General features: G+C 59.3%; 51 protein-coding genes (1 of these 51 running past the window's edge). 21 read left to right on the top strand and 30 right to left on the bottom strand.

Going from position 1 to position 57,671, the window contains the following annotated elements; genetic code table 11:
* Positions 1–60 precede the first annotated feature (60 nt).
* Positions 61–981, bottom strand: coding sequence for a LysR family transcriptional regulator (locus NTD84_RS01240; RefSeq protein WP_262162928.1), 921 nt, complete (start codon positions 979–981; stop codon positions 61–63).
* Positions 982–1,226: 245 nt separating this feature from the next.
* On the opposite strand from NTD84_RS01240, the gene NTD84_RS01245 reads away from it, so the two are divergent.
* Entirely contained in the window at positions 1,227–1,637 is a 411-nt protein-coding gene (locus NTD84_RS01245; RefSeq protein ID WP_262162929.1) for a helix-turn-helix domain-containing protein, read from the top strand.
* A gap of 81 nt (positions 1,638–1,718) precedes the next feature.
* Here the strand turns inward: NTD84_RS01245 and NTD84_RS01250 are convergent, their stop codons facing one another.
* The gene (locus NTD84_RS01250; RefSeq protein WP_262162931.1) at positions 1,719–2,312 is read right to left on the bottom strand and encodes a flavodoxin family protein; all 594 of its coding nucleotides are present in this window, start codon (positions 2,310–2,312) and stop codon (positions 1,719–1,721) included.
* A gap of 370 nt (positions 2,313–2,682) precedes the next feature.
* Here NTD84_RS01250 and NTD84_RS01255 point away from each other — a divergent pair, with 370 nt between their 5' ends.
* Entirely contained in the window at positions 2,683–5,487 is a 2,805-nt protein-coding gene (locus NTD84_RS01255) for an ATP-binding protein (protein WP_262162932.1), read from the top strand.
* Here NTD84_RS01255 and NTD84_RS01260 read toward each other — a convergent pair.
* The gene (locus NTD84_RS01260) at positions 5,452–6,936 is read right to left on the bottom strand and encodes an ATP-binding protein (RefSeq protein ID WP_262162933.1); all 1,485 of its coding nucleotides are present in this window, start codon (positions 6,934–6,936) and stop codon (positions 5,452–5,454) included. The two genes, NTD84_RS01255 and NTD84_RS01260, sit on opposite strands and share 36 nt — an antisense overlap.
* Positions 6,937–7,115: 179 nt before the next feature.
* Entirely contained in the window at positions 7,116–8,066 is a 951-nt protein-coding gene (locus NTD84_RS01265) for a GlxA family transcriptional regulator (RefSeq protein WP_262162935.1), read from the bottom strand.
* A gap of 335 nt (positions 8,067–8,401) precedes the next feature.
* Here NTD84_RS01265 and NTD84_RS01270 point away from each other — a divergent pair, with 335 nt between their 5' ends.
* Positions 8,402–9,124 (top strand): pirin family protein, encoded by a 723-nt coding sequence (locus NTD84_RS01270; protein WP_262162937.1) that lies wholly within the window; start codon positions 8,402–8,404, stop codon positions 9,122–9,124.
* A gap of 100 nt (positions 9,125–9,224) precedes the next feature.
* Here the strand turns inward: NTD84_RS01270 and NTD84_RS01275 are convergent, their stop codons facing one another.
* Positions 9,225–10,088: a LysR family transcriptional regulator gene (locus NTD84_RS01275; RefSeq protein ID WP_262162938.1), complete on the bottom strand. Its 864-nt coding sequence runs from the start codon at positions 10,086–10,088 to the stop codon at positions 9,225–9,227.
* Positions 10,089–10,200: 112 nt separating this feature from the next.
* Here NTD84_RS01275 and NTD84_RS01280 point away from each other — a divergent pair, with 112 nt between their 5' ends.
* From NTD84_RS01280 to NTD84_RS01290, 3 genes are all read left to right on the top strand, one after another.
* On the top strand, positions 10,201–11,436 hold the full coding sequence (locus tag NTD84_RS01280) for an MFS transporter (RefSeq protein ID WP_262162940.1): 1,236 nt from the start codon (positions 10,201–10,203) through the stop codon (positions 11,434–11,436).
* Positions 11,437–11,493: 57 nt separating this feature from the next.
* Positions 11,494–12,492 (top strand): NAD(P)H-quinone oxidoreductase, encoded by a 999-nt coding sequence (locus tag NTD84_RS01285; protein ID WP_262162941.1) that lies wholly within the window; start codon positions 11,494–11,496, stop codon positions 12,490–12,492.
* Between the two features lie 189 nt (positions 12,493–12,681).
* Entirely contained in the window at positions 12,682–13,638 is a 957-nt protein-coding gene (locus NTD84_RS01290) for an alpha/beta hydrolase (protein ID WP_262162942.1), read from the top strand.
* Between the two features lie 3 nt (positions 13,639–13,641).
* On the opposite strand, the gene NTD84_RS01295 is transcribed toward NTD84_RS01290, so the two are convergent.
* The 4 genes from NTD84_RS01295 to NTD84_RS01305 form a co-directional block, all read right to left on the bottom strand.
* Positions 13,642–15,456 carry an ABC transporter ATP-binding protein gene (locus NTD84_RS01295; protein WP_262162943.1) on the bottom strand — a complete coding sequence of 605 codons (1,815 nt, stop codon included), beginning with the start codon at positions 15,454–15,456 and terminating at the stop codon, positions 13,642–13,644.
* A gap of 99 nt (positions 15,457–15,555) precedes the next feature.
* Positions 15,556–15,732 carry a hypothetical protein gene (locus tag NTD84_RS29870; protein WP_315975555.1) on the bottom strand — a complete coding sequence of 59 codons (177 nt, stop codon included), beginning with the start codon at positions 15,730–15,732 and terminating at the stop codon, positions 15,556–15,558.
* The gene (locus NTD84_RS01300) at positions 15,729–16,193 is read right to left on the bottom strand and encodes a DUF6338 family protein (protein WP_315975556.1); all 465 of its coding nucleotides are present in this window, start codon (positions 16,191–16,193) and stop codon (positions 15,729–15,731) included. Before NTD84_RS01300 ends, NTD84_RS29870 begins: the two co-directional genes overlap by 4 nt.
* A gap of 176 nt (positions 16,194–16,369) precedes the next feature.
* Positions 16,370–17,377 carry an AraC family transcriptional regulator gene (locus NTD84_RS01305; RefSeq protein ID WP_262162944.1) on the bottom strand — a complete coding sequence of 336 codons (1,008 nt, stop codon included), beginning with the start codon at positions 17,375–17,377 and terminating at the stop codon, positions 16,370–16,372.
* 165 nt (positions 17,378–17,542) lie between these two features.
* Here NTD84_RS01305 and NTD84_RS01310 point away from each other — a divergent pair, with 165 nt between their 5' ends.
* The 3 genes from NTD84_RS01310 (at position 17,543) to NTD84_RS01320 (ending at position 19,563) form a co-directional block, all read left to right on the top strand.
* Entirely contained in the window at positions 17,543–18,394 is an 852-nt protein-coding gene (locus NTD84_RS01310) for a 3-hydroxybutyryl-CoA dehydrogenase (RefSeq protein ID WP_262162945.1), read from the top strand.
* On the top strand, positions 18,381–18,983 hold the full coding sequence (locus tag NTD84_RS01315) for a TetR/AcrR family transcriptional regulator (protein WP_262162946.1): 603 nt from the start codon (positions 18,381–18,383) through the stop codon (positions 18,981–18,983). Before NTD84_RS01310 ends, NTD84_RS01315 begins: the two co-directional genes overlap by 14 nt.
* A gap of 166 nt (positions 18,984–19,149) precedes the next feature.
* Positions 19,150–19,563 carry a VOC family protein gene (locus NTD84_RS01320; protein WP_262162947.1) on the top strand — a complete coding sequence of 138 codons (414 nt, stop codon included), beginning with the start codon at positions 19,150–19,152 and terminating at the stop codon, positions 19,561–19,563.
* A 66-nt stretch (positions 19,564–19,629) separates the two neighbouring features.
* Here NTD84_RS01320 and NTD84_RS01325 read toward each other — a convergent pair whose 3' ends face one another.
* The 6 genes from NTD84_RS01325 to NTD84_RS01350 form a co-directional block, all read right to left on the bottom strand.
* Complete coding sequence (locus NTD84_RS01325) at positions 19,630–19,845, bottom strand: molybdopterin-binding protein (protein WP_059404251.1); 216 nt, start codon at positions 19,843–19,845, stop codon at positions 19,630–19,632.
* Between the two features lie 351 nt (positions 19,846–20,196).
* Positions 20,197–22,692 carry a TonB-dependent siderophore receptor gene (locus NTD84_RS01330; protein WP_262162948.1) on the bottom strand — a complete coding sequence of 832 codons (2,496 nt, stop codon included), beginning with the start codon at positions 22,690–22,692 and terminating at the stop codon, positions 20,197–20,199.
* Positions 22,693–22,842: 150 nt separating this feature from the next.
* Positions 22,843–23,775 carry a FecR family protein gene (locus tag NTD84_RS01335; protein WP_262163259.1) on the bottom strand — a complete coding sequence of 311 codons (933 nt, stop codon included), beginning with the start codon at positions 23,773–23,775 and terminating at the stop codon, positions 22,843–22,845.
* A 26-nt stretch (positions 23,776–23,801) separates the two neighbouring features.
* Complete coding sequence (locus NTD84_RS01340) at positions 23,802–24,344, bottom strand: sigma-70 family RNA polymerase sigma factor (RefSeq protein WP_262162949.1); 543 nt, start codon at positions 24,342–24,344, stop codon at positions 23,802–23,804.
* Positions 24,345–24,440: 96 nt separating this feature from the next.
* A complete protein-coding gene (locus NTD84_RS01345; RefSeq protein WP_262162950.1) occupies positions 24,441–25,010 on the bottom strand; it encodes a YceI family protein in 570 nt (189 codons plus the stop codon).
* 136 nt (positions 25,011–25,146) lie between these two features.
* Positions 25,147–26,505 (bottom strand): MATE family efflux transporter, encoded by a 1,359-nt coding sequence (locus tag NTD84_RS01350; RefSeq protein WP_262162952.1) that lies wholly within the window; start codon positions 26,503–26,505, stop codon positions 25,147–25,149.
* 437 nt (positions 26,506–26,942) lie between these two features.
* Here NTD84_RS01350 and NTD84_RS01355 point away from each other — a divergent pair, with 437 nt between their 5' ends.
* On the top strand, positions 26,943–27,215 hold the full coding sequence (locus tag NTD84_RS01355) for a hypothetical protein (protein ID WP_262162953.1): 273 nt from the start codon (positions 26,943–26,945) through the stop codon (positions 27,213–27,215).
* Between the two features lie 163 nt (positions 27,216–27,378).
* Here NTD84_RS01355 and NTD84_RS01360 read toward each other — a convergent pair whose 3' ends face one another.
* The 5 genes from NTD84_RS01360 to NTD84_RS01380 form a co-directional block, all read right to left on the bottom strand.
* Positions 27,379–28,614 carry a hypothetical protein gene (locus tag NTD84_RS01360; protein ID WP_262162954.1) on the bottom strand — a complete coding sequence of 412 codons (1,236 nt, stop codon included), beginning with the start codon at positions 28,612–28,614 and terminating at the stop codon, positions 27,379–27,381.
* Positions 28,615–29,028: 414 nt separating this feature from the next.
* Positions 29,029–29,517 carry a tyrosine-type recombinase/integrase gene (locus tag NTD84_RS01365; RefSeq protein ID WP_262163260.1) on the bottom strand — a complete coding sequence of 163 codons (489 nt, stop codon included), beginning with the start codon at positions 29,515–29,517 and terminating at the stop codon, positions 29,029–29,031.
* A 326-nt stretch (positions 29,518–29,843) separates the two neighbouring features.
* Positions 29,844–31,073: a hypothetical protein gene (locus tag NTD84_RS01370; RefSeq protein ID WP_262162956.1), complete on the bottom strand. Its 1,230-nt coding sequence runs from the start codon at positions 31,071–31,073 to the stop codon at positions 29,844–29,846.
* 2 nt (positions 31,074–31,075) lie between these two features.
* The gene (locus NTD84_RS01375; protein ID WP_262162958.1) at positions 31,076–31,369 is read right to left on the bottom strand and encodes a hypothetical protein; all 294 of its coding nucleotides are present in this window, start codon (positions 31,367–31,369) and stop codon (positions 31,076–31,078) included.
* Positions 31,370–32,311: 942 nt separating this feature from the next.
* Complete coding sequence (locus NTD84_RS01380) at positions 32,312–32,518, bottom strand: hypothetical protein (protein ID WP_262162960.1); 207 nt, start codon at positions 32,516–32,518, stop codon at positions 32,312–32,314.
* Between the two features lie 304 nt (positions 32,519–32,822).
* Here NTD84_RS01380 and NTD84_RS01385 point away from each other — a divergent pair, with 304 nt between their 5' ends.
* Entirely contained in the window at positions 32,823–33,605 is a 783-nt protein-coding gene (locus NTD84_RS01385; protein ID WP_410017320.1) for an NERD domain-containing protein, read from the top strand.
* Between the two features lie 54 nt (positions 33,606–33,659).
* On the opposite strand, the gene NTD84_RS01390 is transcribed toward NTD84_RS01385, so the two are convergent.
* Positions 33,660–35,720: an acyltransferase family protein gene (locus NTD84_RS01390; RefSeq protein WP_262162962.1), complete on the bottom strand. Its 2,061-nt coding sequence runs from the start codon at positions 35,718–35,720 to the stop codon at positions 33,660–33,662.
* A gap of 187 nt (positions 35,721–35,907) precedes the next feature.
* On the opposite strand from NTD84_RS01390, the gene NTD84_RS01395 reads away from it, so the two are divergent.
* From NTD84_RS01395 to NTD84_RS01405, 3 genes are all read left to right on the top strand, one after another.
* Positions 35,908–37,767 (top strand): ABC transporter ATP-binding protein, encoded by a 1,860-nt coding sequence (locus tag NTD84_RS01395; protein ID WP_262162964.1) that lies wholly within the window; start codon positions 35,908–35,910, stop codon positions 37,765–37,767.
* Positions 37,768–37,784: 17 nt separating this feature from the next.
* Positions 37,785–38,687: a serine hydrolase domain-containing protein gene (locus tag NTD84_RS01400; RefSeq protein WP_262163264.1), complete on the top strand. Its 903-nt coding sequence runs from the start codon at positions 37,785–37,787 to the stop codon at positions 38,685–38,687.
* 196 nt (positions 38,688–38,883) lie between these two features.
* Positions 38,884–39,939 (top strand): alpha/beta hydrolase family protein, encoded by a 1,056-nt coding sequence (locus NTD84_RS01405; RefSeq protein ID WP_262163265.1) that lies wholly within the window; start codon positions 38,884–38,886, stop codon positions 39,937–39,939.
* Between the two features lie 94 nt (positions 39,940–40,033).
* Here NTD84_RS01405 and NTD84_RS01410 read toward each other — a convergent pair whose 3' ends face one another.
* Together NTD84_RS01410 and NTD84_RS01415 are read right to left on the bottom strand one after the other, a co-directional pair.
* Positions 40,034–40,432, bottom strand: coding sequence for a RidA family protein (locus NTD84_RS01410; protein WP_262162966.1), 399 nt, complete (start codon positions 40,430–40,432; stop codon positions 40,034–40,036).
* 189 nt (positions 40,433–40,621) lie between these two features.
* A complete protein-coding gene (locus NTD84_RS01415; protein WP_262162968.1) occupies positions 40,622–41,440 on the bottom strand; it encodes a GIY-YIG nuclease family protein in 819 nt (272 codons plus the stop codon).
* 848 nt (positions 41,441–42,288) lie between these two features.
* Here NTD84_RS01415 and NTD84_RS01420 point away from each other — a divergent pair.
* The 4 genes from NTD84_RS01420 (at position 42,289) to NTD84_RS01435 (ending at position 47,512) form a co-directional block, all read left to right on the top strand.
* Entirely contained in the window at positions 42,289–43,353 is a 1,065-nt protein-coding gene (locus tag NTD84_RS01420) for a metallophosphoesterase (RefSeq protein WP_262162970.1), read from the top strand.
* A gap of 135 nt (positions 43,354–43,488) precedes the next feature.
* Positions 43,489–44,316, top strand: coding sequence for an EamA family transporter (locus NTD84_RS01425; RefSeq protein WP_262162971.1), 828 nt, complete (start codon positions 43,489–43,491; stop codon positions 44,314–44,316).
* Positions 44,317–44,654: 338 nt separating this feature from the next.
* Positions 44,655–45,269, top strand: coding sequence for a biliverdin-producing heme oxygenase (locus tag NTD84_RS01430; RefSeq protein WP_262162973.1), 615 nt, complete (start codon positions 44,655–44,657; stop codon positions 45,267–45,269).
* Positions 45,266–47,512, top strand: coding sequence for an ATP-binding protein (locus NTD84_RS01435; RefSeq protein WP_262162974.1), 2,247 nt, complete (start codon positions 45,266–45,268; stop codon positions 47,510–47,512). Before NTD84_RS01430 ends, NTD84_RS01435 begins: the two co-directional genes overlap by 4 nt.
* 277 nt (positions 47,513–47,789) lie before the next feature.
* On the opposite strand, the gene NTD84_RS01440 is transcribed toward NTD84_RS01435, so the two are convergent.
* The 7 genes from NTD84_RS01440 to NTD84_RS01470 all read right to left on the bottom strand — a co-directional run bounded on the left by NTD84_RS01440 (position 47,790) and on the right by NTD84_RS01470 (position 55,608).
* Positions 47,790–48,737: a class A beta-lactamase-related serine hydrolase gene (locus tag NTD84_RS01440; RefSeq protein ID WP_262162975.1), complete on the bottom strand. Its 948-nt coding sequence runs from the start codon at positions 48,735–48,737 to the stop codon at positions 47,790–47,792.
* Positions 48,727–49,764, bottom strand: coding sequence for an ABC transporter ATP-binding protein (locus tag NTD84_RS01445; protein WP_262162976.1), 1,038 nt, complete (start codon positions 49,762–49,764; stop codon positions 48,727–48,729). The genes NTD84_RS01440 and NTD84_RS01445 overlap by 11 nt, the downstream gene beginning before the upstream one ends.
* On the bottom strand, positions 49,758–50,747 hold the full coding sequence (locus NTD84_RS01450) for an ABC transporter ATP-binding protein (RefSeq protein WP_262162977.1): 990 nt from the start codon (positions 50,745–50,747) through the stop codon (positions 49,758–49,760). Before NTD84_RS01450 ends, NTD84_RS01445 begins: the two co-directional genes overlap by 7 nt.
* Entirely contained in the window at positions 50,744–51,583 is an 840-nt protein-coding gene (locus NTD84_RS01455) for an ABC transporter permease (RefSeq protein WP_262162979.1), read from the bottom strand. The genes NTD84_RS01450 and NTD84_RS01455 overlap by 4 nt, the downstream gene beginning before the upstream one ends.
* Positions 51,580–52,521, bottom strand: coding sequence for an ABC transporter permease (locus NTD84_RS01460; protein ID WP_262162981.1), 942 nt, complete (start codon positions 52,519–52,521; stop codon positions 51,580–51,582). The genes NTD84_RS01455 and NTD84_RS01460 overlap by 4 nt, the downstream gene beginning before the upstream one ends.
* Positions 52,522–52,604: 83 nt before the next feature.
* On the bottom strand, positions 52,605–54,140 hold the full coding sequence (locus NTD84_RS01465; protein ID WP_262162982.1) for an ABC transporter substrate-binding protein: 1,536 nt from the start codon (positions 54,138–54,140) through the stop codon (positions 52,605–52,607).
* Between the two features lie 82 nt (positions 54,141–54,222).
* Complete coding sequence (locus tag NTD84_RS01470) at positions 54,223–55,608, bottom strand: D-amino acid dehydrogenase (RefSeq protein WP_262163268.1); 1,386 nt, start codon at positions 55,606–55,608, stop codon at positions 54,223–54,225.
* 11 nt (positions 55,609–55,619) lie between these two features.
* On the opposite strand from NTD84_RS01470, the gene NTD84_RS01475 reads away from it, so the two are divergent.
* The 3 genes from NTD84_RS01475 to NTD84_RS01485 all read left to right on the top strand — a co-directional run.
* Positions 55,620–56,519, top strand: coding sequence for a LysR family transcriptional regulator (locus NTD84_RS01475; RefSeq protein WP_262162983.1), 900 nt, complete (start codon positions 55,620–55,622; stop codon positions 56,517–56,519).
* 91 nt (positions 56,520–56,610) lie between these two features.
* Positions 56,611–56,967 carry a RidA family protein gene (locus NTD84_RS01480; protein WP_262162984.1) on the top strand — a complete coding sequence of 119 codons (357 nt, stop codon included), beginning with the start codon at positions 56,611–56,613 and terminating at the stop codon, positions 56,965–56,967.
* A gap of 291 nt (positions 56,968–57,258) precedes the next feature.
* A protein-coding gene (locus NTD84_RS01485; protein WP_262163269.1) for an ATPase domain-containing protein crosses the window boundary here: on the top strand, positions 57,259–57,671 show its 5' end (the start). The gene runs 1,030 nt beyond the window's last position; the window shows 413 of its 1,443 coding nt (coding positions 1–413); the start codon lies at positions 57,259–57,261; the stop codon falls past the right edge of the window.

Consider the following 57,671-nt stretch of genomic DNA (forward strand, 5'->3'; position numbering starts at 1 on the left):
AGGGATTGAAGCGATCCGGGAATGATCGGTTGCCGTCAGGCCGCCACTGCGAACAGAGCGTCAGCCGGCTATCGGCAAAGGCTTCGACATGAATTCATTGATCCGCGAGCGCAGCCAGCGCTCCGCCGGATCGTTGTCGTGCACGCCGCTCCAGGCCATCGACAATTGCGCCGCTTCGATCGGAAACGGCGGGTCTTCGGCGCGCAGCGCACAGCCCTCGACCAGCGCGCACGCGGCGTAATCCGGAACGGTGGCGATCATTTCGGTGCCCGCGAGCAAGGCGCGCAAGCCGCTGAACTGCGGCACGCCCAGGACCACGCGGCGGCTGCGGCCGACCTTGGCCAGGTCGAGATCGATGTTGCCGCTCAGGTCCCCGGAGAACGACACCATGGCATGGGGCCGCTCGCAATATTCGTCGAGGGTCAGGGTCCCCGGCCGTTTGTCCCCGCGCAAGACCTTGCAGGGGATGTCGCGCAACTTCTTGCACTTGGCATTCGCCGGCAACTCCGTGGTGTAGCTCACCCCCACGGAAATTTCCCCCGAGGCGAGCAAGGCCGGCATCAGCAGGTAGTTGGCGCGACGCACCACCACGACGATCCCCGGCGCTTCCTCCTGCAATTGCCGCAGCAACGGCGGAAACAAGCCGAACTCGGCGTCGTCCGACAGGCCGATGCGGAACACATCGCAACTGGTGGTCGGGTCGAATTCCTTGGCGCGGCTGACCGCCCCGGAAATCACATCCATCGCCGGTTGCAGCTCCTTGAGAATCGCCAGTGCCCGCGCCGTCGGCTCCATGCCCCGGCCGTTGCGCAGCAGCAGCGGATCATCGAACAAATCGCGCAAGCGACCGAGGGCCGCGCTGACCGCCGGTTGGCCCATGAACAGTTTTTCAGCGACTCGGGTCAGGTTTTTTTCGAACATCAAGGCCTCGAAAATCACCAACAGGTTCATGTCGACGCGGCGCAGATCGTTACGGTTCATAGGCACGGCTCCTGGGTGTGTGCATCGGACTTTACTCGATCAGCTGCACGTTGACCGCACAAGTGGCGATGCAAACGCCCGCCAAAGTAACACCGATTCTGCCCGTGTCCCTGCGTGGAAAATTGCAGCCATGTGCTGAATCAGAGCGGTTGTTCACCACCGCGCACCGACGGAATTAACAACGTTTAACTCGCCTGCCAGCGCCACGGGACCAAGAATGAAGCTCACCGACACGGATATTCGTCATGGCCCATTCTCAGCAAAACGCCGCCCGTACGGCTGTCACTGAAGCGCCGAAGAAGCACACGGGCGGCCTGACCCCGTGGCGAGAAAACCTGGCCAAGCGGCTGATCCTCGAGCGGCTCGGGGAAACCATCGAAGTGACGGAACTGGCCAGTGCCTGCGCACTCTCGCGCAGCCATTTCTCCCGCGCGTTCAAGTGCAGCACGGGGCTGTCGCCACAGGACTGGATCCGCCAGCAACGCATCGACCGCGCCAAGCAGATGATCCGAAGCACCAACCTGAGCCTCACGCAGATCAGCCTCGAATGTGGCTTCTGTGACCAGGCGCACTTCTGCCACATCTTCACCCGCAGCGAAGGCATCAATCCATTCGCCTGGCGCTGCCGCACGGTGCGCGCCCTGCCCCGCCTTTAGCTGCCCGGCTTTTCAGCGATGGTGATCTTGCGGGCGCTATCGCCAGCAAGCCGGCTCCTACGGCTTGTGGACTGTCGGCATTCAATGGCCAGCGGTGCCTGAAGACGACGGATGCCCCATGCGCTCGGCCAATCGCGCCACTCGCTCACCCAGTTGCGCGGCAGTGCAACGGTCTTCTGGGGGTGGTGCGAGGTCGGGAGACTGCTCGACATTCGATTGCGCCATGGCGCCAAGCGAGCTGCCCAAGCGATTCAATTGCCCATCGAACAGGCCAGTGCCGGAGCGCGCCGGCAGCACATCGAGGCCGACCCAGATCATCGAATGCTGCGCGGCGAACACCGCCATTTGCAGCAGCGTGTTGAGTTTGTCGCCGCACAGGCAGCCGGAATTGGTGAAACCCGCCGCGAGCTTGTCGCGCCAGGGCTGGGCCAGGTAGAACGCCGCGGTGGCTTCCATGAATCCCTTGAAGCGGGCGGAGGCGCTGCCCATGTAGGTGGGCGCGCCGAAGATGATCGCGTCGGCGCTGTGCAAACGGTCCCAGTTCTGATCCACGTCCTCGACCGAAATCAGCAGGCAGGTGCTGCCCGGGTGCCGTTCCACGCCTTGGGCCACGGCTTCAGCCATGACCCGGGTGTGCCCGTAGCCACTGTGATAGACCACTACCACGTTGCTCATTCCATCGTCCTCTTGACGAATAAATCCCTTTACAACAAGGCCAGTCGAGCGCGGCTCCTGCCAGACCAAGCCCGCTCCCACGAGATCTGCGTACCAGCCTGACCGATGGAAGTTGAAGCGTTAGAGTTTTGGGCGTAGACCAGACCCAGCACGAGTTAAACGTTGTTAATTTTCCCTGGCGCGCCAAAAGCCTCGGCGACGTCTTTAATGGTGTTGCAGCCAATAAACACGGAACTCATGCACTGAGACGGGAAACCCCCAGTCCGGCTGAATACCCAGGAGTCAGTCGGCGGCACATTGCGCTGATCGGCAAACCTGACGAATATGCGCGAAAGCCGCGTACCAGACGGCTGCAAGCAGGAGCGACGTTTTGACCCTTGACCCCGCACAGGCCATCCATTTCGGCCCCTACCGGATCTATCCCGGACAACGTCTGATGATGGAGGCCGACCAGCCCCTGCGCCTGGGTCGGCGAGCCATGGACATTCTGCTGATCCTGCTGCAACACGCCGGGCAGGTGGTCAGCAAACAGCAACTGATTGCCGGGGTCTGGCCGAAAAGCGTTGTCGAAGACATCAACCTGCGGGTGCACATGGCGGCCTTGCGCAAGGCGCTGGGCGACGGCCAGAACGGACAGCGCTACATCGTCACCGTGGCGCAGCGCGGCTACAGTTTCGTCGCGCCGTATTCGCTGGAGCACACCGAGCAACCGGCAGCGGATGCGGACCCAGCGCCCAGCGGCCACAATCTCCCCGTGCGTCGAACGCGGATGATCGGCCGTCAGTCCCTCGTCGACAGCCTGGTGGCCCAGTTGTCACGCCAGCGCTTCATTACCCTGATCGGCCCCGGCGGGATCGGCAAGACCACGGTGGCCCTGCGTGTCGCCGAGCAACTGATCGGGCACTATCGCGATGGCATTCGTCTGCTCGACCTGGCGCCGATCAACGACCCGTCGATGATCACAGCGCACCTCGCGACCTTGCTCGAACTGTCGCTGCATGACGCCGAACCGATGGGCGGCCTCGCCGCGTTTTTGCGCGACCGGCAAATGCTGCTGGTGATCGACAACTGCGAGCACCTGCTCGACGCCGTCGCCCTGCTCAGCGAAAGCATTCTGCGTGCCGCACCGCTGGTGCACATTCTGGCCACTAGCCGCGAAAGCCTGCGGGCTGAAGGTGAATACGTTCAGCGTCTGGAGTCACTGGACCTGCCCCCGCCCATCGCGGTGCTCGACCGCGCCCAGGCCTTGACGTTTTCGGCCTTGCAGTTGTTTGTCGAACGAGCGATGGCCAGCCACGACAGTTTTGAATTGAGCGATGACGAACTGCCACTGGCGGTTGAGATCTGCCGGCGTCTGGACGGTATTCCGCTGGCCATCGAACTGGCAGCAGCGCAAGTCAGCGGCCTCGGCCTGAGCGGCCTGCTGACGCAACTGCAAGACAACCTTCGCCTGCTGACCCAGGACTGCAATACCCAGCTGGGCCGGCACCAGACCCTGCGCGCCACGCTGGACTGGAGTTTTCAGCTGCTGAGTGCCTGCGAACAAACCTGTCTGCGCCGACTGGGCGTATTCCGGGGTGGCTTCACGCTGGAATCGGCCGCGGCGGTCATCGTCGGTGAACACATCGAACCCAGCGAGGTATTCGGCTCGATCACGCAACTGGTGGCCAAGTCGCTGCTGAACGTCGAAGTCGGCGACGAGGAAGTGTTCTACCGTCTGCTCGACACGACCCGAAGCTATGCCCTGGAAAAACTCGACCAGACCGCCGACCTGCCGGACACCCGGATACGGCACGCCGAACGTTGCCTGGCCTTGATGAATCAGGCTCAGCACGATTGGGAGCTGATCCCGACGGGCACCTGGATCGAGCGTTATGCCCGGGGCCTGGAAGACATTCGCGCAGCCCTTGATTGGGGGTTGAACGGGCAAGGGCCGCGGGCCCTGGCGATCCGCCTGACCGCGACCTCTACGCCGCTGTGGCAGGAACTGTCGCTGCTCAAGGAGCACGGCGTCTACGTACGCAAGGCGCTGGCCCTGCTGGACATCGCGCCCGAGCCCTGCCCCAAGCTGCAAATAGCCCTGAAGCTGGCGCTCGGCAGCTCCTGCTATCACACCCAGGGCGGCACGGCGGAAACCATCGAAGCGTTCGTCAGCGCCAGGACCCTGGCCCGACAGTGCAACGACATCGCCGGCCAACTGCGAGCGGTGTCCGGGCACATGGCGGTCAACCTCAGTTGCGCCCATTATCAAATGGCTTTGGAGCAGAGCCAGCAATTCGACCGCCTGGGGTTGCACGGCGATGCGCTGTTATCCCTCAGCACCCACCGCCTGCGAGTGCTGGCGCTGCACTTTGCCGGGGACCAGTCACAAGCGCGGGTGAATGCCGAGCAGGTCTTGCAGCGCATGGCCCAAAGCGGCCACCTCAACCGTTTCACCCATGGTTTTGGCGTGCAGTACGACCAGAGCGTCGCGTCCCTGACGATTCTGGCACGCATTCTCTGGCTGCAAGGTCAGCCGGAACAGGCCTGGCGTACCGCGCGCCAAGCGTTGGACATCGCGATCCAGATCAACCATGGCACGTCCATCTGCTACACCCTGGCGCTGGCCGGTTGCCTGATCGCTCACTACAACGGCGATACCCGCACGGCGCGCGAACTCTTGCGCCTGCTGCTGGAACAAGCACAGAAACACTCGGTGCTGCTGTTCTACACCTGGGCCCGACACTATGCGCAGGTGATCGACCGCGCCGAAGCGCACTTGCCGCTTCAGCCGGGCGTGGGGTTGATCAAGGACATCATGGTCACCCTGGACAGCGGTTTCGTCGACGACGCCTTGTTGCTACGGGCGGACACCGGCAGCGCAGGCTGGAGCACTGCGGAAATCCTCCGGGCCAGGGCGGATGCGCTGCGGGCTGAGGGTTGCCCGTTGAAAACAGAGGCCGCCGAGGCGGTGCTGATCCGCGCGTTGAACGTGGCGAAACATCAGGGCGCCCTGGCCTGGGAACTGCGCAGCGCCACCTCGCTGGCTCAGCTGTGGCAGCGCCAGGGTCGGCATCGGCAGGCCCACACGCTGCTGGCGCCGATCTACAACCGTTTCACCGAAGGTTTTGCCATGCCGGACCTGAGGAAAGTCCGCCAGCTACTCGACGAGTTGCAGGGCCACCTGCCCACTTGAAGTCCAGCGCGTGCGGCTGACGTACTGGGCGTAGCGCCGCTCGACAGTGCGCAGCTCGCCGCTGTCTTCAAGTTTTTCCAGGGCGTAGGTGCGCGTGGTGTTGAGGAAGCGGTAGCGCGGCAGGCCACTGCCCTGCTCCCGTGACAGCAACGATTTGCGCACCAGGCTTTCCACCCCTTCAATCAGGCGTCCCGGCAGCAGCGCCGCGCAACCCAACACGCCCACCGCCGCGTCCAGCGTAAAGGCCTGTTTGAACACCGACAGGCGCTGCAACACGGTTTGCTCCGAGGGGCTCAGTTGCTGGTAGCTCCAGTCCAGCGCCGCCTTCAACGTCTGATGCCGTGGCACCGCAGTGCGCCGGCCCTGGGACAGCAGCTGGAAGCAGTTGTCGAGTTGCGCCTGCAAGCCGACCAGCCCCAGCGCATCGATCTGCACGGCGGCCAGCTCGATGGCCAATGGCAATCCGTCGAGGCGACGACAGACTTCGCGCACCACCTTGAGGTCTTGTTCGCGCAGCGCGAACCCCTGCTGACGGGTGCGCGCGCGACTGACAAACAGCTGCACCGCCGAATACCCCATCACCTCGGCCACACTGTGCAGTGCCGACGCTGGCGGCACCGCCAGCGGCGGTAGGTGCTGCACCGTTTCCCCTTGCGCTTGCAGCGGCTCGCGGCTGGTCACCAGCATCGACAGCCGCGGCGCCGATCCCAGCAACTGTTCCACCAGTGACCGGCAGCGCGCGTGCAGGTGCTCGCAATTGTCCAGTACCAGCAATGCATGCCAGTTCGCCAAGGATGCCAGTGTCGAGCCAACCTGAAGTTCCAGGACACGGATCACGTGATCGACCACTTGCTCGGGGTCATCGATCGCCGCCAGGTCCACCAGCCAGACGCCATCCCGATAATGCTGCAGGAGCAGTTCGGCCACGCGCAGCGCCACGGTGGTCTTGCCGATGCCGCCGGGACCGACCAGGGTCATGAGGCGCCGAACGGGCAATTGCCGGACCAGGCTGCCGACCAGGGAATCCCGACCGGTCACCGGAGTCAGCCGTGCCGGCAGATTGTGCTGATGTTTTTGCACGGTCTCGACCGAGACCCGCGTGCCCGCCGGGGCGTGCGCGACGGGGGCGATGAAGCTGTAACCGCGCTGCGGAACGTTGACGATGTAGCGCTGCCCGTTCTGCCCGTCGCCCAAGGCCCGACGCAGGGCGGCAATGTGCACGCGCAGGTTGATTTCCTCGACCACCGACGTCGGCCATACCTGCGCGATCAGTTCGTCCTTCCTGACCACGGCGCCCGCGCGCTGGACCAGTACCTGCAAGATGTCCAGGGCCCGCCCGCCCATGCGCAGCGGCCGGTCGCCGTCGAGGATCAGCCGTTGCTGCAGGTGGAACGCGTAGGGGCCGAATTGCAGCACCGCATCGCTGTGCAAATCTGTGACGCTGTTCATGCACGTTCACGTGCGCAAACCCGGGGCGACTCAATGAATGCCATCATCCATCACGCGCCAGGCTCCCGCACCTCCATTGCAAAGAGTTCATCGGTAATCTTGGCAGGCCTTGGTGACGGAACAACTACCGCGAAGGGAGCGCCACAGCCATCTCGGTGCGCGCAACGGACATGACGGCGCTAGCTGAACTGTTCGCGGTACTGAAGCGGGGTCAGGCCAATTTTCTCACCGAACAGAAAGCGCATGTGCCGGACACTGCCAAAGCCACTTTTGAAGGCCACGGTCTTGAGCGGCAACTCGCTGGTTTCCAACAGGCTTCTCGCGCGGTCGATGCGCGCGCTTTGCAGGAACTCCATTGGCGTCATGTTCACTTCCCGGGCAAACACCCTGGCGAAATGCCGCGGGCTCATGGTTGCCAGGCTGGCCATGCGTTCGATGCTGAACCCTTCATCGAGGTGTTCGAGCACGTAGTTCTGCACGCGGGTTATCGGCGTTTCGTGAGGGGCCACCGTCGCCATCAAAGGACTGAATTGCGCCTGCCCGCCCTGCCGCTTCATCACCACCAGCAACACCTTGGCCACGTCCTGGGCGACTTTCTTGCCGTGGTCTTCGGCGACCACCGAGAGCGCGAGGTCGATGCCCGCCGTGACGCCGCCGGAAGTAATGAGGTTGCGGTCCTGCACGTAAATCTGATCGGTCTCCACCGTTGCCTTCGGGAAGCCCTTGATGAGCCGTTCGGTGTAATGCCAGTGCGTGGTGACGCGATATCCGTCGAGCAGGCCGGCATGCCCGAGCACGAAGGCACCGGTGCAGATCGAGCCGTAACGGTCGGCACGCTTGACCGCGTCCTTGAGCCAGCCGAGCAGCGGCGGATGTTTTTCGTTATAGGCACCAGGACCGCCGGGCACCAGCAGCAAGTCGTAGGCCTTGTCCGCCTGATCGATATGCACATCGGCGTGCACGTTGACGCCGTTGGAGGCACGCAGCGCGCCCTGCACGGTGCCAATGGTCGACAGTTGATAGTGATCGTCCGCCGGCAAATAACGATTGGCGATGGAAAACACCTCCATCGGCCCGGCCATGTCGAGCAGGAGAAAGTCGGGGAACAGCACCATTGCCACGGTTTTCATGGGTTACACATCGCTGAAGTCAAAGAAGATCTACCGGCTGACACAATCCTTCTGTGGGAGCGGGCTTGCTCGCGAAGGTGATGTGGCAGTCACTCATCTGGTTGGATGTGCCGCCGCCCTCGCGAGCAAGCCCGCTCCCACGGGGATTTGTGTCCGGCGCCTTGCATTATGGCCATATCCCCTATCGGCGTTAGAGAAGAATACGAAATTCGTCATAAATAATTGTCAACTCAAAAGGGACAGCATTTCAATTTCCATCTACTTATTGCATCAAACGATAAACATTAACCTTCTCCTCACTCGGACGAATCAACGTCCCCACAGGAGATTTCATCATGCTGACCCTTCGCAAAGCTTCCGATCGCGGCTTGGCCAACCACGGTTGGTTGAAGTCATTTCACACCTTCTCCTTCGCCAACTACCGCAACCCGAAAGAGCAGGGTTTTTCCGACCTGCTGGTGATCAATGATGACCGCGTCGCGGCCGGCAAAGGCTTTGGCCAGCACCCGCATCGCGACATGGAGATTTTTTCCTATGTGCTCGAAGGCGCGCTGGAGCACAAAGACACGCTGGGCACCGGTTCGGTGATCCGCCCCGGTGACGTGCAATTGATGAGCGCCGGCAGCGGCGTGGCGCACAGCGAGTTCAATCACTCGGCCACCCGTGGCGTGCACTTCCTGCAAATCTGGATCGTGCCGGACGTCAGCGGGGCCAAACCGCGCTATCAGCAAGAGCATTTCAGCACCCAGAAAAAACGCGGACGCCTGCAACTGATCATCTCCCCCGAGGGCAAAAACGGCTCGCTGAAGGTGCGTCAGGATGCACGGGTGTATGCCGGGCTGATCGACGGCAAGGAAAGCGCCACGCTGGAACTGGCGGCCAATCGCTACGCCTACGTGCATGTTGCCCGTGGCAGCGTCGAACTCAACGGCCTGCAATTGAATGAAGGCGATGGTGTGCGGGTTCGGGATGAGCAGTTGCTGAGCTTGAGCAATGGCGTCGATGCGGAAGTGCTGGTGTTTGACCTGCGTCCGCAGGAACTGCCGGAAATGCCTTGATGGATTGATGCACTGATTCCCTGTAGGAGCGAGCATGCTCGCTCCTACAGGAACAGGAACAGGAACAGGAACAGGAACAGGAACAGGAACAGGATCGGGATCAGGCGAACTCCGCGACAATCTCTTCGATCACTGCGCGCACCCTCGCGGTGTGCCGCAGATCGGCATGCGTCACCAACCACACGTCATACGGCGCCGGCCGTGTGCGCTCCGGCCACAGCCGGACCAGCCCGTCCCTTTCGCCCATGTACACCGGGATTTCCCCCAGCCCGATTCCGGCGGCAATCGATCGGCGCACCAGCAAACTCGAACTCAGGCTCGACACGATGCGGCCGCGCCCCAGCGGTTCCGACACCAGGGTCATGTCCTTGTTGCCCTGAAAGTACGGCTGATACACCACCAGATCATGCCCCTCGAACGCTGAACCCGGCGTGGGTACGCCGTGGGCGTCCACATAGGCTTGCGACGCGAACAGGCCGACCGGCCAGCGGGCGATGCGCCGGGCGATCAAGTCCGGGTTGTCCGGCCGGGTGTTGCGCACGGCGATGTCGGCCTCGCGTTTCGCCAGGCTGAGAATCTGCGTCGAAGCATCCAGTTGCACCCGCACATCCGGATGCTTTTCATGCAGACGCGCAATCGCGGGGATCAGGAAGTCGATGGCCATGGAATCCGTGGTGCTGACGCGAACGATACCGGTCAGGCGATCGTCGAGCCCTTGAATCTGCCGCTGCAATTCCAGGGCGGAATGCTCCATTTTCTCCACCGCCTTCAGCGCTGCTTCGCCGACGGCGGTCAGCGCGTAGCCCTCGGACGTGCGCAGGAACAACGTCGCACTCAAGGATTTCTCCAGCGCCGTGATCCTGCGGCCGACGGTCGCCTGGTCAATCCCCAGTACCCGCGCGGCGCCACGCAGGGTCGTTTCACGGCACACCGCTAAAAACACGCGGGCGTCATCCCAATTCATAGCGTTCTCCCATGATGCATATACGCATCACTATAGAGCGAATTCGCTGCGCTAATGCATCAATAAACAGGGATAAGCTGGACACCTGCGATAAACCTACAGGAGAGCTTCCATGCTCAACACATCAACCACCCCGCGCGGCGCGATCTGGCTGCCGATCTTCGCCGGCCTTTGCGCCAGCCTGGTCAGCATTGGCCTGGCGCGATTCGCCTATACACCGTTGATTCCTTCGTTGATCCAGGCGCACTGGTTTTCCGCCAGCGACGTGGTTTACCTCGGCGCCGCCAATCTGGTCGGCTACCTGCTCGGTGCGCTGATCGGCCATCCGCTGGCCCGTCGCACGTCCAATCGCACCGCCCTGCGCCTGATGATGCTGGCAGTGACGCTGTCGTTTTTCGCCTGTGGCTTTCCGTTGTCGGTGAGCTGGTTCTTCGGCTGGCGTCTGCTCTCGGGCGTTGCCGGCGGTGCGATCATGGTGCTGGTGGCCGCGACCGTCCTGCCCCATGTACCCGCCGCGCGCCGTGGCTTGGCCAGCGGTGCGATCTTTTTGGGCATCGGCCTGGGCATTGCCGGATCGGGAACCATCGTTCCACCGCTGTTGAGCCTGGGCTTGCAGGACACGTGGTTCGGTCTTGGCCTGCTGGCACTGGTGCTAACTGCCGCCAGCTGGTTCGGCTGGCCATCCACCGCGCACACGCCACCCTTGGTGCCAGCCGATGAAATATCCACAGCTCCGACTGATCCTGCTGTTTATCTGTTGTTCGCCCAATACGCGTTCATGGCGGCTGGTCTGGTGCCGGCCATGGTGTTCCTGGTGGACTATGTCGCCCGTGGTCTCGGTGCGGGGGCGCACGTCGGTGCGCTAATCTGGGTGATGTACGGCATCGGGGCGATCATCGGCCCGGTAAGCTACGGTTTCCTGGCCGACAAGCTGGGCGCGCGGCTGAGCATTCGTCTGGTGCTGGTGGTGCAGGCAGTCGCGGTCGTTTTGCTGTCGATTTCCAGTTCGTTCACTGCGCTGGCGTTGCTGGCGGTCATCCTCGGTTCATTTCCGCCAGGTATTGTGCCGCTTGCGCTGGCCCGGGTTCACGAACTGCTCCCGCAGCATCATCAGCAACAGGTCGCCTGGAGCCGCGCCACGGTATCGTTCGCCACATTCCAGGCGATTGCCGGGTTCGCCTATTCGGCGTTGTTCAATGCCAGCGGCGGCCATCATGGGCTGCTGTTCATCATTGCCGCGGGTGCCATTGTCGTCGCATTGTTGCTGGAACAAGGCATGCGCCTTCTAAGCACCCCACCTGTGGGAGCGAGTCCACTCGCGACAACGGCGCACCGGGCAATGAAATGAATCATTCACTCACTCATGCGATCCCAGTTACAGATGACTTTCTTACAGGACTCTCACATGACACTGCCTACAACCATGACCCTGATCGAAATCAGCCAATCCGGCGGCCCCGAGGTATTGAAACCGCGCCAGGTGCCGGTACCCACCGTGGGTGAAGGCGAAGTGCTGATTCGTGTGCACGCCGCCGGGGTCAATCGCCCGGACGTGATTCAACGGGCCGGCAAATATCCGATGAAGCCCGGCATGAGCCCGATCCCCGGCCTGGAAGTGGCCGGTGAAGTGGTGGCGGTGGGTAAAGGCGTCACCGAGTTCATTGTGGGTGACAACGTCTGCGCCCTGACCAACGGCGGCGGTTACGCAGAATATTGCATCGCCCCGGCCGGCCAAACCCTGCCGATTCCCGAAGGCATGGATTGGGTACACGCGGCGGCGGTCCCGGAAACGTTCTTCACGGTGTGGGCCAACCTGTTTGACATAGGCGGCGCCAGCAAAGGCCAACGCGCGTTGATTCACGGCGGCACCAGTGGCATCGGCACGACGGCGCTGATGTTGTGTCGCGAATTCGGCGTCAAGGCCTTCGCCACGGCCGGCAGTGAGGAAAAGTGCGCGACGATCCGCAAGCTGGGTGCCGAGGCGATCAACTATCGCGATCAGGATTTCGCCCAGGTGATTCAGGAAAAAACCGCCGGCAAAGGCGTCAACGTGATCCTTGACATCATGGGCGGCTCGTACCTGAATTCGAACATCTCGGCACTGGGCATGGAGGGGCGCCTGGTGATGCTGGGCTTTCTCGGCGGGGCCCGTGCCGACGACGTCGATTTGATGGCGATCATGGCCAAGCGCGCGACCCTCACCGGTTCGCTGCTGCGCCCACGCACCCGCGAAGAAAAAGCCTCGATCGCCGAGCAATTGCGCGAGTACGTCTGGCCGGTGCTCGCCGCCGGGCGGTGCCTGCCGATGATCGACAAGGTCTATCCGCTGACCGACGCGTCGCAGGCCCACGCGCGGATGGAAGCGGGCGATCACATTGGCAAGATTGTGCTGCAGGTAACTTGAGTCGACACAAAATCCTGTAGGAGTGAGCTTGCTCGCGATGGTGTGTCAGGCGCACCTGTGTAGGCTGACCCACCATCGCGAGCAAGCTCGCTCCTACAGGAACGTGTTGGACGGCCGTCGAAAATGTTCCCGCCTCCGGCACGCATCTGTTAAAAACCGAACTTCAGTCATTTACCGGTAAAAAGACCCATGCCCTCTCCTCTGCTCACGCACCTGCGCCGACGCTGGCTGGCGCTGCTGTGCATGGCCGTGCTGATTGTCGGCCTGCCGGTGAGTTGCGGCGTGCTCCAGCATACCGAACGCGAACTGCTGTTCCGCATCGAACCGGGCACGGCCGGCTGGTATCGCGGTTTACCGAACGACGTCCAGGAATTCGACATCAAGCCCGCCAATTTCAAAGGTGGGCAAAATCTGCATGCCTGGTGGTGGCCCGCGGCGCGGCGTGATGCGCCGTCGATTCTCTATCTGCACGGCGTGCGCTGGAACCTCACCGGCCAGGCGTTTCGTATCGAGCAGTTACGCGCCATGGGCTATTCGGTGCTGGCCATCGACTACCGCGGATTTGGCCAGAGCAAAGGAGACCTGCCGTCGGAAGCCAGCGTGTATGAGGACGCCCGGGCTGCCTGGGACCGCTTCAAAACCATGCAACCGGACCCGAACAAACGCCTGATCTACGGCCATTCCCTCGGTGGTGCCGTGGCCATCGATCTGGCCGCCGACCTGGCGGCCCAGGCGAAAAAAGACCACGTTGCCGTCCCGGTGCGCGGTCTGGTGATCGAGTCCACCTTCACTTCGCTGGGCGACGCGGTGGCGCAAGTGGCCGAAAGCAACCTGCCAGTGAAATGGTTGCCGGTGCGCTGGCTGCTGTCGCAGAAATTCGACTCCATCGACAAGATCGTCGACATCGACATGCCGCTGCTGGTGGTCCATGGTCTGGCGGACCCGTTCATGCCCTCGCGGTTCAGCCAGCAATTGTTCAACGCCGCCAATGAACCGAAAAAACTGTTGCTGGTGCCCGGAGGGACGCACAACAACAGCATGAGCCTGGGTGGCACTCAATATCGCCAGGCACTTGAGGGCTTGATGAAAGCCAAACCACCGCAAATGGCCGGCCCCGCACTGACCCGCGGCGCTCAGGACTCCTGAGCGTTAGCGATAACCTTGCGCCTGCAAATTGAACAACTGCGCGTAACGCCCGCCCGCGCTGACCAGACTGTCATGGTCGCCACGCTCCAGAATCGTCCCCTGATCCAGCACAATGATGTGGTCGGCATTGCGCACGCTGGAAAAACGGTGGGAAATCAGCAGCGTCATGCGGCCATCCGTGTGCTCGCTGAAATGCTCGAACACCGCCGCTTCCGCCGCCGGGTCGAGTGCTGACGTCGGCTCATCCAGAATCAGGATATCGGCGTCACGGCGCATGTAAGCGCGGGACAAGGCGATTTTCTGCCATTGCCCGCCGGACAGCTCCTGCCCGCCGGCAAACCAGCGGCCCAGTTGCGTGGCATAGCCGCGATCCAGCCGCTCGATGAAGGGCGCGGCCATGCCCTCGGCGGCGGCCTCCTGCCAACGCTGTTCATCGCTGAACGCCAGGGTGTCGCCTACGCCAATGTTCTCGCCGACGGAAAACTGATAGCGGATGTAATCCTGGAAAATCACCCCGATGCGCCGACGCAGCGCGTCTTCTTCCCACACCTGCAAATCGCTGCCGTCCAGCAGGATGCGCCCCTGATCCGGGCGATACAGCCGGGTCAGCAACTTGATCAGCGTGGTCTTGCCCGAACCGTTTTCCCCCACGAGCGCCACGCTGTGCCCAGGGACCAGGTGCAGATCGATGCCCTCCAGCGCCGCGCGACTCGAGCCCGGATAACGAAAGCCGACGTTCTCGAAGCGCAAGCCATCGCCGGGCACGGCGCCTACGGTGAGGTGCCCGGTGTCCGCGACGACGGGTTCGGCCAGATACTCATAAAGGCTCGACAGATACAGACCGTCTTCGTAGAGACCGCTGATGGCACTCAAGCTACTGCTCACCGCGGTCTGTCCCTGCTTGAACAGCACCAGGTACATGGTCATCTGACCGAGGGTGATGCTGCCGTGAACAGTGTCGACCACCACCCACGCATAGGCCAGATAAAACGCCCCCGTGCCCAGCAACCCCAGCACGAAACCCCAGCCATCGCGGCGCAAGGTCAACCGGCGGTCCTCGGCGTAGAGACGCGCGAACGTCTCGCGATAGCGCTTCAACAGCAGCGGCGCGAAACCAAACAGCTTGACCTCTTTGATGTAGGCTTCGTGGGACAGCAGCGTCTCGATGTAATTCTGTTGCCGGCTCTCCGGTGCACGGCGGGTGAACAACCGGAAGGCATCCCCGGAGAAGTGCGCCTCGGCGAAAAACACCGGGAGTGCGCCGACCACCAGCAACACCAGCGCCCACGGGGAGAAATGCACCAGCAACACGCCGAAACTGATCAGCACGATCAGGTTCTGGATCAGTCCGAGGGACTTCATGACCAGCGCCAACGGCCGGGTCGACGCCTCGCGCCGAACCCGAACCAGCTTGTCGTAGAACTCGGAATTCTCGAACTGCACCAACGACAACGTCTGGGCCTTCTCCAGAATCATCGTGTTGACCTTCTGCCCCAGTTGCACCCGCAAAAGTGATTGCTGAACCGACAGCGCCCGCTGCGTCCCGGATAGCAACGCGAGCACGCCGGCCTCGAACAGCACGTAACGCACCACTGGCCACAACGGCGCACTGCCCTGCTGCGCGTGCAACTGCATGGCGAACACCACGGCATCGACGATGCGTTGACCCAGCCAGGCAGCCAGCGCCGGAAGTACGCCCGCGATCAGGGTGGCCAACACCAGACCGAGAAACAGCCCGCGAGAAGTGCCCCACACTAATAACAGGGCGCGCCTGGCCTGATCGAGCAGTGACGTGAATCGATTGAGAGCAGCAGGCATCCCTAATTGTCGCGCCGAAATGAGCGCTCAGAACCGTTGTCTACGGGCGGTGGACCCAAGGGAGGCTTGGGTCGCCGAGACACAGGCTTACCGTTGCTATCAAACGTGGGCTTGTAGCAAGGAGGCATTTCCTGAGGGGCTCTGCTCGTCATACTGATCACCATTTTGCTCTGAAAATTCGACCCACTGAACACTCGAAGCATCGATAACAATAGCCTCGGCGCCGATTTGAAACTCCTTACCCGCGACGTCGAGCCAACTGGGATGCTCGATCACAAACTGCCCTCTTGTCGGCTCGGCCAGCCATACAAGCGCCTGTTATCCAACAATTGCAGTACGACAAATCTTGGCCTTGTTGAGAAAGCACTGTACCACTGGCTCGGAAAGGAGGTTTGCCTGGTTATCTTCACTTTTCTGAGCAAGCCGTGCAGCTTGTCACTGCTCGATATGTAGCAGGACAAAAATCCTAACAACACCGCCATCACTCCCGAGAGCAAGGCCTCTGAGTTCCTGTCCCAAACACCCAGTGAATAAAAGCGTTCGCCTATCAACAGAAACAACGCGCCCAGTCCGACAACCAGTGACTGAATCACAAACGTAAAGATGAGCGCCCGGACGATCTGCCCGAATGTGTCTGGTCGCTTGAATGCGGTGACGGAGTAAAAGATCCAGGCAGCCAAAGAACCCGGGATTAAATATTGAAGTAACGGAATAATTTCTTTAACCAGATCATCCATGATTCTGTTTCCAGTGCCTGATTCGACGCTTTCCCAATAGAAATACCGCACCCCGAGAACATCTGCCAGCGGGCTAAATCACCTCGTAGTCACAGAAAATTTCAGAGGAAAACCTTGTTGCTTTCTCCCGCAAGTGGCACCGAATAATCTGACAAACTTCGAATCAAAATCTCACGTTACGCCTGAAACCGCGCCCGATACCGCCCCGGACTCTCCCCCGTCCACTTCTTGAACGCCCGATGAAACGCGCTCGGTTCCTGAAACCCCAGTTGCTCGGCGATATCACCGATGCTGGCCTTGCTCTGGCGCAACTGTTCAAACGCCACGCCGCGCCGTACCTCGTCCTTGATCTCCTGGTACGAACATCCTTCCCGCTCCAGCTTACGGCGAAACGTGCTGGGGCTGAGGTGCTGTTCCAGCGCGAAAGCCTGCAAAGTCGGCCACTGGCTGTAATGACTGCTGCGCAAGCGTTGGTGAACCTGCGACGCCAGACCGTGCTGGTTGCGGAAGCGAATCACCAGCCATTGCGGAGCGGTGCGCAGGAAGACTTTCAGCGAGGCAAGGTCCTGAACCACCGGTAGGCGCAGGTAATGGCTGGCGAATTCGATTTCGGTGCGCTCGGCGCCGAAAGTCAGGTTGGGCCCCCAAAGCAAACGGTCATCGCTGAGAGACACCCGCGCATGACGAAAGTCCGCTCGGTCGATGGGGATGCGCCGCCCGCCCAGCCAGCACAGCAGGCTGATCATCAGCACCAGAAACGTTTCCTCGCCAAAACGGGCGAGGTCCTCGTTTTGCGCCTGGGTTTCCAGGCTAATGACCGCACGTTTGCCGCGCACCGTCAGCGTGCCGCGAAAGTCACGCAGGAACAGGGCGAAGTTGCTCAGGCACTGGCGCATGGCCTTGTGCAGGTCGGGTTCCTGAATCAGGGCGCGGCAGATCAGGGCAAAGCTGCCGGGTAGCATGCCGTGGGAATCGAGGCGGAAGAATTCGTCGTTCAGCTCGCGAATCTGAATCAGCCACAGCGCCGCAAATGTACTGGCCGGCACCCGCGCCGAGGGCTGCCCGATCAACGCCGGGTCGATACCCGCCTCTTCCAGCGCCGCCTTCAGTCGCTGCGGATCGTTCCCCAGCCCATGGATCATCGCCTGCACGAAGTAGGCGGCCACCGAGTCCTTTTCCCGCATCTGAACGCTTCACTCCCCATCACCCGAATGGCAAAAAACACCAGCACCGTTGAACAGTTTCGGCATAGGACAACCGCCCTGCCGGTTCTAGACTCGCGGCAATAGTACGCCTTCGGTCGCTGTGTCGGCCAAGGTATCGCGTGGTTTGATCGGAAGGACGGCTAGATGAATCTGCAACACATGGGCGTGATCGGCGCCGGCACCATGGGTAACGGCATCGCGCAAGTCTGCGCCCAGGCCGGCTTCAACGTGACTTTGATCGACATCTCCGAGAGCGCCCTGCAAAAAGCCCTGGCGACTGTCAGCAAGAATCTCGATCGGCAAGTGGCCAAGGGCACCCTGACCGAAGCGCAAAAACTCGCCACCCTCGACAAGATCCGCACCAGCACCGATTACGGCAGCTTGCAGACCGTGCAACTGGTGATCGAAGCCGCCACCGAAAACCTCGACCTCAAGCTGCGCGTGCTGCAGCAGATCGCCGCGCAAGTCAGCGCCGACTGTGTGATCGCCTCCAACACCTCGTCGCTGTCGATTACCCAACTGGCCGCCAGCGTCAGCCAGCCTGAGCGGTTCATCGGCCTGCACTTCTTCAACCCGGTGCCGGTGATGGGCCTGATCGAAGTGATCCGTGGCCTGCAAACCAGTGACGCAACCCACGCCCTGGCGCTGGACATGGCCACCACTTTGGGCAAAACCGCGATCACCGCCGGCAACCGCCCGGGGTTCGTTGTCAACCGGATTCTGGTGCCGATGATCAACGAAGCAATCCTGGTGTTCCAGGAAGGCCTGGCCAGCGCCGAGGACATCGACGCCGGCATGCGCCTGGGTTGCAACCAGCCCATCGGCCCGCTGGCGTTGGCGGACCTGATCGGCCTGGACACCGTGCTGGCGATTCTTGAAGCTTTCTACGACGGTTTTAACGACAGCAAATATCGCCCGGCGCCACTGCTCAAGGAAATGGTCGCCGCCGGTTACCTGGGACGCAAAACGGGGCGCGGCTTCCATGCCTATGCCTGAGCGCTGCTCACGTTTCGCCGAATACCGGGACAAGGTGCTGGAGCTGTTCGCCAGCAAGGGTTTCGGTCAGGTTGGCATGCGCGAGCTCGCGACGTGCCTGGGACTGGCCCCGGGCTCGCTGTATCACCATTACCCCAGCAAACAGCACTTGCTGCTTGACCTGATCGAGGAGTTCTACGAAGAGTTGTTAGCCACCCTGGGGCGCATCGAGCAACAGGCGCCGGCGAAACGCGACCGGCTCAACAGCCTGATCCGCGCGCATTTGAATCTGCATCGGGAAATGCCCTGGCATTTTCGCCTGGTGGAACGCGACAGCGGCTGCCTGAATGACGATCAGCAGGTACGGGTACGCCACTTGCGCGAGCAGTACGAGCGCAAGCTGCTGCAGATGCTCGGCACCAAGTCTCGCCTCGACGAACCGACGCAACGGGCCGCTGCGCACGCCGTCGGCAACCTGCTCAACAGCGCCCCGAGCTGGCTGGCATCCCACGCGCTGGACGAACATGTACACGATGAAATGCTGGAAAGTCTGGTGACCGGCGCCATCGAGCGCTTGCTGCGCCCGTCGGCGCCCCGGGCAGTCGCCTGACCGGGTCGTTGCGCGAAGCCATAAGCCGCGTCGCCGCAATAGGAAAAATGTCTAAACGAATGTTGCGCATTCCCCCCTCTAACGCTTTGCTGATGGAGCCCGACCATTGCAGAGCCGCAGGTGAATCCCGCCTTCCTCTGCCTCCTCATAACAACGGGGGTCAACCATGAAAATCAATCCCTACCTCATCTTCAACGGCGACTGCAAAGCCGCATTCACCTTCTATGCCCAGGCCCTACAAGGCCAGCTCGACGCCATGATGACGTTCGGCGAAAGCCCGGCACGCGAGCACGTCCCGGCCGACCTGCACAACCTGATCATGCACACCCGCCTGTCGGTGGGCGATCAGGCAATCATGGGGTCGGACACCACACCCGACCGCCCTACCGATGACATGGCGGGATGTTCCGTCTCGCTGAATGTCGACAGCATTGCCGAGGCCGAGCGCGTGTTCACCGCACTGGCCGAAGACGGCAGCGTACAAATGCCCCTGGAAGCCACGTTCTGGGCGGCGCGCTTCGGGATGCTGGTCGATCGGTTTGGTGTGGCGTGGATGGTCAACTGCGAAAAAGATCAGTGAATTCCAAGGCATGAAAAAGCCCAACCTGAAAAGGCCGGGCTTTCTGGAAACGCTCATTCAATCGATTCAGAGCTTCGCAATCGATACCTCGGTGGATTTCACGAACGCGATGACTTCGCTGCCGATCTTCAATTCAAGGTCACGCACGGAACGGGTGGTGATCACCGAGGTGACGATCCCGGACGCGGTTTGCACGTCGATTTCGGAAACCACCTCGCCTTCGACGATTTCCTTGATGACGCCCTTGAACTGGTTACGGACGTTGATCGCTTTGATGGTCATGTTGAGGCTTCCTGTGTGATGTCGAACGCATCCGATTGGATGGGCAGGCGTTTAAAGTGCACCTCGCGGGAAAACATTAAAAGGAATATATAATTATCTATTTATAGCTTTTAGGAATATCAGAACTTGCTTCTGGAGTCGGGTTTGGGGATGGTGGCGATTTTGCGGACGCCATCGCAGCAAGCCGGCTCCTACGGATCGGGGGGCTCGCGCAAAATCCGTAGGAGCCAGCATGCTGGCGATGGTGTCAAAGGCGACGCGTTCATCCAGGCAGCACGCGTTATCGTTAACGACCATCGCGAGCGTGCTCGCTCCTACAGGTTTTGTGTCGTGCGACAGAATCGCGGTGGGTTACCACTGGTAGGTCGCGCTCGCCTGAACCGTGCGTTGGGCACCGTACCAGCACCAGGAGTAGGAATAGCAGGACGCGACGTACTCTTTATTGGCGAGGTTGCTGGCGTTCACCGCCAGGCGCAGGTTGTCCTTGAGGCTGTTGATGTTCGGGATGTCGTAGTGCACCGCCGCGTCGACCAGCGTGTAGCCCGGCACCTTCAGCGTGTTGGCGGTATCGCCCCAGGACGAGCCGACGTAACGCATCCCGCCGCCGACACCGAAGCCTTTGGCGACGCCGTCATGGAAGGTGTAGTCGGCCCAGACCGACGCCGTGTGGCGCGGCACGCCGTAGGTGGTGGTGCCTTTGGCCGGCAGGGCCGGGCCCACGGCGATGTCGGTCAGCGGCGCGTAGCTCACGGTGCTGTTGGACTGGGTGATGCGGTTGTCCAGGTAGGCATACGCGGCGGTGATATCGAGGTTGTCGTTGAGACTGGCCTTGCCCTCGAGTTCGAAACCACGGGAGCGCACTTCGCCGCTCTGTTCCTGGCAACGGCCGGTGCCGCACAGATGCGTCGGGTCCGGATCAAGCGTCGGTACGTTGCTCTGGCGCAGGTCGAAAACCGACGCCGTGATAAAGCTGTTGCTGCCCGGTGGCTGGTACTTGATCCCCACCTCGTACTGCTGGCCCTCGGTCGGTTTGAACACCGAGCCGCCATAGCCGGTGCCCGACTGCGGCTCGAACGACTCCGAATAGCTGACGTAAGGCGACAGCCCGTTATCGAACAGATAGACCAGGCCCACGCGACCGGTGAACGCCTCGCTGTCCAGCGAGCTTTTGCTCTTGACCTGGTTACGCAGGTTCAACGTGCTGTTTTCGTTGGTCGCCCAGTCATACCGCCCACCCAGCAGCAACACCCACTGGTCCCACTTGAGCTGGTCCTGGAAGTACACGCCCTTCTGCTGATTGCGCTGCGTCGCATCGGAGGTGAATGCTGGCGTGACCACCGGAACGCCATACACCGGCTCGAAAATGTCCTGGATCGGACCGACGCCGAACCCGGATTTGGTATCGGTGCTGGTGTTCTGGTAATCGCCGCCAAACAGCACGGTGTGCTGCACCGGCCCGGTGTCGAATCTGGCCTGCGCCTGGTTGTCCAGCGCGTAGGAATCCAGATCGACATCGGTAGCAATGGTCGAGCGATTCAAGGTGCGATAGTCGGCGCGCAGGTTGCTGCTGTAGAGGCTGCGATACACGCCTTCGCTGCGCAGATAACGCGCGTTCTGACGCAGGGTCCAGACGTCGTTGAGGTGATGCTCGAACAGGTAACCGATGGAGAAATATTGCCGGTCGCTCTTCTCGAAATCCTTGTCGCCGTCATAGAAATCGACGTCGATATCACGGCCGATCGGGCTGTCCAGCACCGAACCCCAGGCCGGCATCGACCCGTACGACGCGGCTTTCGGGTCTTTCTGGAAATGCCCGAGCAAGGTCAACGAGGTGTCTTCGCTCGGACGGAAAGTGAACGCCGACGAGATCGCCTGACGGCGAGTCTCGGTGTGTTCCAGTTGACCGTCGGCATCGTCGTACAGGCCGGCGAGGCGGTAGGAGTAAACCCCTTCATCGTCGATCGGGCCGCTCAGATCGAAGGTCGTGCGCTTTTTGTTGAAGGTGCCGTACTCGACCCCGATTTCATGGAACGGCGTGTCCAGCGGCCGCTTGCTCACCATGTTCACCACGCCGCTGGGGCTGGCCTGGCCGTACAACACGGACGACGGGCCCCGCAGGATGTCCACGCGTTCGAGGTCGAACGAATCCTTTTGCGGCGAGGCATCACGGCTAGCGGGCATGCGCAGGCCGTCCAGGTACACCGCCGGGGAAAAGCCGCGAATGGTCATCTGGTCCAGGCGCGAGGCGGTGGAGCCACGGGATTCCGGCACCACCGCAGCGGTGTAACGCAGAATCTGGTTGAGGCTCTCGGCACCCTGGGCACGCATCTGGTCCTTGGTGACCACGGAAATCGATTGCGGTGTTTCGTTCAGCGGCGTGTCGGTTTTGGTCGCTGACAATGAGCGTGTCGCGACGTAACCCGCCACCGGGCCGGTCGGGCTTTCGCTGGCGTAGGCACCGCTGATGTTGGTGGCTTGCAACTCCAGCGAACCTTCGACCGCTGCCGGTGCCGGCTCGATGCGGTAGCGCGTGTCCGACAGCGCGATGGCGTTCAGGCCGCTGCCTTGCAGCAACTGCGCGAGCGCAGCGCCGATGCTCAATGATCCGCTCACACCGTCGCTGCGTTTGCCGCGGGTCAAGGCCGGATCGAACGCCAACACCAGGTCCGCCTGCTCGGCCAGGCTGTTCAGCGCCTGGCTCAAATCCCCGGCGGGAATCGAAAAACTGCGCACTGCGCTGGTGTGTGTACCCGCAAGCGAGGGGTCAGCCGCCAACAGCGGCGCCGCGACAAAAGCCATCGCCACTGAAAGCGCCAGTGGGTGCAAGGGACGAGCAAAGCGTGACATGGGAAATCCTGCGAAAGGGAAGGCGTTACTAACCATGACGGCCATGTCGGAAAAACAGACAAGGAATGCGAGCGATTTGCATTAATAAATTTCTGACAACGCCTGCAGCCCCTGTAGGAGCGAGCTTGCTCCTACAGGGGTTTTGAGGGGTTATCGAGGTTTGACGGTGACCAGAAAGTCGGTGAAGTGCTCGACCTGGATCGGCAGGTTGTCCGCCAGCGTCGCCAGTGCTGCATCGGTGTCGTCCAGGCGGAACACGCCGGACACCCGCAGCCCTTGCAGCGCCCTCTCGTCGAAACGCACCATGCCTCGGCGATAACTGGCGAGGGCCTGGAGTACTTCGCTCAAAGGACGGTCATCAACCTTGAGCAGGCCTCGGGTCCAGGCGTCCGGATTGGCGTTGCCGATTGGCTGCGGCGTTTGCACGCGGCCATTCCGGAGGACGGTCCGCTGCCCCGCCGCTACGTTCACGGTTTCACCACCGTCAGGTTTGGCGGCCACCACCGACTCCAGCACGCTGACCACCGTCGAGCCGTCCGCCTCACGCTTCACCAGATACCGCGTACCCAACGCCGTCGCGGTGCCTTGATCGGTGCGCACCACAAACGGCCGCTTGGCGTCCTTGGCCACGTCGACCCACATCTCGCCGGCCAGCAATTCGATGACCCGCTGCTGCCCGTCGAACTTCACGTCCAGCGCCGAACCGCTGTTGAGCTGAATATGGCTGCCGTCCGACAGCGCCACCTCGCGCCGCTCCCCCACGCCGGTGCGTTGATCGGCGAGCCACACCGGCATGTTGTCCAGGCCGATCCAGCCACAGAACAACACGCCCAGCAGCGCAACGACCTGGGCGCTGCGCCCCGAAACCGAAGGCCCCGACCGCGCAAACGCCTGCTTGAGGGCAACCCGCGCGGGCGCCGCCGGAAGCTCGTCGAGACTGCCCCACACCCCGCGCATGCGCTCCACCGCGATTGCGTGACGCGGATCGGCTTCGCGCCAGACGTTGAAGGCCTGGCGGTCGGCGTCGGTCGACAGATCATCATCGTGCAACAGCGTCAGCCAATACGCCGCCGCGCTGATCATTTGTTCTGACGGTTGATCGATCGCGCTCACGGCTGCTCCGCGCCGTACAAGGTGTGGTAGCAATGCACGAGCGCGCTGGCGACGTAGTTCTTGACTGTGCTGGCAGAGACGTTCAGTTCGATGGCGATCTCGCTGTACGTCAGGCCGTCGAGCCGACTGAGCAGAAACGCCTCACGGGATTTCGCCGGCAACCCGGCGAGCATCACGGCGATTTTTTCCAGGGCCTCCAGCGCCACATGAATCGCTTCAGGGTCCGGCATGCCGGCGTCGTGCGCCTGGATTGCCAAAGCTTCGAGGTACGCCTGCTCGATGCGCCGACGCCGGGCGCCATCGATCAGCAAGCGCCCGGCCATCGTTGCCAGAAACGCTCGAGGCTCCTTGATGGAATGAGGGTCAGCGAGGGTGAGCACGCGAATGAACGCGTCATGGGCCAGGTCCGCCGCGCGATGCGAGCAGCCGAGCTTTCTGCGCAGCCAGCCGTGCAGCCAGGAATGGTGGTGGCTGTAGAGGTCGGTGAAAGTCCGCTGACGACGGCTGAAGTCGTCATCCGCCACGGAAAAATCGCGCATACGCAAAAATTTCTCAAATAAGAAAGATTACCAGTAGCGCGAACGATGACAGCAAAACCTTGGCAGGGCAAGCGACGAAAAACCGCAAATTGAACGCTACTGCGCCGGCGCGACCATGCGGAAGCGGATGTTGATATCGTCCGACACCACCGTGTCCGCGAACTCACCTTCGCCGATCTTGAAGTCGCTGCGTTTGAGGATCAGTTGGCCATCGAAGATGCCGATGCCGCTCTCGGCTTTCAGCAGCACCGGCACGTCGACCACGTGAGTGATGCCCCGGAGCGTGAGGTTGCCGGTGATCGAATAGCGGTTTTCACCCAAGGCTTTCACCGCGGTCGACTCAAACGTGGCCACGGGTGAATGGACCGTGTCGAACCAGGCCGGTTTTTTCAATTCTTCGTTGGCGTCACTGCTGCCGGCATCGATGCTGTCGAGCTGGATCGTCAGCGCGGCGTGGGCGGCCGTGGGATTTTCCGTGTCGAAATCCAGCGCGCCCTCGAACCGGCTGAACGTCCCGTAGACCCGCGAACTGAACTGGTTGTAAGTAAAGGACAAGGTGCTGGCGGTCGCGTTGACCTGCTTGTATTCGACGGCATGGGCGCACGACATCACGCCAAAGCTGAGCGCGGCAACCCAGGTGACGGAACGCGACAATCGAGGATTCATGGGAGTCTCCGGGCGTGCGCACACAGGCCCGCCACAGGTGGACTAAAGCAAAGATCCGGCGTTTTTGCCACAGTGCGCACCGCATGCGATCACTTGTGAATCAAACCGATGGCACGCCAGGCGCATCCCTGCCCGCCTACACCAACCGCTCAATCTTCTGATGCTTCCACACCAGTTTGTAATACAGCGTCTGCAACACCAGCATCCCCAGATACGCCACCGGAAACGCCATCCACACACCCTGCAAGCCGAACTGCCCGTCCAGCACATACGCCACCGGCAACTGCACCCCGAGCACGCAGACAATCGAAATCGCCATCGGCACCAGCACCGCACCGCTGGCGCGCATGATCCCGCCGACGATGGCCTGGAAGCCGAACACCAACAGGCTCCAGAGCATGATGTGCAGCAAGTGCTCCGCCATCGCCCGCGTGGCGTCCTCGGTGAGGAACAAGCCCAGCAACCAGTGCGACAGCAAATAGCCCAACAACACCAGGCCACCTGTGAGGCACACGTTGATCAACAACCCCGTGCGCAGAATCGGCCCGATCCGCTCAACCCGCGCCGCGCCAATCGCCTGGGCGCCGAGAATTGACGCGGTGATCGCAATCGACAACGCTGGAAACTGCACGTAATTGACGATCTGCGTTACTGCCCCATACGCCGCCGTCGCCTGCGAACCGTGCTGGTTCACCAGCGCCAGAATCACCAGTTCCGACAGCGACAGCACCACCATCTGCAACCCGGTCGGCAAACCGATGCGCAACACCTTGCCGAGAATCACCCGATCCAGGCGCATCGCCGCAAACATTTCCCGATCCGGCGCCAACGGATGCCCGCGCCGAATCAAGCGCCACGCCAGCCACCCCATCGCCGACAGGTTCCCCGCCAACCCCGCATACGCCGCACTCTGAATCCCCATCATCGGCAACCCGAGCCACCCCCGAATCAACGCCGGCGTCAGCGCCAACCCGATACACGTCGACACGATCAACGCCACCAGCGGCGACACCGTATCGCTCACCCCGCGCAGCAACTGCGTGAACAGCACGTACACCAGCAACGACGGCATGATCCACATCATCACGTGGGCATACGCCACCGCGTCGTCCAGCACATCCGCCGGCGTGCCCAACCCCTGCAAGGCTGGCCGCGCGAACACGCTTCCGAGGATCGCGGCGACCAGCCCGATGATCGCGCCCAACAGCAAGGTCGTGCCAGCGATGGTCTTCACCAGATGCGGCTCCCGCGCGCCCCACGCCTGGCCGATGAGCACACCCGCCCCCGCGCCAAGGCCGATGACCAGGGCGATGAAAAAAAACACGATGGGAAACATGCCCGACACGGCGGCCAAGGCTTGGGTACCGAGCATTTGGCCGATGTAGATGCTGTTGACGGTGCCTGACATGGATTGCAGGAAATTCGACAGGACCATCGGGGCGAGGAAAAGCAGGTAGGTTTTCCAGAGGGGATGTTGGGTGGTTGGGGTTTGCATTCGGTGGATGTCCAGCTCGGCTGCGGGGTTGGGATTCTAGAGGATAGCGGTAGCGGCGAGAAACAACGTGAAAGGAATGTCAGAGGCGGTATCAAAGTTTCCCACGACCTGGCGTGTAGGTCCTAGGACGGCATTAAAGTTCCTACAAAAAACTCGGAATTCGCCACCCTTCCTGGATGTGTTGGTGGGGCTTATAGTTTGGCCCGTCGCCCACATGGCGGCCAGGTTTGGCGACCTGTTATACGAGTGCGAGGGCGCCTGCTCATTTGCAGGCATCAACGCATCTGCAAAACCGCTGTACTATGGCGGTTGTGCGCGGGAGACCTTCGGGTCTGCCGGTTACTCGTTTCCGGTTCGCCAACCTGCGCACAACTGCCCCCCTCTTCGTTTGGCGACGAATTGTTGGCCGTCTCAACAAACTAAACGAGGCTTCAACCATGGAAAGATACATGCCCCTCACCGGAATCGACCTGATCCCGGCTTCCCTGCTTATTGATACCCAAGCCCCACTCGACGTTCTGCAAGCCGCAGCCGACTCCCGAATTCGGACGGTGACGCAGGTGCTGGAAAATATTGCCTATCGGGCAGAGCTGGGTTGCGACACGGTGGTGTTGAAGGACTTTTGTCAGTTGCTGGCCATACCCTTGCGGGATGGGTGCGATTTGATGGATGTGGTAGGGCGACGGTTGCGTGGGCAAGTGAAGGAATAAATGAAAACGGGCGCTAGGCGCCCGTTTTTTTATCTGTCGGCATGGAGATTCGAGACTTTACAGTCTGCTATTAATCTGTCCGCTTTCGGCCAAAAGCGGTCATTCATGGAGCGATATTTTCCCGGAGTACATACAGAAGCTATCAACAAAAAAACTTTTAAAATCATTGGTAGTACCTTATCTCAAACAACGCTCCTGTATCACATTCAACGTTGGTGTTTACAGTCGTACTCACTGAGCCAATATGTGAAAATAATGTAGTCCAGGGTGACCACGTGTAAGGCGGTGCAAGAAAATTAGCGGTCCCTATACCCCCATTTATCGACACACCACAAAATCCCGGGCCTTGAGACTGTGCTCTAACCTCAACGTTTGCAACGGAGTTAGACGTAGTGATAGACATGCCGTTAATCAATGGAAACGTGCTTTGGACATCAAATACAGTAATAGCATCCTTCATCAATATTTTATCTTGTTCCACTAGAAGCTTAGCCATAATCCCGGCCTTATCGGAATAGACCTCCTCTGTCGGCTGTACGCATGTCTTAGCTGGATCTGCAATGGCAGTAACAATGTCCTTCCTGTTATCCTTCAATCCCTTCGCATTCCATATTTCTCCCGAAAGCTTTAGCGTTCGACTTTGCTCGCTAGGTACAAGCTTTGAAAGCTTACCTACGGCGATAGTCGGCGACCCCGCACTTCCATCAACACGCTTTAACGCCGTAAAATTGATATCTGCATCTAATGTAACAATTCCATCGAACCGAATAAACGCGTTCGACACCTCGCGTTCCAAGATGACCTGGTGCGTGTGCATAGGGGGCAGATCAAAGGAAATTGCCTGAGTTGTGGTTACGACTGTTTGAAGATTATTGCTCTGTGATTCAGAACTGCGGATACTAAAGTTCGTATTTTCTTGTCTCGACATTGAAAATTGTACCGCTTTCACAGGCACCTGTATCGAAGATGTAAGCGTTGCACTGGTTCCCTCAGTAATATCTGTAGATTTGGTAATAGCTATACCTTCAGACGTAGACACAGAAATTGTGTCCTGTATTTTCGTTGGCTCAGGGCCGCAGTTCACATACTGGCGTATTGCTCGAGTAATTGTAGTAGGAATTGCCGCCGGGATCGGATCTGAGTAGCTGCTGTCCACTGAAATACTTCGCACATTATTGAATTTCAAGTCACATTTGAATATGGCATTGAGGAGTTGTGGTCCCGCTATATCACCATTTTTCAAGCATCGCATTGACCCATCGGAGCCAGGCATTGGTAATTCACCAATAACGTTGAACAAAGAGTCATTCAGTGCTTGAGTTAAATCTATTTCATTAGCTAATACTGTTGAACTTGCTGTTAGTAGTGTAAAACACATAAGAACATTGCCGTTCATCATGGTGCCTCCCGAGGCAGTGGCTTACCGACCGCTAGATCGAAGCGTAGCAGGAATAGCTGAAGTCTCGATCACCTCCGCTGAATAGGCTGCCGCTCAAAAATGTTGATCGCTCTACCGCCAATTACCTTAATCAATAGTTTTCCGACCAAATTTAAGCGTACGGCCAACGCGCCTGGCCCTGTTGAGCCGCAAACCTTTCAAGCGAGTCGAGGGCACGAGAAGCGTCTTGATCATCAGCCGATGCGCGAAAGCAGGCTCGATTGAGGGAGATTTGTGCGGAGTACCTCTAATAGCCACATGCTGGGTCACTATCCCAGGCAGCCAGATGCCAAGGACCAGCGAGTATTTGCAAAAACTAACCATCACCTTTGGGTCGGAGAGCGACGGTCTGGCGCAGACCGTCGCAGTGGATAATTACACGTCTGTCTGCTCTGCCATTTCTAGAGCATCGTCTACCTCGATACCCAAGTACCTGACCGTCCTTTCGAGTTTCGTATGACCAAGCAAGAGTTGAACTGCCCTCAAGTTCTTGGTCCTGCGATAGATCAACGAAACCTTGGTTCGCTGTAGCGTCTGGGTACCGTACATCGTCGGGTCAAGTCCGATGGCTGTTACCCATGCTTTAACTATTCGAGCGTATTGCCTGGTGGAGAGATGATCTGAGTCATGTAATCGCGTCGGGAACAGAAAGTCCTCACTGCGAAGATGCGCCTGGCGCATCCAAGCCTCCAGAACTGTTCGTATTTGCTCAGTAATTTCAAACTGCACTGGATGTTGAGTTTTCTGCTGCACCACGATGGCCCGTGACGAAACATGCTCCCCATGCGCAATGTCACGTACTCGTAGCTTGGTTAATTCACAGGCACGCGGTTTGCTGTCGATGGCCAAGTTGAAGAGGGCCAGATCCCGTGTTTACTCCGCGAGCTGAAGCCTGACCCAAATGGGCCAGATATCTCTCACTCGAAGCGGGGCTTTCTGCCCTCCAAGCTTTCCCTTGTTCCAAGGCTGATGGCGATGTAAAGCGATAGTGCTCATGGCTTGTCCTCCGGGTTGAAGAAGGACAAGGGTGGATCAGTCGCATTGCTTGGACGTCGCTAATCGACCCAGATCGGCCGATGGGTACTAAGCTTATCGAACGGTGCCTTCCAAAACAAAGCGGCCGCTCAGTGGTTACTATTGGCAAAGCGACGAGTTGGCCACCAAAAGCAAGGAAATTGCTTGCAATTATTTTATTTGAATGGTCGATTTTTAATAATAAATTGAGGGTCCGACGCATTGGGGATCGCTTCGATAATGTCTCCATACATAGATTTAACAATTGCTTCATCTAATAATCCAAAAGAAATCAAATCTGACGCAATAGTGACCGTCATCGGATCTCGGACGAGATTCATATAACGTGCGTTGCTGTCCGCCAGGAATTTCAAGCAACCATCTTGCATACTGGGAACATGTTCAGAAACCCATTGCTCCAATGATCTACGTAATGCCCGCTTCCGCGCTCCGACTGCACGAGAGTCATATTCAATCTGTAGATTTAGAAGCGAGTAAGTCTCGCTCACAATGAAAGAAATTGTGGTGATATTTTCCATCGCCAAATGGACGGCAATAATTAAATCGTCAGCCGGCATCGTGTCGGAAAAAAGTTCAAGACATGTCTGCGCCGCTTGCCAGTCAGCATAAATCTCCTCTCTGAAATGGTCGTTTTTTGAAAGTTCGCAATGCAATTCGACTGTACGCTCATGAGATTCAATAATTTCATTGCGGAGCCGTTCTCTCATTTTTACATCGCGAAGGCGATCCTCATCAGTTTTTATATTGTGCGCGTGAGGAACAGGGTTTCCGTGGTACTGAAATGATAGATCGTCAAGATACTGTTCAAGTACCTTCTCGACGTCGATATCGCTAACTTGGAGCACAAAATCGAGTAACCAGTCGATCGCGGTTTTATCAATGTTTGATAAAGCCCAGCTGAGATGTGACAGTTCATGCGCAATGATGAAAGCTTCTTGAACGTGAACGGAAAGCAATCGTTTGGCCCGCAACTCGATTGTTTCGTTGCTTTTATATCCGTGCGATCGATGGTGGGCAGTTGAATATAAACATGCAAGCGTCACCGCCACCTCGTTCTCGCCGCAATAAGACGCCGTTTCTGACATGATACGAAAAACCATCGATTTTGCATCTTCCGGAGACTCTGCAGAATAGAAAATTCTCGACAGCTCGTTGATCGTTTGCCCTAGGTATTGATCGCAGATCAGAATTTTGGAGTTTTTGAAAGAAACCAATTGCGTCTGCTTGTTTAAGGTGTTTACAACTAGTAACTCTGGAAAATCAAATTCATTGAAAGAGAATCCCTTTAAGATCTCGACATATATATCGAGATACGCTTGAGCTAAGGACTCAGACACGTCATTGTTGATCTGCCTCGTTGCGACTATATAATCATCAATGTTCATATTTAGCTTTGATGTTCGTTGATTGCAGCCAGGATGCGCTTCACTTCATCTTCCGAATACCCCTTAATTTTAACACCCTTGTAAGTTACGCTTTTGTGTTTCTTAGATTTGATAATCTCCACGATGATACTTTTAATTACAGGTATTGCGATGCCGGCCGCCGAAATCACAAGCGTCCAATGCGTCATCGCCCCATCAATGGCGCGTCCATCGATTATCGAAATCTCGTCTGGATACTTTTCTGCTAATTCGTCCAGCGCTGCTCGCTCGCCCATTTCGAAGTCGATTGCAATCATGTTTTTTTCCCCATGAAGATTTCTATTTCTAATGTGATCTGGTGGGGGTGCGAGCTTCCCGTACGAACATGGTTAGACTCAGTCGTCGGCCCCGAGTCTGAGGCAGGAGATCTACACGTGCAGGTGCCGGGTTGTATTTTCAAGAGGAGTGCTCCTTGAACCGACTCAACTGTTGTCGATTAAAGCTAGTTGTCGAGAGATCGCACGTCAAGGACAGACTCCGTGAGGGGCACAACCAGAAGGATTGTCCCCGATACCCGACGGTCAAGGAGGGCCGCCAATAACGCACAGCGACGGATGTTTCAATGGAGGTTCGCGCGCCGCTGTTGGGTCAAGCTATGCAGACTTCGACGTTGTTAAATTTCGGCCCGGCGTTCGTTGCAATGAAAAACTATGGCGACGGAGGCGGCGTTGTCGACTTGCTGTTCTTGCACACAGTTGGCGTCAAAAGCGTTGACTCGTTCCATCGAGCGTATGACCTAGACAATCAGGCAACAGCCTCTTTGGTTGCGCCTGCAGGAAATCAATTACTACCCAAGGGCCCCGATAGGCCCAATGACTGTAAAGGCCGATACCCGTGCGTTGACCGTCGGGCAGATGTCGTAGTGGACCAGCCGGTCAAGTGACCGCTGCATGGATCTGGCGAACGGCAGGAAGTGGTCGATGGCAACCGATCTCTCCACCCCCGCATACGGGAAAATCGGTCATATCGGTAAGACTCAGCAGGCAAACGACTCCGATTGCTAATTCTCCGCGTGCCAGCGGTTGAATGCCCGTCGTCCCGCAGCGCGCCCCATGACATCGCAATTCCCGCGCCGCTGGAGCCAATGAAATCGCGACGGCTCGCAGTAGCCCGTATAGATGTCATGCGACATGACTCTTCGGGCAAAATAAATCGGGAAGCACGCTTGGCGCTGCTCGCTAGGCAGTAAAGACGACTGGCTAGTCAATCATGAACTGGCCCATCAGGAACATCCCGGCTACGGCCAGCACCACCAACCCTGCCGCACAGGTCCACTCGGCTTCGGGAGTGTGAGCCAGCCATGCGCCGCTCGACGGGTACCTTCCCAGCGTGGCCAGCTTCACGACCGGCCAACCAAAGGGAAAGCAGACGCCTCGGAAAGCGACTTCGATGAATATGTCCAACATGGGTGCCGATCCCTGATATGCAGTGGCTAATGGAAAGCAATCGTGAGTAACTCGGAGGATAGCCTGTAAGCCAAGAGGGTTACCCGTTTTCGCTCTGACATTTCGACTGGATACGCACCGACGTTGACGTACAGATTTTTCCTACAACGCGACGGAAAAAATGTGAAGACTCATTGACGTTTCTTTCCAAAAAAAAACCACCAGAGCCCTTTAAAACCGCGGCTTTGGCGACAATCAGAAATGTGAAGGCATTTCACGAAGAAACGCCCCCACCTGACCTTACTTGCTCGCAAAGGAATGCCACGTGAACGCCACCCTCGCCCTCCAGCCGTTATTTCACATGCTGATCTGGCTACTGCCGCTGATGCTGGTCATGTCCCTATTGAAACCCCGTCTGTTCAAAGGCTGGATCGGCGAGCAACTCGTCCGTTTCTTCGCCCACTTGCTCCTGGATCGTAAAATCTACCGTCGCCTGCACGACGTAACCCTGATCACCCCAGACGGCACCACCCAAATCGATCACGTCTTCGTCTCGCCCTTCGGCGTCTTCGTGCTGGAGACAAAGAACATGGGCGGCTGGATCTTCGGCGGTGAAAAACAGGCGCAATGGACGCAGCAGATTTACAAAAAACGATTCAAATTCCAGAACCCGAACCACCAAAACTACAAGCACCTGAAAGCGCTGCAAGCCGTGCTGGAGATCGAGCCTGAGCACGTGCATTCGGTGATCGCGTTCGTCGGCGGGAGCACGTTCAAGACCGAGATGCCCGCCAATGTCACCCAGGGCATGGGTTTGGTTCGCTACATCAAGTCTTTCCAGCAACCGGTTTTCAGCGAAGCGCAGGTAACGGCCATGCTGGACACCTTGCAAGCAGGTCGCCTGGCGCCGACGCTCGCGACGCGGCGTGAGCATGTGCAACGTCTGAAACAACGCGATGACCCCTCAGCCTCGCGGCTCTGCCCGCGCTGCGGCAGTGCGCTGGTGGTACGAGCCTACAAAACCGGTAGCAGAATGGGCCAGCAGTTTTGGGGATGCAGCACCTACCCCAAGTGCCGGACGATGCAGCCCCTTTCACCACGCGGTTGACCATTCTTCCCGGCGGAAATGTTCGCCGGCCTTGGTGTGAGTTCTGCCCAGCGACTACTGAGCCACTCTCATCGGGTTCCCGAACCTGCTCAGATAAGTCTCGCCAAACTTGTACGACGCGTAATCGGTCATGTGCCCAATGTCGCGATACAGCGGAATGCCATCCACCGTGGTCTCACAAGCTCCGCCGTCGCACTGAATATCCTTGGGATCGATCAGAACGAGGTTCGGGTATTCAACTTTTAGCTGAGCGAACACTGAATTGATCCAAGGGTTCTCCAAGTCTTCTCGGGCCACCGTCTTGCAAGACTCACTGCGCTCGATGCTGCCCAGCTGTCCTCGCATCACATAGCGCTGCAACAAGCACTCGTTGACGCCCGGCGGCATCGGGTACATGGCTTTGAGGAATATCGGTACGGCACCTGAGGCTTCGATGGCATTCAATGCGTGGCGAATCGCGAATTCAAAACGTTGATGAGACAGCTCAGGACCGCGGGGATCTTCGGGGCGGGTCAAGATGGAAGCGTCGGCGTAACTGTCCCAGATTTGCCCGATCAGCACGAATTTGTAGTGATTCTTCTTGATCAGTTCGTAGTAGCTCGCCACGTTGTCGTGACACTTCTTGTAAACAGCGCCTTTGGATTTACTCCAGTCGTACAAATAAATATCTGGCAGGGCCAGGCAGGCCGAATAACTTCTGGCAAGTACCGAAATGTTCGCGTCCTTCGCCAAGGTGTCGACGAAGCCCCAATATTGGTTGGAGAACGAATCGCCCATCAGGAGGGCTTGAGCTTTCGCGTGAGGCGCCCCGAGGACGCAACGCGTGTCAGCGTCCTTGCTGGCGCCCCCCAAACATTCCGAACGCGCTGGAGGGGTCATCGCCTGGAGCTTGTCGAAGACCTCCGCCATGTCTGATCCAAAACGCTGCGGCCATCCCCCCTTGGAAACACTCAAGGAATAAAGCGCGGACAGCGCAATGGCGGGTAGCCCGATCAGCAAACCGAGGGTCATCTTCAAACCAAGCTTGGGCTTTCTAAACTTGCGCTCGATCGTGACATACGAAAGCGCGGCCAACGCAAAGGTCAAAACGAAATAGGCGACGGTCAGCGCCGTGCTGTGTTTAAAGCCCAGGTAGCTGCTGGTTGCGAGGACGGGCCAGTGCCAGATGTACAGCGAATACGAGATGGTGCCGATGTACACCAGCGGTGGAAAAGAAAGCACCTTGGCGGTCATGCTCGCTTCAGAACCATTGCGCCAGAGCAACAGTGCCGTGGCCAAGCAGACGACAACGGCGTGGTAATCCGGGAAACCCAGCAGGATCTGTTCACGGGTAGCGCAGTAAAACAGCGCAATGACCGCAGCGACCCCAAGGATATGGTTCCAGATTGAATTGAGCTTGAGCTTGTCAGCGCTGAATATCACGGCGCACGACCCGATCAGCAGTTCGAAAATCCTCGCGGTGAAGAAGTAGTAGCTTTTGTCCGGGAACTTGCTCGACAGGTACAGCGACAACGCGGTCGCCCCTAACGTCAGGCACAGCACGACGGCTTTGAATGCCGTTGGCGGGCAGTAGCGCCGCAGCAGCCACACGCCTAGCGGCAGCACCAAATACCACTGCCATTCAATAGCCAACGACCAGGTGTGCAGCAGCAGGAGGCTCGACGTATCGTCAGCGGCATAAGCGGTCGTGGAGCGTTCGAAATACTGGTTTGAGAGGAACAGCGAGGTGTAGCGCTCGCTTTTCAGGAATTGAATGAAGTCCTGCGGCAGGTAGAAGAATGCCGCCAGTGCCAATGTCACCAGCATCAAGGCAATCATCGCAGGCTGCAGGCGCCAGATGCGACGCGAGTAAAAACCGGCAAAGGTGAATGAGTTTTTTTCGATTGATTTCAGAATGATCGAGGTGGTCAGGTAGCCCGAGATCACAAAAAAAATGTCGACACCAATAAATCCGGACGGAAACAAAGACAGTCCGCCATGGAAGATCAGTACCAACAGGACGGCAACCGCTCTCAAGCCATCGATGTCGGCTCGATATGCAAGAGAGGAGGTTGCGCCGGGAGAAACCTGAACACCGGGCCTGCTTCCGACCTTTGTCAGCGAGTCATTTTTCAACTTGACTCTGTCAGCAACCGCTGAAACGTCCGTATTTTCTAACACTGGTAACTGCCCTGACCCGCTTCATTTTTGCGTGCGAGTGTACGTCAAATCGGGCGCTGGAGCCCTACCCTCCACCCCACAGAACCCGCAAAGCCTCCTTTAAATGGCAGAATCCCCCTAACTTGACCGTTTTGGTGACGCCATGCTTCGCATATTTGAACAACGACTCGACCCCTTCCCGCCCGACGAGGTCGCGCCGCCACCCGCAGGCCTGGCTCGGTTTCTGTGGGCGTGTACGCGGGGAGCGCGCGGTTACATTCTTGCGTTTGCGCTGCTCAGTGCCGCGGTGTCGATCTATGAAGCCTGGCTGTTTTCTTTCCTCGGTCAGGTCGTGGATCTGCTCTCGACCTGGCAGGCCGGCGGCGATGCGGCGGCACAGGAAAGTCGGGTGTTGTGGGGCATGGGCATCGTCATGGTGGCCAGTATCGGGCTGGTGGCATTGCGCACAATGGTGCAGCACCAGATATTGGCGATCAATCTGCCATTGCGGCTGCGCTGGGACTTCCACCGCCTGATGCTACGGCAAAGCCTTTCGTTCTTTTCCGATGAGTTTTCCGGCCGGGTGACCACCAAAGTGATGCAGACTGCGCTGGCCGTGCGCGACGTGCTGTTCACCCTGATCGAGATCGCTCCTGGCATCGGTGTGTATTTCATTGCGCTCATCGCACTGGCCGGCGGCTTCGCGCTGAAACTGATGCTGCCTTTCGTGGCCTGGATCGTGCTGTTCGCGCTGGCCATGGTGTACTTCGTGCCCCGCTTGGGGAAAGTCGGTCAGGAACAGGCCAACGCGCGCTCCTCGATGACCGGACGTATCTCCGATGCCTACACCAACATCACGACCGTGAAGCTGTTTTCCCATTCCAATCGCGAGGCGCACTTCGCGCGCGCGGCCATGGAGGATTTCAAGCAGACCGGCTTTCGCCAGATGCGCCTGGTCAGCCAGTTCGAAATCGTCAACCAGGCATTGGTGGTGGGGCTGATCATGGCAGCGGGCGGTTATGCGCTGTGGTTGTGGCACCTGGGCGAAGTCGGCACGGGGGCCGTGGCGGCGATTACCGCCATGGCGCTGCGCATCAACGGCATGTCGCACTGGATCATGTGGCAGATGACCTCGCTGTTCGAGAGCATCGGCACGGTGCAGGATGGCATGGCCACCCTCACCCGCGGCCCCAAGGTGCAGGATGCGCCGGACGCGGGCGTGCTCGTCACCTCCGGCGGCGCGGTCACCTTCGACAACGTGAGCTTCAATTACAGCGGCGAGCGCCAGGTGCTCGACGGTTTGAGCCTGAACATTCGTCCCGGCGAAAAAATCGGCCTGGTGGGTCGCTCCGGCGCGGGCAAATCAACGCTCATCAACCTGCTGTTGCGCTTCTATGATGTCGACAGCGGGCAGATTCGCATTGACGGGCAAGACATTGCGAACGTGACGCAAGACAGCCTGCGCGGCGCCATCGGCATGGTCACCCAGGATACGTCCCTGCTGCACCGCTCCATTCGCGACAACATCGCCTATGGCCGCCCCGATGCGAGCGACGAACAAGTTCGCCGCGCCGCGGCCAATGCCCAGGCCGATGGGTTCATCAGTCAACTGAGCGATCGCCACGGCCATACCGGTTACGACACGCTTGTGGGGGAGCGCGGCATCAAGCTGTCGGGTGGCCAGCGCCAACGGGTCGCGATTGCCCGGGTGATGCTCAAGAACGCGCCGATCCTGCTGCTTGACGAAGCCACCAGCGCATTGGACTCGGAAGTCGAAGTGGCCATTCAGGAAAGCCTCGATGAAATGATGAAGGGCAAGACCGTGATCGCCATTGCCCATCGGCTGTCGACGATTGCGGCGATGGATCGACTGGTCGTCATGGATGATGGACGCATCATCGAACAGGGCACCCACGCCGAATTGCTCGCCAGGAACGGCGTCTATGCGCGGCTCTGGCAGCATCAGAGCGGCGGATTCCTGGGTGAGGATCAGGGGCTGGCCGAGGCGCTGGAGCAGGAATGAACGTGTTGGGGAAGACTCTGCTGAGCTCACTCGTTTCAAACGGTCAGTTACTCACGCCTGCCCCGGCAGAACCGATCGTCCCATGGTGGAGCTTCACTAAAACAGTACTGGCCGTGACTGCACTGTCGTTGGTGCGTGATGGACTGGTCGGGTTGGACACCCCGTTATTTGGCCAACCTTACACGCTACGCCAGCTACTGCGACATGAGGCTGGTTTAGGCGATTATGCAGAACTTGCCGACTATCACGCCGCCGTGGCGAACGATGAGACAGCCTGGCCAGTCACGGAAATGATGCAGCGCCTTGAAGGCACTCGACTTCGCTACAGTCCAGGAACCGGCTGGCGTTACTCGAATGTCGGCTACTTGCTCATCGGCCAGCTTATTGAGCGAGTCACTGGGCTGGCGCTTGAAGAGGCAACCAGCCGTCGTGCGCTGAGCCCCTTGGGCCTTTCGAGTGTGCGTTTCGCTAAAACGCGAGCAGATTTGCAACAGACTTACCTTGGAAGGACGTCGGGTTATGATCCCGCCTGGGTCTATCATGGCTTGCTCATTGGCCCGATATCGCAAGCGGCGTTATTCCTGGATCGACTGCTCGCCGGGGACCTTCTGCCCACGGCGTTGCTTCAGCAACTGCAGACGGCGCGAGCATTGGGCGGCCCCCTCCCCGGACGCCCGTGGGTAGCACCGGGATATGGCCTCGGTGTCATGCAGGGCTCAATTGAAGGTGGATGGACCCTATGTGGACACACGGGCTGCGGGCCTGGAAGTGTCATTGCCGTTTACCGAATCGGCGACGCCGAAGCCTCGGCGTGTTGCGCTGTTTTTGAGACCGGCGCCAGTGAAGGCGCCGTCGAAGCCCTCGTTGTACGACAGTTGCTGCAAGCGCTGCGACAGAGTGCTGGCGACTCCAGCGAGTGACCGCTTCGGGCCGTTGCAGCAATTTGCGAAAGGCGACCATCGGCCAAAGCGGACATCCACCGCCTCATAATCAGGCTTAGCGACAAAAGTTATACGGGGCGGTCAGGTCCGGGTTTAATGCCGGTGCTTGCCCGCAGCCACGTTAGCGCCGACTCAGTACGCCTGGCGGCACTATCCAATCAAGGAAGATACGATGTTGAAAATAGCGTTTGGCGCCCTGCTATTGACCTGCCTGGCTACCCTGGCCGTCGCAGACGAAAATCCTGTCGGCTTTCACGCCTCCACGCTGGCGGACCCGCACAATGACCGCGCACTGGAGATGGTCGTCTGGTACCCCAGTGCAACGACCGCCGCCGCGCAATTGATCGGCGATGATGCGGTGTTTGTCGGTGCACCTGCCGTCCGTGACGCGCCGCCCGCTGCCGGCAAGCATCCACTGCTGGTGCTCTCCCACGGGTACAGGGGTAACTGGAGCAACCAGATCTGGCTCGCCAGCGCGCTGGCTCACAAGGGCTATATCGTCGCCGCAATCAATCACCCTGGCACCACCACGCATGACCGCAGCCCTCAAGCAGCGGCGCAGTTATGGCTGCGGGCCGATGATGTGCGCCGGGCCATCGATAATGTCATGGCTCACGCTGAAAAATTCGGCGTGGTCGCCAACGACAGCATTGCAGTCGTGGGCCATTCACTCGGCGGCTGGACCGCACTGGAAATCGCGGGTGCTCGTTTCGATCCCGACCGCTTCGCCCAGGACTGCAAAGCCCACCCGCAACTATCAAGCTGCAGCGTTTATGAAAAGATAAACCCCGCCAGCACCTCGGCATCGAAAACCGCGTTGGCCGCCGACTTGCGCGATAAACGCGTCACGGCAGTGGTTTCATTGGACCTGGGCCTTTCTCGGGGCCTCACCGATGAAAGCCTGGCGGCCCTGCCGATCCCGACGCTGGTGATCGCGGCTGGCGCTCCGTCGCGCGAACTTCCCGCTGAGTTGGAGTCCGCCGACCTGGCCAAGCGCCTGCCTGCGGGGTCAAGCCGTTACGTCGAAATCAGCGACGCGAGCCACTTCAGCTTCCTGTCACGGTGCAAACCTGGCGCGGAGGTCATGCTCGAAGAGGATGTGCCGGGCGACGGCATCATTTGCCGGGATGGCGACAGCGCTCGCCCGCGTGAGGTGATTCAACAGCAGGTTACGTCGCTGATAACGGCGTTTCTCGCGCCGTCATCTGGCGATAAAGCAGATAGCTTGTAAATTCGGCGCTTCGGCCAGGCACCGCTCAAGGCTCTTCAAACGGGCGCTGGTAGTGCCCGCCTTCATCGTTGCCTGTTACCTGGCGGTCTCAGGCTCATGCAACTTCCGGTAACTTGGCAATCACCTTGATTTCGAACTGGAATCCGGACAGCCAGGTGACACCGATGGCGGTGGCAGTGGGATACGGCGCTTCGCCCCAATATTCCGCCGCTACAGCCCAGGCGCGTTCGAAGTGGGTGTGCGGGTCGACCATGAACACGGTCACGTCGATGACATCGCTGAAGCTGCAATCGGCTGCGGCGAGGATAGCGTTGAGGTTCTGGAACGCGAGGCGCACCTGGTCATCGAGTTCCGGCTCGGGCGAGCCATCGGGCCGGCTGCCGACCTGGCCCGACACGAACAGCAAGCCGTTGGCACGGATTGCAGGGGAATAGCGGTGCAGCTCGTACAAGGCGTGGCGGTCAGGTGGCGTAACAACGTCGCGAATAGTCATCAGGGCATTCCTTCAAAAGTGTTGGCGAAGGCGGCCACTGTAGGATTTCCGCCGGTCGCGGATAAACGAGCAGTTCGCTAAATGACTGTTTGCATTCGCCAAACAATGGAGTTCCCGATCGATCGCACTGTGAGGGTCCAGCGCTCGGCACTTGGCATCAATGCGATCCGGGCGACCCAGCACCTGCGATTAATTGATGTTGAATCCAAACTGCCGCGTCAGCAGCTTCTCCTTCCACTCCCCTTCCCTGACGATGATCTCGGTCGGTCCCGCCGCGGATGAAGACACCTCCAGTATTGCCACTTGAAACTCGTGTTCCTCCAGCGCCTTCAGTCCAATATTTCCGCCATGGCCGGTCGCAAAATATTCCTGCCAGCGCCCCCAGAAACCGTCCGAGCCATAAGCAGAGCCGACATAGAGTCGACCGGTTTTAAGGCACGTCAACGCGTACACACCCCGAACCACTGAGAGCGCTGTGCGCCAGGAGAAAGGGATCGAACTCATTTCACGCATCGGCCAGCGAAACGAGCCGAACCCCGGAAAGGGTGGCTCGATAGCCACTCGGCGCATCTCCAGCACTTTTTTATCCTGGTTGTCAGCACGCTGCACCCAAGTGCGCAAACCGAGTCCCCATTCAATCACCAGCCGCCCGATATAATCGCAGAGGCGGTCATCGGGCTGCATGCCGTACAGGAGCCATCCGCTGACATCCTCACCTGACACCGGGTCTTTCGTTCCTACCGGCACGGTGGACTCACCGACAACCCGATAAAGGCCCACGAACAGCGTTTCGTTAAGCGGTGTGGCGACAAACGCTGCCACCCAGTCGGCATTGCTGAAAACGTCCCTTGATTGGATCGATTGGTACGCCTCGAATCGGCCGTCGCCAGCGACCCACAGGTCGTAGGGTGTTTTACCACGCGATGCGCGTTGGTCCTGATGCCGAACGAGACGGACCCTGGATACATCCAAGCCTATGCTGTTCAAGAAAAAGTTGAATGTGACCACGCTGGATCTCTTTTTGGGGGCGATGGAATCGATGCGTATTGCTGATGATACATCGCACCAGCCTACCCGATATCCAGGGGAGTTCATTACGCGGGATTGAAATTCTGGCGGACTGCATCAGTGATGAGTCTTCCGTTCAACAGCTCATCTTTTGCCACAAGCGTCGGCAGACAGACAAGGCGGTTGCTCTCGACAGCCATACCTCGTGTACTACCTTGAGTTTTCATTCATGACACATGACTGTTGATTGCCGGCCAAGAAAAAAACCCATGAAAGATTTACCTCCCTTCGCCACGCTGCGCGCCTTTGAGGTTGCGACACGACATGCAATTCCGAAAGATCGGGGCTAGGCATAATCTTTTCAACGAAATAGTAATGGGTCAATCCGTCATTATCGGAGCAAACGGTCAGGATACGAGAAGGACCTGAATACCCCGAAGTCAAAACCCCTTAAACGCGTTGAGCTTCTAGCACCCGGCTCAACCCGAGAGTTAGAACATCCTCTCTGGGAGATAATGCGAAGCAGATGCCGCCCAGGAACGCAATACCTAGGGTAACGTAGGAAGAGGCTTCGATAGACTCAAAGTCGCTTTGGTCAATCCACCACGGCATAGCGCTCACCAATCAGAACGTGCAATCCCTGCCCTCTCAACTTCATTTCGTTCTCGGCGCGCTTCAACGGTTCCGAGGTCAAATACCAGATCGCTTAACACCCACCTCTTGATTTTTTGTGATCAAACCAACGAATTCTTCACGGTCCGTCGGGCAAGCTTTCGATTTAGTCAGCCATGCTTTGAAAATCAGCCAGCAGATTTATCGACCTTAATTTCACCACCCTGCGATGCCCAGTGAGTGATCAATTGAAAAGCACAACTTCCTCCTCGATGGTTGCAAAACGTTCGTTGCTCAGAAGTGTTGTGCGTTGCTCAACCGTCACCTGCGTTCTTCTGCTGATCGCTGGGGCGTACTGGCTGTGTACGCCACCATCGCCTTATGTTCCGCTGAGCGGTCTGGACCCTGCGTCGGTTTCGATGATCGCTGTGGGCGATCAAGGCAGCGGTGACCTGCAGCAGTGGCGGGTGGGGCGGGCCATGGAGCGGGTCGCATCCAATGAGGGGCGGCTGGACATGGTGGTGTTCCTGGGCGACAACTTCTACGGCAAGTCGTTAGCCAGTACCCATGATTTCAACTGGCAAACCAAATTCGAGCGTGTCTATTGGGGCCACTGGCTGAGTCATGTGCCGTTCTACGCGGTGCTGGGCAATCATGATTACCCGGTGTCGCAAAAGTATGAGATCGAGTACGGACAACAGCGCAAGGGATCGGGCCGCTGGCAGATGCCAACGAACTTTTACATCAAGGATTTCGGTGAAGTCGACGGGCGTCCATTGGTGCGAATAGTGTTCCTTGACACCTCGGCGCCGCGTGAAAGTTTGCAGCAGCAAATCGACTTGATTGATCAGGCGTTCCAGATGCCGGGGCCGGCGCCGGTGTGGCGAATCGCTGCGTCCCATCACCCGGTGCGCAATCAGGGCCAGCATGGCGAGGAGTCGGATCTGGTTGCCAGGCTTTTGCCAGCGTTGCAACGCAACAACGTGGATCTGCTTTTGTCAGGCCATGATCACAATCAGCAATTGCTGTTGCGTGCTGGGGAGCCCGCGTGGGTCATCTCCGGTGCTGGAGGCCAGAAAATCTACCCCCTGAATACACCTACGCCGGATAGCCTGTTCTCCGCAGCGCGGGCCGGGTTTGTCAAACTCGATCTGAATCCCAGTCAACTGCGCCTGGCGTATTACAATGATCGTGGCGACTTGGAAGCTGGCTATCGCTGGGACAGAGACTGCCAGTGGATGGCCAAAGGCTGCTTAATACCCGAGGAGTCGCGAGGGACCACAGCGCAGTTGGCACAATGAGGGTGGATAGGCTGGCAATTACGCTGGCCGAATCTAAAAGGCCGAACACGGCTACCGATGAAGCATGAGGAGTTGCTCATTCTGCAATGAGAGGACTTCGCTTTAATCAAAACGTCGTATCGCCTAGGATGGCGCATGCCCTATCACATCATCCTGCTCGTCCTCTTCGCAGCACTCTTGCACGCTGGCTGGAATGCCGCGTTGCGCGGCGGCGCCGACAGACTTTGGTCGATGACGATCATGTGCGTGGCGGTCGCGATCGTCAGTGTCGTCATGGCCTTGTTTTTGGAGGCGCCGGCCAAAGCCAGCTGGTTCTACGCGGTACTTTCGGCGGTGCTGCACGTTGGCTACAACTTGTTCCTGGTGCGCAGTTACAAGGTTGGCGACCTGGGACAAACCTATCCCATCTCACGGGGCTCCTCCCCTATCCTGATTACCCTCGCTGCGTCGGTTTTTGCCGGGGAAACGGTCGGCGCGGTCGCGATGTTCGGCATTTTGCTGGTGTCAGGCGGGATCATTTCGCTGGCCTTCAGAGGGCGCAAGCTCGCCGTTCCCAGCCTGCCCTATGCCTTGGGCACCGGCTGTTTCATTGCGGCTTATAGCGTCACCGATGGCATTGGCGTTCGCCTGTCCGGCGCACCGATGGCCTACACGGTATGGATGTGTGCCTTGTGGGGCGTCCTGATGCCGTTGGTCTACATCGGCGTGCGCGACGCGAAGAGTTTGTTTACCTTCCGGCCCGGGTTCATCGCCGCCTTCGTCGGTGGGCTGGTTTCACTTCTGGCGTATGGCATCGTCATCTACGCGATGTCCGCCGCGCCCATGGGAGCGGTCTCGGCACTGCGTGAAACCAGCGTGTTGTTTGCGGCGTTGATCGGTTATTTTTTCCTGGGAGAGACACTGACTGTCCGAAAGATCCTGGCCTGTGCGGTAATCGCCGTCGGCACGATCATCATTGGCTGATGGCAGGCTCGCGACTCAGCCTGCCGTATTCCGTTACTCCAGGATTACTTGCCTCTGTTTCCGACATTTCTATCTATTCACGTCTATGTCTAGCTCGTTCGAGTCGGGTGCATAAGGGTACGTCCCGATCCCATCGCGACAAGACCTCAGCGAAAGACTGAAGCGGCTTTTCATGAGACCTGTCGAACTTTCCACTCCCGTAAAACTCAGATTCTCCTCCAGTGAAGAACCAGGCGGAAAACTGTCCGAACAGTCATGATTCCGGCCTGAAGTGCTAAATTGTCCTATGCAATGCCAATCCCTAATGGCCCCAGGCGGCCCCAGCAAGAGCGATTTACATGCTAGCAAAGGAACGACAGGTGTTTGTGCCACCCGTGCTTCAAGACCTGCGAGCTGGCACTGCCGAGCTGCATATCGCACTGGAAAAGCGCCTGCCTTTTTTCTCCGACACCCTTGATATCCGCGGCTTTGAAAAGCTGATGCAGGCCTACTACGGCTTCTATCAGCCACTGGAAAGCGCATTGCAGCGCAGCGACACATTCCCCGCCGATTTTGATCTGTCACCCCGTCTCAAATGCGAAACCCTACGCCGGGACCTGCACGCCATGGCCTCATCGGCCGACGTGCTGCAAAGCCTGCCAATCTGCCAGCAATTGCCAATGATCGACTCTTCTGCCGCGTGCCTGGGCGTGTTGTACGTGCTGGAAGGCGCGACCCTCGGCGGGCAGATTCTTCGACGGGAAATCGCGACTCGCCTGGATCTGCATGCCGACAACGGCGCGGCGTTCCTGGACGTTTATGGCGCGGCCACCGGACGGCGCTGGCGTGACTTCATCGACTACCTGGGCGTTCGCCCCATGGATGCCACCGAACGTGCAGCTGTTGTCACCGCAGCACAAACTACATTCAGCTGTTTCGAGCGTTGGCTCGAACGCCGAGAGGTACTGGTATGACTCCGCAAGATAAAGAAGCCTTCGAAGAACTGTTGGCCAACTGTGCCGACGAACCGATCCGCTTCCCTGGCGCGATTCAGCCGCACGGGTTGCTGGTGACCCTGAGCGAGCCGGCGCTGGAGATCATCCAGGTCAGCGCGAACGTCGAGACCTTGCTCGCCCGCGACCCGTTACGTCTCATCGGCAAGCCGCTGGCGGAGCTGATCGGCGCAGCGCCTGCCGAGGCCGTGCGTGAAATCCTCAATCACCCGCCCTTCTCCGACGCCCCGCCGCTGCTTTTGCAGCTCAACGGCACGTCGTTCGAAGGGTTGCTCCACCGCCATGAAGGCGTGTTGATCCTGGAACTGGAAATCCACGTCGAGAACTTCCAGCCCTTCAACGTCGCCGGCATCAACACCCATCTCGGGCGGATGCTCCAACGCCTGCAAGCGGCCACTTCCCTGCAGGCGCTGTACGACATCAGCGTGACGGAAATCCAGGCCATGACCGGTTACGACCGGGTGCTGATCTACCGCTTTGAAGAAGAAGGTCACGGGCAAGTCATCGCCGAAGCATCCAACCCAGCCATGGAAGTATTCAATGGCTTGTTCTTCCCGGCATCGGACATCCCGGAGCAGGCCCGCGAGCTGTATCGAACCAACTGGCTGCGGATCATCCCCAACGCCGATTACCAGCCAGTGCCATTGGTGCCGAAGCTACGCCCGGACACCGGGACGCCGCTGGACCTGAGTTTCGCCACGTTACGCAGCGTTTCGCCGATCCACTGCCAGTACATGAAAAACATGGGCGTGTTGTCGTCCATGAGCATCTCGCTGCTCAAGGGCGACAAACTGTGGGGGCTGATCAGCTGTGGCCACCGTCAGCCGCTGCACGTGCCCCACGAACTGCGCATCGCCTGCCAGACCATCGGCCAAGTGTTGTCGCTACAGATCAGCGCCATGGAAGCGCTGGAGATCAGCCGCCAGCGTGAAGAAAAAGTCGAGGCGCTTGCCTTGCTCAATCAGGCGATGATCGATTCGCCACAAAACGTGTTTGACGGTCTGGCCACCCAGCCCGAAGTGCTGATGGCGCTGACCCGTGCCGGTGGTATCGCCATCATCGAAGACAACCAGCTGCACCGCTTTGGCAATTGCCCTGAGCCCGAAGATATCCGCGCCCTGCACAAGTGGCTGCAGGACAACGGCGAGCCGGTGTTCGCCACGCATCAGCTGTCCACGGTGTATCCGCCTGCCGCACACTTTCAGCAAACAGCCAGCGGCGTGCTCGCCATGAGCCTGCCCAAACCGGTGGCCAACGGTGTGATGTGGTTTCGGCCAGAGGCGAAGGAAAACATCAATTGGAGCGGTGATCCGCGCAAGCCGCTCGACCTGGAAAACTCCGACGCCGGATTGCGCCTGCGACCGCGCACCTCGTTTGAAATCTGGAAAGTCGAGATGGCCGGGATCTCCACCAAGTGGAGCCACGGCGATGTGTTCGCGGCCAACGATCTGCGTCGCTCCGCACTGGAGAACGACCTCGCCCGCCAGGTGCGACGCGAGCAGGAAGCGGTACGCGCCCGAGATGAACTGGTGGCGGTGGTCTCCCACGATCTGCGCAACCCCATGACGGTCATCTCGATGCTCTGCGGCATGATGCAGAAGGCCTTCAGCTCCGACGGCCCCCACACCTCGCGGCGTATCTCCACGGCCATCGACACCATGCAGCAAGCGGCCGGCCGCATGAATACGCTGCTGGAAGACTTGCTCGACACTTCAAAAATCGATGCCGGACGCTACACTATCACCCCGCAAAAACTCGACGTCAGCCAGATGTTCGAAGAAGCGCAATCGCTGCTCGCGCCGCTGGCGATGGACAAAAACATCAGCATTTCCTTCGAGGCCGACCCCGATCTGCGCGTCCACGCCGACCCCGAACGGCTGTTCCAGGTCCTCTCGAACCTGGTCGGCAACGCCATTAAATTCACCCCCCGCCAAGGCGTCATCGACGTCCACGCCAAGTGTGTTGGCGATGACATCATCTTCACCGTGCGTGACAGCGGCGAAGGCATTCCCCAGGAGCAACTGCCTCATGTATTCGACCGCTACTGGACGGTGAAGGAAGGCAACCCGACCGGCACGGGTCTTGGTTTGTACATCACCCAAGGCATCGTCGAAGCCCACGGCGGACGGATTTTCGCCCAGAGCGAGCCGGGCCAAGGCGCAGAATTCTGCTTCACCGTGCCGGTGTTCAGCGAGGGCGCGTGAGTGAGGTTTTTGCCGGGCGGCGGCTGATGGGTGATCGCTAGGCTTTATGAGAGGCAGTGCCCTTCAATGCTGACAAAGAAGGGCCTGCACCGTTTTGTGTCTTGTCCTGTGACCGCTTCAGGCGGACAAAAAACTCTTCGCCACCCAACCTGTCAGCAGCAAAATTTCCAAGTGTTCAATTAATGAACAATCTATGACAAGCCATGTGCACTGGGCTTCCTGGACCGTTATCCACAGATATACACACCCATTCTGTGGATAGCTTTACCCTTTCAAATCACACCGCCCTCACCGCGTCATACGCCAGTCGAGCAATCGCAGGCAGCACCTGCGTGCCTTCGGACATCGCCTGCCCTTGGGTAAACACGGCCAGGGTGAACGCCTGGTAATGTCCCTCATGATCCAACGGCAGCTCTACGTAACCAAGGTCGTGGCGGCGATAGCTGGCCAGCGGGTCTCCCGTCCAGCCGGTCCAGCCGGCCTTGGAGTAAAGCGTGGCATCGCTGGGCAGGTTCGCACCGAAATAGCCGTTTATCTGCGCCGCAGGTTGCGCGGCGAATTCGGCGGTCAGCGGCCGATGGAAGCGTGCGGTCATGCGGCGGCAACGTTCGGGTGACGCAACCGTGCCGTTGAACAGTTCGAACATCAGCCGCGCCGCCGCATTGCTGCACAAGCGATTGTGGTTGTTGCCACCGAAGGTCACGAAGGCTTTTTCCCGGCCGTAACGCTCGTCGTCCATCAGCTTCTGGCACAGATTGATCTCCGCCAGCTCTGGCCACGCCAGAGACTGAAAATAGCGGTTAACCGCTTGCCGCCGATTGGCCCAGAGCGTGAATTCCTCGGCGGACAACAACGTGTCGCCGGTGGTCTGCGTGATCAGGTCAATGACGTAGTTGGTCGCGGTATTGCTCGACCAGATGATCATGTCGCGCATCGCTCGCTCAAGATCTTCATGGGGCTGCACCTGACCACTCGCCAGGCAGGCATCCATCGCCACCAGATAAAACGCCTTGACCACGCTGCACGGGTAGAACAATTGTTGCCCGCGATAGGCGAAACCTTCTGGCCGATGGGCTCGGCCCTCCTGGGTCAGGCGCTGCGGATGCAACAACAAGGTCACCCCCAGGCCGTCTGCGCTCAGCCCTGCCGAGCGGTAATCCTCGAGGGCTTTCTGGACAAGAGTGTCCCCCAGGTCCTGGCTGCGAGGGGTGGTGTCAAAGAACATGGCGAGACGTCTCCTGGTCAAAAGCGCTGAGCTGCGGTTGGTACGGATGTATGCACCGCACCCTGTGGTCGGACGGGTATTCATCAAGTGCCGGAATCGCCGCTCGGCACGCGGCCGTCACTCGCGGACAACGGCTGGAAAAGGCGCAGCCCGGTGGCGGATTGTGCGGGTCAGGCAACTCGCCCTCCAGGCTTGGCGTGAGGTTGCGCTGGTCCGGATCCGGTAACGGAATCGCCGATAGAAGCGCCCGGCTGTAGGGATGCATCGGCGTATCGAACAGGGTGTCGGCGTCGGCCAGTTCCATCATCTGCCCCAGGTACATCACACCGATGCGCTGACTGATGTGGCGCACCACGTTCAAGTCGTGGGCAATAAACAAAAACGCGACGCCCATGGTTTCCCGGATCTCTTCGAACAGATTGATGATCTGCGCCTGTACCGAGGCGTCCAAGGCCGACACCGGTTCATCCGCAACGATCAATTCCGGGCCCACCGCCAACGCGCGGGCGATGGAAATCCGTTGACGCTGGCCGCCGCTGAACGCGTGGGGCAAACGATCCTTGAGCCTGGGTGGCAAACCGACGGTGAGCAACAGCTCATCGATACGGTCATCACGCTCCGACTTGCTCGCCCCGATGCCGTGCACCTTGAGGGTTTCACCCAAGGTTTGGGCCAGCGTCATACGCGGATTCAACGACGAATAGGGATCCTGAAAAATCATCTGGATCTTGCGACTGATCGCGAAGCTGTTGCCCAACTCACTGATGGGCCGACCGCGCCAGAGTATTTCTCCGGCACTCGGTGGGTGCAGGCCCACCAGGCAGCGCCCGAGTGTGCTCTTGCCGCAACCGGACTCCCCGACCACACCCAGGGTTTCCCCGGCGGCGATGCTGAACGACACATCGCGAACCGCATGCAGTCCGCGCGCGGGAGCACCGGATAAAAGATCGATCAAGCCTCGGGGCTTATCAAAACGCTTGTGCAGATGCCGGACTTCCAGCAACGGCGGTTCACTGGACTTCACCATGGCAACTCCTCCTGACGGATGCAGGCACTCTGATGATCCGTACCGAATTCGCGCAACGCAGGCTCCTGTTGCGCGCACCGCTCAGTGGCAAATTCACAACGCGGACGAAAGCGACAACCTTGCTGCGGCTCGGCCAGGTTGGGCGGTGCGCCGGCGATCGGCTTGAGCTTGCTGCGCTGTCCGGCATGACTGGGCAGCGCGGCGAGCAGCGCGCGGGTGTAGGGATGCAGCGGGCGTTTGAACAGGGCACGGGTGCTGCCGATCTCGACGATCTTGCCGGCGTACATTACGGCTACCCGATCACAGGTTTGCGCCACGACACCTAGATCGTGGGTGACCAGCAACACCCCCATGCCGGTTTCATCGCGCAGGCGCAACAGCAGCTTGAGGATCTGGTCCTGGATGGTCACGTCCAGCGCGGTGGTGGGTTCATCGGCGATCAGCAAGCGCGGCCGACAGGCCAGGGCGATGGCGATCAACACCCGTTGACGCATGCCGCCACTGAACTCATGAGGCCAGGCTTGCAGACGCTGCTCTGCCGACGTCACACCGACCAGGCGCAACAACTCGATGCATTCCTGGCGCAGTTGCGCGCGACTCAACGTGCGATGTCGACGCAGACCTTCAGCGATCTGGTCGCCGATGCGCATGGTCGGGTTGAGGGCCGTCATCGGGTCCTGGAAAATCATCGCCAGCTTCTCGCCGCGCACCGCCATCATCTCGCGATTGCTCAGGCTGGCCAGGTCCTGGCCTTCGAGCAGAATCTGCCCGCCGGCGATCTCCACCGCGGCGCCACCAAACAGGCGAATCACCGAACGGCAGGTGGTGCTTTTGCCACAGCCGGACTCGCCTACCAGGCCGAATATCTCGCCTGGCTGAATATCGAAGCTGACCTGGTCAACCGCGGTAACCCGCTGCTGGAATCCGGGAAAGCAGGTGCGCAGTTCTTTGACTTGCAACAGAGGCGCTAGGGATGGGTTCATGCTTTTGGCCTCAGAAAATTATCCAGCCCGTCACCGAGCAACGCGAAACTGATGCCCACGTAGACAATGGCCAGCCCTGGAAACAAAGAGATCCACCAGCCATCGAGAATGAAGTTTCGCCCCTCGGAAATCATCACGCCCCACTCCGGGGTGGGCGGTTGAATGCCCAGGCCTAGAAAGCCCAGGGAGGTGACCGCGAGAATGGTCAGCACCACATCCGCCATCATGAACACGATGGCCGGGGTGATCACATTGGGCAGCACGTGCCGCAAGACAATGCGCAGATGGCTGTAGCCCAACACCTGGGCGGCTTGAACATATTCCGCACGCTTCACCAGCAGCACTTCGCCGCGCACGATGCGCGCAAAGGAAATCCACACCACCACCGTGAAAGCGATGTACATGTTGCCGACGCTTGGCCCCAGCGAGCCGACGATGGCAATCACCAGCACGTAGAACGGAAACGCCCAGAGGATATCGACCAGACGCATCAGCACCGTGTCGACCCAGCCGCCGAGGTAGCCAGACACCAGGCCAACGGTGGTGCCGATCAGGAACGGCAGAATCACACAGATGCTGGCGATCTGCAGGTCGATGCCAATGGCATGCACCACCCGCGAGAACACATCACGACCCAGGTCATCGGTGCCAAACCAGTGCTCGGCCCCCGGTGGCAGCAAGGCAATCGAGAAGTCCACTTCCAGCGGGTCGCTGTGCAATAACAGCGGCCCGAGGAAGCCCGTCAGCAGCAACAGCGCGAGCAGCATCAGCCCCGCTTGCAGCGAGTAATTGCGGGTTAAACGTTGCCAGGTTTCAGCACTGAGAAATCGACTCATGACAGTTTCACCCGTGGGTCGGCGATGACGTACGCCAGGTCCGTCAGCAGATTGATCAGGACGACCAGGACCGCGAAGGTGACGGTCAGGCCTTGCACCATCGGGTAGTCCCGGGCGCTGATGGACGACACCAGCAAATTACCCAGGCCCGGGATGGCGAACACCGATTCGATCACGACCGTGCCACCGATCACCCAACTGGTGTGCACGCCGAGTACCGAGATGGTCGACAGCAACGAATTGCGAAAGACATGGCGCAACAGCAAGGCGCTTTGTCCGATGCCTTTGGCGCGTGCGGTGTCGATGTATTCGGCGGACAGCACGCCAATGATCGAGCTGCGCATCGAACGGATGGTCAGCGCGGCAGTGCCGAGCGCGACGACAAAAGACGGCAGGAACAAGTGATGCAAACGGTCGAGAAAACCGTCGCCGTAACCCGACACGGGAAAAATCGGCCAGTAAATGCTGAAGGCCAGCACCAGCAGCACGCCGATCCAGAACGCCGGCATCGACATCGCCATCACGAACAGCACTTTGATCAAGTGATCGAAGAAACCGTTGCGGCGCAACGCGCTGAGAAATGCCAGCGGCACGGTCATCAGCAGCGCCAGCACGGTGCTGTAGCCGACCAGCGCCAGGGTCGCCCAGAGTCGTTCCCAGATCAGTGGACCGACCGCCGTCTTGTAAGCGATGGAATTGCCGAAACTGCCTTGCAGGCAATCCTTCAAGAAATTCAGGTACTGCAACCAGACCGGCCGGTCGAGCCCCAGTTGGGTCGTCAACCGGGCAATCTCTTCGGCGCTGCCACGGTTACCCAGGATAAGCGTTGCCGGGTCACCCGGCATGACCCGCAACAACAGAAACGCGATCAGCGTGATGCCCAGCAAGACGGGAATCAGCTGCAATAATCGCGAAAAGCAAAAACGTAATATCTGCACGTACGACCCCACATCAGTCGGCTACGGCCACGGTGGCCAGAAGCGCCACAAACGCCAGGTCATGGCGTTCGTGGCGGGTTCGTTTACTTGACGCTGACGTCTTCGAGGCGGTAGTTCGAGGTCGGCAGGACCTCGAAGCCTTCGACGTTCTTTCTGGCGGCGTAAGGTGCTTTCTGGTGGTAAAGGAAAATGAACGGCGCACCTTCATGGACCCGTGCTTCGATTTCCTTGAACTGCTTGCCACGCTCTTCGCCGTCGGGCGTGCTGCGCTCCAGTTCGTAAAGCTCGTTCACCCGGGCATCTTTCCAGCGGGTGTGCATGGCGTCAGCCCGTTCCGGATTGACCGAGGTGAAACCCACCAATTGGTCAGGGTCGAGGGTGTCGCTGGTGGTAAAGCTCAAGGCCATTTCGTAGTTGCCGGACTTGGTGGTGCTGAACTGCGAGCTGCTTTCGATCAACTGCAGTTCCACTTCGACACCGATTTTTTTCAGCGAGTTTTGAATCACGCTCGCCACCTGGCGATGGGTGGCGTCACCGGAAGCCACGAGCATTTTGGTTTTGAAACCGCCTGCCAGACCGGCTTCGGCGAGCAGTGCCTTGGCCTTCTCGGGATCGAACGGGTACGCGCTGATATCGGTGTTGTTATAGACCATGACCGGCAGCGGCGACGTCGCGACAGTGCCGTTGCCGCGCAGCACCCCTTTGATCAGCCCGGTCTTGTCGACAGCGTAGTTCAGTGCCTGGCGCACGCGTATGTCATCGAAAGGTTTGACCTGGGTGTTCAGCTGGATCAGCTCGGTGCGCAGGACGTTGGCGAGGCCGACGTTCAGGTTGGGGTCACGCTTGAGCTGCTCAATCTGGTTGAACGGCACACCGACAATGGCATCCAGTTCCCCCGCCTGCAAACGCAGGGCACGGGCGTTGTCATCGGCGACGATATTGATCACCGCGCTGTCCACCTTCGGCTTTTGCGGGTTCCAGTATTCGGGGTTCTTGTTCAGCGCCATCTTCTCGCCCCGGCGCCATTCACCGATCACGAATGGACCGCTGCCCACCGGTTTGTCGAAGAACGCATCACCCTGCGCCTCCACGGTTTTGCGCGGCAGAATCGACGCGCTCCACATCGCCAGATTGCTCAGCATCGGGGTGAAGGGTTTGTCCAGCGAAAGCATTACCGTGTGTTCATCGACAACCGTGAAGCGGGTGATCGGCCGGAAGAAACGTCCCCAGTCCGATGTTTCGCTGGCCGCGCGCTTGAGGGAAAACACCACGTCCTCGGGCGTCACCGGTTCACCGTTGGAGAACTTCGCAGTGGGGCGCAGATGGAAGGTGTAGTCCTTGCCGTCGGCCGAAATATCCCATTTCTCCGCCAGCCCGGGCTCCATGCTTTTACCGTCCGTACCCGTGCGTACCAATTGATCGAAGATCAGAAGCTCGGTCCAGATCGCCGGGTTGTCATTGGTATGGATAGGGTCGAGCGTCAGTGCATCGGCCGAGATACCCAATCGCAAGGTGGATGCCAGCGCACTGGCATCAGGGAGCAGCAGTGCACTCGCGCTGGCCAGTAACAACCCACAGGCCAATCGCGTTTTCCCACCGAACAAATCAATTTTTTTCATCGTTTCGCTCTCTGTTTTTATGATTAATCAGGGTCGTATTGCGCTGCACGTTACGGGCCACACGGGCCTTCGATTTGAAAAATCAACACACCTTGCTGGCCTGGAACGGTATCAGATTAATCGCCGGCTGCTCGCCGCAGACCAGCGACGCCAGCGCCCGAGCGCTGCCACACGCGAGGGTGAACCCCAACGCGCCGTGACCCACGTTGAGCCAGAGATTGCGCAAGCGTGTGACGTCGATAATCGGCTTGCTCAGTGCGGTGGCCGGGCGCAAACCCGCCCAGGGCCGAGCGTTCGAGAGGTCCAGATCGGGGAAGGTTTCACGCACCTGTTTTTTCAACAACTCGATGCGCAACGGATCGATGCGGTCATTACCAGTGCCCATATCGACCATCGCCGCCACCCGCAGGGATTGTCCCAGTGGCGCATAGACGACCTTGCGCGCACTGTCGGTGACGCTGATGCCGGGCACCCTGCGTACACTCTCTTCGGTCAGGGGGATGTCCAGGCTGTAACCCTTCAACGGGTACAGTGGCAGGTGAATCCCCAGATTCCTGAGCAACGGCCGGCTCGCGACGCCGGAGCAGATCACCACGCCATCCACCTGCAGCTCGCCCTGGGTGGTCGCCACCGCGGCGATACGCCGGCGTTCACGGCGCAATTCCACGACTTCGGTGTTGAACAGTGTCTCGACCTGCCCTGTCGCCATTAGCCGGTCGAGCAACCCTTGGGTAAACAGCCGGCAATCGCCGACCTCTTCACTCGGTGTGTGGATCGCCCCGGCCAGGGACGGCCCGATATGGGCCAGGGTGGGTTCCAGCGCCAGGCACTGCTCGCGGCTCAGGCCATGCTGTTGCGAGCCGAGCGCCGCCTGGAACGCCACCTGCTGCATGCCGGCCGCCAACGATCGGCTATCGCGGTACACGATCAGCTTGCCATTGCGCCGGTAGTTGAATTGCAGGGCATCGCCGACCATCAACTGGTGGACGAGCTCACGGCTGTAGTAGGACAGTTCGAGCAGCTCGGCGGTGGTTTTACGGCTGCGACCCAGGGTGCAGGCCCGCATGAAATTCAGGCACCAGCGCCATTGATGAAGGTCCAGGCGCGGGTGGAAACGCAACGGTGAATCGGCGTTCAGCAACCAATCGGGCAAGTTGCCCAGTACCCCTGGGCCGGCCAGTGGTGCGACGTAGCTGTAACTCAACTGTCCGCCATTGGCGTAACTCGCGCCCTGGGCGGCCGCCTCAAGACGATCGACCAGGGTGACCTTGAGTCCCTGACGGGCCAGATACCAGGCCGTAGTCACGCCCACAACGCCCGCACCGATCACACATACATGCATTGCCGCTATTCCTGACGTAGCCGGCTCGCTCACTACGAGTCCGTGGTGGCATTGTTGACAGCCGCAAATGGCACCGTCCAATATCCATAGCGACCGTATCCATAGCCTGGGGTTATGGGGCAACACTTGAGGCAAGCATGCGTCTACGTCACATTGAAGTGTTCCAGGCAATACGCCTCACCGGCTCGGTCAGTCGTGCCGCCGAGATTCTGCGCATCTCCCAGCCTGCGGCGAGCAAGACCTTGCAGCACATGGAAATGCAATTGGGGTTCAGTCTGTTCGAACGCGTGAAGGGTCGCCTGCAACTGACCCATGAAGCCGAACTGCTCGGGCCGGAAGTCGAGAAAGTATTTCGCGAGTTGGAAAACGTCAGGCGTCTGGCGCGTAACCTGCGCCAACACCCCGAAGGGCTGCTGCGCCTGGGCTGCGTACCGAGTCTGGGGCTCAGCCTGCTACCCCAGGCCATCGCACTCAGCCGCGCCCGGCAGCCGGGTGTGATGATCGATTTGCAGACCGGCCACACCGCCGGGTTGATCGCCAGCCTGCTGGCACGCGAGATCGACATCGCGATTGTCTTCAACCCCTCGCACCACCCCGGCATACGCAGTGTTTCTTTGGGCGAATCCGAGCTGGTCTGCCTCAGCACCGACCCCGATACCTCGCCCCTGACCCTGGATAACCTGACCACGCAAAGCCAGATCCGACTGCCCCAGGATGACCCGCTCGGCGGCTTGCTGCCGTCACTGCACGAGACTGAACTGCCGCACGCAGACAGCGCCATCAAAGTGCAGACCTACTACGTTGCGTGCGCCCTGGCACAGGCCGGGTGTGGTTACGCCATCGTCGATGCCCTGACGGCGCAGGCCATGTTGCGGCCGGGTTGCTTCATCCGTCCGGTACGCCCGCGAATCCCGTTCAAGCTGGCGGCGCTGGTGCATGAGTCCAACACCTTGTCGAAGCTCGACCACAACTTTATCGAGCTGTTGCAAACCCTCGGAAGCCGTCTGGACCTCCCGATGCACAGCAGCACTGAATAACCTCAGGTTATGGATGCTCCCCTACCACGCATTGGTCAGCGCGGGGGTAATCCTCTAGGGTGTCGGGTCCCTCTATCGTCAGGAAATTGCCATGCCGATCAAACGACTGAACGTTAATTCACGACTCAGCGGCGCTGTGGTCTTTGGTCCGCAAGTGTTCGTGTCCGGGCAAGTGCCCGACAACCGACAAGCTGATTGCGCGGACCAAACCGTCGAAGTGCTGGCGAAAATCGATGCGCTGCTGGCTGAAGCCAACAGCGACAACAGCCGACTGCTCAGTGCGCAAATCTGGCTGAAAGACATTGGTCGCGACTTCGCTGCCATGAACACAGCCTGGAGCGCCTGGTTGCCCGAGGGCTGCGCACCTGCGCGAGCCACGATCCAGGCTGACCTGGCCAGCCCCGATGTTCTGGTTGAAATCATGGTGACGGCCGCGGTCAGGGACTGAAGGCTGCTGATAGCGGCCGCGTTTCGGTGGTATCCGGGCGCTGTCGGCTAAAGACCATCGCGAGCATGCTCGCTCCTACAGGGTTCTGTGGTGTGCGACAGGGCCGGGTTCACGCAACACCTGTAGGAGCCAGCTTGCTGGCGATGCACGCAGGTGCGCCTTGCCTCACGAACAGGCTGCCAAATGGGGCCTCTCGGGAATTTCTTTATCTCGGAAACGCGGCTCCCAAGCAGAAATGGAGTAGCATCCCATTAGCTTGGTTAAACAGATGTTTTTTCGGATCAGGGTCGCATTGTGGAAAAGCTAAAACGCCTTCAAAGTGGAATAGAAGGGCTCGATGCTCTGCTCAAGGGCGGCCTCGTCGAGGGTGCTTCATACATAATCCAGGGACGCCCAGGGTCTGGAAAAACGATCCTCGCGAACCAGCTTGGTTTCCATCATGCGAAAAACGGAGGCCGGGTTCTGGTCGCCACACTGCTGGCCGAATCGCATGACCGCCTTTTTCAGTTCCTCTCCACGCTTAGTTTCTTCGACTCTTCCAAGGTGGGTGCCGAAATCCAATTTGTCAGTGCGTTTGACACGTTGGAAAACGAAGGCCTGGATGAGGTAGTAAAGCTGCTTCGACGCGAAATAAGCCGTCAGAAAGCCACGGTTATGGTGGTAGATGGCCTGCTTAATGCGCGCTCAAAGGCCGAATCACCCAT

Source organism: Pseudomonas sp. 14P_8.1_Bac3, assembly GCF_025466085.1.
Classification (GTDB): domain Bacteria; phylum Pseudomonadota; class Gammaproteobacteria; order Pseudomonadales; family Pseudomonadaceae; genus Aquipseudomonas.

Coding starts and splice junctions, on each gene's coding strand:
- NTD84_RS01425 (WP_262162971.1), top strand. CDS start 43,489: ATGCCCTATCACATCATCCTGCTCGTCCTCTTCGCAGCACTCTTGCAC.
- NTD84_RS01355 (WP_262162953.1), top strand. CDS start 26,943: ATGGAAAGATACATGCCCCTCACCGGAATCGACCTGATCCCGGCTTCC.
- NTD84_RS01280 (WP_262162940.1), top strand. CDS start 10,201: ATGCTCAACACATCAACCACCCCGCGCGGCGCGATCTGGCTGCCGATC.
- NTD84_RS01310 (WP_262162945.1), top strand. CDS start 17,543: ATGAATCTGCAACACATGGGCGTGATCGGCGCCGGCACCATGGGTAAC.
- NTD84_RS01335 (WP_262163259.1), bottom strand. CDS start 23,775: ATGATCAGCGCGGCGGCGTATTGGCTGACGCTGTTGCACGATGATGAT.
- NTD84_RS01265 (WP_262162935.1), bottom strand. CDS start 8,066: ATGAAAACCGTGGCAATGGTGCTGTTCCCCGACTTTCTCCTGCTCGAC.
- NTD84_RS01315 (WP_262162946.1), top strand. CDS start 18,381: ATGCCTATGCCTGAGCGCTGCTCACGTTTCGCCGAATACCGGGACAAG.
- NTD84_RS01435 (WP_262162974.1), top strand. CDS start 45,266: ATGACTCCGCAAGATAAAGAAGCCTTCGAAGAACTGTTGGCCAACTGT.
- NTD84_RS01350 (WP_262162952.1), bottom strand. CDS start 26,505: ATGCAAACCCCAACCACCCAACATCCCCTCTGGAAAACCTACCTGCTT.
- NTD84_RS01375 (WP_262162958.1), bottom strand. CDS start 31,369: ATGATTGCAATCGACTTCGAAATGGGCGAGCGAGCAGCGCTGGACGAA.
- NTD84_RS01440 (WP_262162975.1), bottom strand. CDS start 48,737: ATGTTCTTTGACACCACCCCTCGCAGCCAGGACCTGGGGGACACTCTT.
- NTD84_RS01475 (WP_262162983.1), top strand. CDS start 55,620: ATGCGTCTACGTCACATTGAAGTGTTCCAGGCAATACGCCTCACCGGC.
- NTD84_RS01260 (WP_262162933.1), bottom strand. CDS start 6,936: ATGAACAGCGTCACAGATTTGCACAGCGATGCGGTGCTGCAATTCGGC.
- NTD84_RS01340 (WP_262162949.1), bottom strand. CDS start 24,344: ATGCGCGATTTTTCCGTGGCGGATGACGACTTCAGCCGTCGTCAGCGG.
- NTD84_RS01290 (WP_262162942.1), top strand. CDS start 12,682: ATGCCCTCTCCTCTGCTCACGCACCTGCGCCGACGCTGGCTGGCGCTG.
- NTD84_RS01295 (WP_262162943.1), bottom strand. CDS start 15,456: ATGCCTGCTGCTCTCAATCGATTCACGTCACTGCTCGATCAGGCCAGG.
- NTD84_RS01245 (WP_262162929.1), top strand. CDS start 1,227: ATGGCCCATTCTCAGCAAAACGCCGCCCGTACGGCTGTCACTGAAGCG.
- NTD84_RS01450 (WP_262162977.1), bottom strand. CDS start 50,747: ATGAACCCATCCCTAGCGCCTCTGTTGCAAGTCAAAGAACTGCGCACC.
- NTD84_RS01345 (WP_262162950.1), bottom strand. CDS start 25,010: ATGAATCCTCGATTGTCGCGTTCCGTCACCTGGGTTGCCGCGCTCAGC.
- NTD84_RS01320 (WP_262162947.1), top strand. CDS start 19,150: ATGAAAATCAATCCCTACCTCATCTTCAACGGCGACTGCAAAGCCGCA.
- NTD84_RS01275 (WP_262162938.1), bottom strand. CDS start 10,088: ATGAATTGGGATGACGCCCGCGTGTTTTTAGCGGTGTGCCGTGAAACG.
- NTD84_RS01410 (WP_262162966.1), bottom strand. CDS start 40,432: ATGACTATTCGCGACGTTGTTACGCCACCTGACCGCCACGCCTTGTAC.
- NTD84_RS01270 (WP_262162937.1), top strand. CDS start 8,402: ATGCTGACCCTTCGCAAAGCTTCCGATCGCGGCTTGGCCAACCACGGT.
- NTD84_RS01430 (WP_262162973.1), top strand. CDS start 44,655: ATGCTAGCAAAGGAACGACAGGTGTTTGTGCCACCCGTGCTTCAAGAC.
- NTD84_RS01465 (WP_262162982.1), bottom strand. CDS start 54,140: ATGAAAAAAATTGATTTGTTCGGTGGGAAAACGCGATTGGCCTGTGGG.
- NTD84_RS01300 (WP_315975556.1), bottom strand. CDS start 16,193: ATGGATGATCTGGTTAAAGAAATTATTCCGTTACTTCAATATTTAATC.
- NTD84_RS01325 (WP_059404251.1), bottom strand. CDS start 19,845: ATGACCATCAAAGCGATCAACGTCCGTAACCAGTTCAAGGGCGTCATC.
- NTD84_RS01240 (WP_262162928.1), bottom strand. CDS start 981: ATGAACCGTAACGATCTGCGCCGCGTCGACATGAACCTGTTGGTGATT.
- NTD84_RS01455 (WP_262162979.1), bottom strand. CDS start 51,583: ATGAGTCGATTTCTCAGTGCTGAAACCTGGCAACGTTTAACCCGCAAT.
- NTD84_RS01370 (WP_262162956.1), bottom strand. CDS start 31,073: ATGAACATTGATGATTATATAGTCGCAACGAGGCAGATCAACAATGAC.
- NTD84_RS01395 (WP_262162964.1), top strand. CDS start 35,908: ATGCTTCGCATATTTGAACAACGACTCGACCCCTTCCCGCCCGACGAG.
- NTD84_RS01285 (WP_262162941.1), top strand. CDS start 11,494: ATGACACTGCCTACAACCATGACCCTGATCGAAATCAGCCAATCCGGC.
- NTD84_RS01445 (WP_262162976.1), bottom strand. CDS start 49,764: ATGGTGAAGTCCAGTGAACCGCCGTTGCTGGAAGTCCGGCATCTGCAC.
- NTD84_RS01360 (WP_262162954.1), bottom strand. CDS start 28,614: ATGATGAACGGCAATGTTCTTATGTGTTTTACACTACTAACAGCAAGT.
- NTD84_RS01480 (WP_262162984.1), top strand. CDS start 56,611: ATGCCGATCAAACGACTGAACGTTAATTCACGACTCAGCGGCGCTGTG.
- NTD84_RS01305 (WP_262162944.1), bottom strand. CDS start 17,377: ATGCGGGAAAAGGACTCGGTGGCCGCCTACTTCGTGCAGGCGATGATC.
- NTD84_RS01330 (WP_262162948.1), bottom strand. CDS start 22,692: ATGTCACGCTTTGCTCGTCCCTTGCACCCACTGGCGCTTTCAGTGGCG.
- NTD84_RS01250 (WP_262162931.1), bottom strand. CDS start 2,312: ATGAGCAACGTGGTAGTGGTCTATCACAGTGGCTACGGGCACACCCGG.
- NTD84_RS01380 (WP_262162960.1), bottom strand. CDS start 32,518: ATGTTGGACATATTCATCGAAGTCGCTTTCCGAGGCGTCTGCTTTCCC.